This window comes from Clostridium sp. UBA4548 (assembly GCF_002387895.1).
Lineage (GTDB): Bacteria > Bacillota > Clostridia > Clostridiales > Clostridiaceae > Clostridium_J.
Window position 1 is genome coordinate 1 of record NZ_DGLI01000037.1, and the last position, 57,671, is coordinate 57,671.

Annotated in this window: 61 protein-coding genes and 1 riboswitch (1 of these 62 running past the window's edge); of the genes, 45 read left to right on the plus strand and 16 right to left on the minus strand. The window is 31.3% G+C overall.

Translation table 11 applies throughout. The features are described 5' to 3' along the window. Window positions 1-5: 5 nt before the first annotated feature. A complete protein-coding gene (locus B3040_RS13445) occupies window positions 6-1,040 on the plus strand; it encodes a FecCD family ABC transporter permease (RefSeq protein WP_291574600.1) in 1,035 nt (344 codons plus the stop codon). Next, complete coding sequence (locus B3040_RS13450) at window positions 1,040-1,813, plus strand: ABC transporter ATP-binding protein (RefSeq protein WP_291574139.1); 774 nt, start codon at window positions 1,040-1,042, stop codon at window positions 1,811-1,813. The genes B3040_RS13445 and B3040_RS13450 overlap by 1 nt, the downstream gene beginning before the upstream one ends. A 90-nt stretch (window positions 1,814-1,903) precedes the next feature. On the opposite strand, the gene B3040_RS13455 is transcribed toward B3040_RS13450, so the two are convergent. The 5 genes from B3040_RS13455 to B3040_RS13475 form a co-directional block, all read right to left on the minus strand. Further along, on the minus strand, window positions 1,904-2,119 hold the full coding sequence (locus B3040_RS13455; RefSeq protein WP_291574142.1) for a transposase: 216 nt from the start codon (window positions 2,117-2,119) through the stop codon (window positions 1,904-1,906). 189 nt (window positions 2,120-2,308) lie between these two features. Then, window positions 2,309-3,139: an energy-coupling factor ABC transporter ATP-binding protein gene (locus B3040_RS13460; RefSeq protein WP_291574144.1), complete on the minus strand. Its 831-nt coding sequence runs from the start codon at window positions 3,137-3,139 to the stop codon at window positions 2,309-2,311. Between the two features lie 15 nt (window positions 3,140-3,154). After that, a complete protein-coding gene (gene cbiQ, locus B3040_RS13465; protein WP_291574146.1) occupies window positions 3,155-3,967 on the minus strand; it encodes a cobalt ECF transporter T component CbiQ in 813 nt (270 codons plus the stop codon). After that, window positions 3,915-4,247, minus strand: coding sequence for an energy-coupling factor ABC transporter substrate-binding protein (locus B3040_RS13470; protein WP_291574148.1), 333 nt, complete (start codon window positions 4,245-4,247; stop codon window positions 3,915-3,917). Before B3040_RS13470 ends, cbiQ begins: the two co-directional genes overlap by 53 nt. A gap of 1 nt (window position 4,248) precedes the next feature. Beyond that, a complete protein-coding gene (locus tag B3040_RS13475; RefSeq protein ID WP_291574150.1) occupies window positions 4,249-4,989 on the minus strand; it encodes an energy-coupling factor ABC transporter permease in 741 nt (246 codons plus the stop codon). Window positions 4,990-5,250: 261 nt separating this feature from the next. Beyond that, window positions 5,251-5,442, minus strand: a riboswitch (cobalamin riboswitch). 285 nt (window positions 5,443-5,727) lie between these two features. Between B3040_RS13475 and B3040_RS13480 the strand changes: the two genes are divergently transcribed. From B3040_RS13480 to murQ, 8 genes are all read left to right on the plus strand, one after another. Next, the gene (locus tag B3040_RS13480; RefSeq protein ID WP_291574153.1) at window positions 5,728-6,036 is read left to right on the plus strand and encodes a PTS sugar transporter subunit IIB; all 309 of its coding nucleotides are present in this window, start codon (window positions 5,728-5,730) and stop codon (window positions 6,034-6,036) included. Between the two features lie 15 nt (window positions 6,037-6,051). Beyond that, window positions 6,052-7,362 carry a PTS sugar transporter subunit IIC gene (locus B3040_RS13485; protein ID WP_291574155.1) on the plus strand — a complete coding sequence of 437 codons (1,311 nt, stop codon included), beginning with the start codon at window positions 6,052-6,054 and terminating at the stop codon, window positions 7,360-7,362. A gap of 147 nt (window positions 7,363-7,509) precedes the next feature. After that, complete coding sequence (locus tag B3040_RS13490) at window positions 7,510-8,832, plus strand: 6-phospho-beta-glucosidase (protein ID WP_291574157.1); 1,323 nt, start codon at window positions 7,510-7,512, stop codon at window positions 8,830-8,832. Between the two features lie 56 nt (window positions 8,833-8,888). Then, window positions 8,889-9,203: a PTS lactose/cellobiose transporter subunit IIA gene (locus B3040_RS13495; RefSeq protein ID WP_291574159.1), complete on the plus strand. Its 315-nt coding sequence runs from the start codon at window positions 8,889-8,891 to the stop codon at window positions 9,201-9,203. 130 nt (window positions 9,204-9,333) lie between these two features. Beyond that, complete coding sequence (locus B3040_RS13500; RefSeq protein WP_291574161.1) at window positions 9,334-9,621, plus strand: hypothetical protein; 288 nt, start codon at window positions 9,334-9,336, stop codon at window positions 9,619-9,621. Window positions 9,622-9,754: 133 nt separating this feature from the next. After that, complete coding sequence (locus B3040_RS13505) at window positions 9,755-12,424, plus strand: sigma-54-dependent transcriptional regulator (RefSeq protein WP_291574162.1); 2,670 nt, start codon at window positions 9,755-9,757, stop codon at window positions 12,422-12,424. A 61-nt stretch (window positions 12,425-12,485) separates the two neighbouring features. Next, entirely contained in the window at window positions 12,486-13,646 is a 1,161-nt protein-coding gene (gene anmK / locus B3040_RS13510; RefSeq protein WP_291574165.1) for an anhydro-N-acetylmuramic acid kinase AnmK, read from the plus strand. Between the two features lie 68 nt (window positions 13,647-13,714). Next, on the plus strand, window positions 13,715-14,629 hold the full coding sequence (murQ, locus tag B3040_RS13515; protein ID WP_291574167.1) for an N-acetylmuramic acid 6-phosphate etherase: 915 nt from the start codon (window positions 13,715-13,717) through the stop codon (window positions 14,627-14,629). 546 nt (window positions 14,630-15,175) lie between these two features. Here the strand turns inward: murQ and B3040_RS13520 are convergent. Continuing rightward, on the minus strand, window positions 15,176-15,427 hold the full coding sequence (locus B3040_RS13520) for a late competence development ComFB family protein (protein ID WP_414632539.1): 252 nt from the start codon (window positions 15,425-15,427) through the stop codon (window positions 15,176-15,178). Window positions 15,428-15,845: 418 nt separating this feature from the next. On the opposite strand from B3040_RS13520, the gene B3040_RS13525 reads away from it, so the two are divergent. The 5 genes from B3040_RS13525 to B3040_RS13545 all read left to right on the plus strand — a co-directional run bounded on the left by B3040_RS13525 (window position 15,846) and on the right by B3040_RS13545 (window position 20,237). Continuing rightward, window positions 15,846-17,537: a methyl-accepting chemotaxis protein gene (locus tag B3040_RS13525; protein WP_291574171.1), complete on the plus strand. Its 1,692-nt coding sequence runs from the start codon at window positions 15,846-15,848 to the stop codon at window positions 17,535-17,537. A gap of 355 nt (window positions 17,538-17,892) precedes the next feature. Beyond that, entirely contained in the window at window positions 17,893-18,546 is a 654-nt protein-coding gene (locus B3040_RS13530) for a superoxide dismutase (RefSeq protein ID WP_291574604.1), read from the plus strand. A gap of 301 nt (window positions 18,547-18,847) precedes the next feature. Next, window positions 18,848-19,081, plus strand: coding sequence for a glutaredoxin domain-containing protein (locus tag B3040_RS13535; protein ID WP_291574174.1), 234 nt, complete (start codon window positions 18,848-18,850; stop codon window positions 19,079-19,081). 137 nt (window positions 19,082-19,218) lie between these two features. Further along, window positions 19,219-19,698 (plus strand): permease, encoded by a 480-nt coding sequence (locus B3040_RS13540; RefSeq protein WP_291574176.1) that lies wholly within the window; start codon window positions 19,219-19,221, stop codon window positions 19,696-19,698. Further along, window positions 19,695-20,237 carry a permease gene (locus B3040_RS13545; protein ID WP_291574178.1) on the plus strand — a complete coding sequence of 181 codons (543 nt, stop codon included), beginning with the start codon at window positions 19,695-19,697 and terminating at the stop codon, window positions 20,235-20,237. The genes B3040_RS13540 and B3040_RS13545 overlap by 4 nt, the downstream gene beginning before the upstream one ends. Window positions 20,238-20,398: 161 nt before the next feature. Here the strand turns inward: B3040_RS13545 and B3040_RS13550 are convergent, their stop codons facing one another. Continuing rightward, entirely contained in the window at window positions 20,399-21,166 is a 768-nt protein-coding gene (locus tag B3040_RS13550; protein ID WP_291574180.1) for a SagB/ThcOx family dehydrogenase, read from the minus strand. 454 nt (window positions 21,167-21,620) lie between these two features. Here B3040_RS13550 and B3040_RS13555 point away from each other — a divergent pair, with 454 nt between their 5' ends. Then, on the plus strand, window positions 21,621-22,019 hold the full coding sequence (locus tag B3040_RS13555; protein WP_291574182.1) for a YkvA family protein: 399 nt from the start codon (window positions 21,621-21,623) through the stop codon (window positions 22,017-22,019). A 28-nt stretch (window positions 22,020-22,047) separates the two neighbouring features. Here the strand turns inward: B3040_RS13555 and B3040_RS19500 are convergent, their stop codons facing one another. The 4 genes from B3040_RS19500 to B3040_RS13580 form a co-directional block, all read right to left on the minus strand. After that, entirely contained in the window at window positions 22,048-24,531 is a 2,484-nt protein-coding gene (locus tag B3040_RS19500; RefSeq protein ID WP_349679180.1) for a DUF3298 and DUF4163 domain-containing protein, read from the minus strand. 151 nt (window positions 24,532-24,682) lie between these two features. Further along, window positions 24,683-25,468, minus strand: coding sequence for an ABC transporter permease (locus tag B3040_RS13570; RefSeq protein ID WP_291574184.1), 786 nt, complete (start codon window positions 25,466-25,468; stop codon window positions 24,683-24,685). Between the two features lie 3 nt (window positions 25,469-25,471). Beyond that, window positions 25,472-26,110: an ABC transporter ATP-binding protein gene (locus B3040_RS13575; protein WP_291574186.1), complete on the minus strand. Its 639-nt coding sequence runs from the start codon at window positions 26,108-26,110 to the stop codon at window positions 25,472-25,474. 15 nt (window positions 26,111-26,125) lie between these two features. Further along, entirely contained in the window at window positions 26,126-26,434 is a 309-nt protein-coding gene (locus B3040_RS13580; RefSeq protein ID WP_291574188.1) for a PadR family transcriptional regulator, read from the minus strand. 311 nt (window positions 26,435-26,745) lie between these two features. Here B3040_RS13580 and B3040_RS13585 point away from each other — a divergent pair, with 311 nt between their 5' ends. Continuing rightward, window positions 26,746-26,877 (plus strand): hypothetical protein, encoded by a 132-nt coding sequence (locus B3040_RS13585; protein WP_291574191.1) that lies wholly within the window; start codon window positions 26,746-26,748, stop codon window positions 26,875-26,877. 95 nt (window positions 26,878-26,972) lie between these two features. Here the strand turns inward: B3040_RS13585 and B3040_RS13590 are convergent, their stop codons facing one another. Next, the gene (locus B3040_RS13590; protein WP_349679181.1) at window positions 26,973-28,352 is read right to left on the minus strand and encodes an MATE family efflux transporter; all 1,380 of its coding nucleotides are present in this window, start codon (window positions 28,350-28,352) and stop codon (window positions 26,973-26,975) included. Between the two features lie 308 nt (window positions 28,353-28,660). Beyond that, window positions 28,661-30,739 carry a helix-turn-helix domain-containing protein gene (locus tag B3040_RS13595; protein WP_291574194.1) on the minus strand — a complete coding sequence of 693 codons (2,079 nt, stop codon included), beginning with the start codon at window positions 30,737-30,739 and terminating at the stop codon, window positions 28,661-28,663. A 342-nt stretch (window positions 30,740-31,081) separates the two neighbouring features. Here B3040_RS13595 and B3040_RS13600 point away from each other — a divergent pair, with 342 nt between their 5' ends. The 7 genes from B3040_RS13600 to B3040_RS13630 all read left to right on the plus strand — a co-directional run bounded on the left by B3040_RS13600 (window position 31,082) and on the right by B3040_RS13630 (window position 37,349). Continuing rightward, on the plus strand, window positions 31,082-31,639 hold the full coding sequence (locus B3040_RS13600) for a GNAT family N-acetyltransferase (RefSeq protein WP_291574196.1): 558 nt from the start codon (window positions 31,082-31,084) through the stop codon (window positions 31,637-31,639). A gap of 13 nt (window positions 31,640-31,652) precedes the next feature. Continuing rightward, window positions 31,653-32,141 carry a hypothetical protein gene (locus tag B3040_RS13605; RefSeq protein WP_291574198.1) on the plus strand — a complete coding sequence of 163 codons (489 nt, stop codon included), beginning with the start codon at window positions 31,653-31,655 and terminating at the stop codon, window positions 32,139-32,141. Window positions 32,142-32,219: 78 nt separating this feature from the next. Continuing rightward, window positions 32,220-32,966, plus strand: coding sequence for a nickel pincer cofactor biosynthesis protein LarB (gene larB, locus B3040_RS13610; RefSeq protein ID WP_291574201.1), 747 nt, complete (start codon window positions 32,220-32,222; stop codon window positions 32,964-32,966). Window positions 32,967-32,976: 10 nt separating this feature from the next. After that, the gene (locus B3040_RS13615) at window positions 32,977-33,162 is read left to right on the plus strand and encodes a DUF6440 family protein (protein WP_291574204.1); all 186 of its coding nucleotides are present in this window, start codon (window positions 32,977-32,979) and stop codon (window positions 33,160-33,162) included. 187 nt (window positions 33,163-33,349) lie between these two features. Further along, the gene (locus B3040_RS13620; protein ID WP_291574610.1) at window positions 33,350-34,024 is read left to right on the plus strand and encodes a uracil-DNA glycosylase; all 675 of its coding nucleotides are present in this window, start codon (window positions 33,350-33,352) and stop codon (window positions 34,022-34,024) included. 560 nt (window positions 34,025-34,584) lie between these two features. Next, a complete protein-coding gene (locus tag B3040_RS13625; RefSeq protein WP_291574207.1) occupies window positions 34,585-35,772 on the plus strand; it encodes a murein hydrolase activator EnvC family protein in 1,188 nt (395 codons plus the stop codon). A 518-nt stretch (window positions 35,773-36,290) separates the two neighbouring features. Then, window positions 36,291-37,349 (plus strand): stage II sporulation protein P, encoded by a 1,059-nt coding sequence (locus B3040_RS13630; RefSeq protein WP_291574209.1) that lies wholly within the window; start codon window positions 36,291-36,293, stop codon window positions 37,347-37,349. Window positions 37,350-37,598: 249 nt separating this feature from the next. On the opposite strand, the gene B3040_RS13635 is transcribed toward B3040_RS13630, so the two are convergent. Then, the gene (locus tag B3040_RS13635) at window positions 37,599-38,537 is read right to left on the minus strand and encodes a hypothetical protein (protein WP_291574212.1); all 939 of its coding nucleotides are present in this window, start codon (window positions 38,535-38,537) and stop codon (window positions 37,599-37,601) included. A 280-nt stretch (window positions 38,538-38,817) separates the two neighbouring features. On the opposite strand from B3040_RS13635, the gene B3040_RS13640 reads away from it, so the two are divergent. The 10 genes from B3040_RS13640 (at window position 38,818) to B3040_RS13685 (ending at window position 47,003) form a co-directional block, all read left to right on the plus strand. After that, window positions 38,818-39,018, plus strand: a complete 201-nt coding sequence (locus B3040_RS13640) for a hypothetical protein (RefSeq protein WP_291574215.1) — start codon at window positions 38,818-38,820, stop codon at window positions 39,016-39,018. A gap of 167 nt (window positions 39,019-39,185) precedes the next feature. Further along, window positions 39,186-39,575, plus strand: coding sequence for an ArsR/SmtB family transcription factor (locus B3040_RS13645; protein WP_414632540.1), 390 nt, complete (start codon window positions 39,186-39,188; stop codon window positions 39,573-39,575). A gap of 134 nt (window positions 39,576-39,709) precedes the next feature. Then, window positions 39,710-40,123, plus strand: a complete 414-nt coding sequence (locus B3040_RS13650; protein WP_291574219.1) for an arsenate reductase ArsC — start codon at window positions 39,710-39,712, stop codon at window positions 40,121-40,123. Window positions 40,124-40,278: 155 nt separating this feature from the next. Beyond that, a complete protein-coding gene (gene arsB / locus B3040_RS13655) occupies window positions 40,279-41,340 on the plus strand; it encodes an ACR3 family arsenite efflux transporter (RefSeq protein WP_291574222.1) in 1,062 nt (353 codons plus the stop codon). 353 nt (window positions 41,341-41,693) lie between these two features. Beyond that, window positions 41,694-42,002: an arsenite efflux transporter metallochaperone ArsD gene (arsD, locus tag B3040_RS13660; RefSeq protein ID WP_291574225.1), complete on the plus strand. Its 309-nt coding sequence runs from the start codon at window positions 41,694-41,696 to the stop codon at window positions 42,000-42,002. A 2-nt stretch (window positions 42,003-42,004) separates the two neighbouring features. Continuing rightward, entirely contained in the window at window positions 42,005-43,831 is a 1,827-nt protein-coding gene (locus B3040_RS13665; RefSeq protein ID WP_291574228.1) for a TRC40/GET3/ArsA family transport-energizing ATPase, read from the plus strand. Window positions 43,832-44,112: 281 nt separating this feature from the next. Continuing rightward, complete coding sequence (locus B3040_RS13670; protein ID WP_291574229.1) at window positions 44,113-44,481, plus strand: ArsR/SmtB family transcription factor; 369 nt, start codon at window positions 44,113-44,115, stop codon at window positions 44,479-44,481. 122 nt (window positions 44,482-44,603) lie between these two features. Beyond that, the gene (locus B3040_RS13675) at window positions 44,604-45,569 is read left to right on the plus strand and encodes a permease (RefSeq protein ID WP_414632541.1); all 966 of its coding nucleotides are present in this window, start codon (window positions 44,604-44,606) and stop codon (window positions 45,567-45,569) included. Window positions 45,570-45,733: 164 nt separating this feature from the next. Beyond that, on the plus strand, window positions 45,734-45,964 hold the full coding sequence (locus B3040_RS13680) for a thioredoxin family protein (RefSeq protein ID WP_017413790.1): 231 nt from the start codon (window positions 45,734-45,736) through the stop codon (window positions 45,962-45,964). Between the two features lie 103 nt (window positions 45,965-46,067). Continuing rightward, window positions 46,068-47,003: a CobW family GTP-binding protein gene (locus B3040_RS13685; RefSeq protein WP_291574235.1), complete on the plus strand. Its 936-nt coding sequence runs from the start codon at window positions 46,068-46,070 to the stop codon at window positions 47,001-47,003. Window positions 47,004-47,150: 147 nt separating this feature from the next. Here B3040_RS13685 and B3040_RS13690 read toward each other — a convergent pair whose 3' ends face one another. Beyond that, complete coding sequence (locus B3040_RS13690) at window positions 47,151-47,723, minus strand: nitroreductase family protein (RefSeq protein WP_291574237.1); 573 nt, start codon at window positions 47,721-47,723, stop codon at window positions 47,151-47,153. A 198-nt stretch (window positions 47,724-47,921) separates the two neighbouring features. Here B3040_RS13690 and B3040_RS13695 point away from each other — a divergent pair, with 198 nt between their 5' ends. The 11 genes from B3040_RS13695 (at window position 47,922) to B3040_RS13750 (ending at window position 57,394) form a co-directional block, all read left to right on the plus strand. After that, a complete protein-coding gene (locus tag B3040_RS13695; protein WP_291574239.1) occupies window positions 47,922-48,593 on the plus strand; it encodes an NAD(P)/FAD-dependent oxidoreductase in 672 nt (223 codons plus the stop codon). 136 nt (window positions 48,594-48,729) lie between these two features. Beyond that, window positions 48,730-48,960 carry a DUF2164 domain-containing protein gene (locus B3040_RS13700; RefSeq protein ID WP_291574242.1) on the plus strand — a complete coding sequence of 77 codons (231 nt, stop codon included), beginning with the start codon at window positions 48,730-48,732 and terminating at the stop codon, window positions 48,958-48,960. Window positions 48,961-49,196: 236 nt separating this feature from the next. Next, window positions 49,197-50,144: a DUF6263 family protein gene (locus B3040_RS13705; protein ID WP_291574245.1), complete on the plus strand. Its 948-nt coding sequence runs from the start codon at window positions 49,197-49,199 to the stop codon at window positions 50,142-50,144. A 90-nt stretch (window positions 50,145-50,234) separates the two neighbouring features. Next, a complete protein-coding gene (gene cooS, locus B3040_RS13710; RefSeq protein ID WP_291574248.1) occupies window positions 50,235-52,151 on the plus strand; it encodes an anaerobic carbon-monoxide dehydrogenase catalytic subunit in 1,917 nt (638 codons plus the stop codon). A 261-nt stretch (window positions 52,152-52,412) separates the two neighbouring features. After that, entirely contained in the window at window positions 52,413-52,673 is a 261-nt protein-coding gene (locus tag B3040_RS13715) for a cupin domain-containing protein (protein WP_291574251.1), read from the plus strand. A 382-nt stretch (window positions 52,674-53,055) separates the two neighbouring features. After that, complete coding sequence (locus B3040_RS13720) at window positions 53,056-53,595, plus strand: protease complex subunit PrcB family protein (RefSeq protein ID WP_291574254.1); 540 nt, start codon at window positions 53,056-53,058, stop codon at window positions 53,593-53,595. A 447-nt stretch (window positions 53,596-54,042) separates the two neighbouring features. After that, entirely contained in the window at window positions 54,043-54,234 is a 192-nt protein-coding gene (locus B3040_RS13730) for a hypothetical protein (RefSeq protein WP_291574256.1), read from the plus strand. A gap of 203 nt (window positions 54,235-54,437) precedes the next feature. Continuing rightward, window positions 54,438-54,704: a 2TM domain-containing protein gene (locus tag B3040_RS13735; protein ID WP_291574258.1), complete on the plus strand. Its 267-nt coding sequence runs from the start codon at window positions 54,438-54,440 to the stop codon at window positions 54,702-54,704. 193 nt (window positions 54,705-54,897) lie between these two features. Beyond that, window positions 54,898-55,896: an NADH:flavin oxidoreductase gene (locus B3040_RS13740; RefSeq protein WP_291574260.1), complete on the plus strand. Its 999-nt coding sequence runs from the start codon at window positions 54,898-54,900 to the stop codon at window positions 55,894-55,896. 178 nt (window positions 55,897-56,074) lie between these two features. Then, the gene (locus B3040_RS13745) at window positions 56,075-56,437 is read left to right on the plus strand and encodes a VOC family protein (RefSeq protein ID WP_291574262.1); all 363 of its coding nucleotides are present in this window, start codon (window positions 56,075-56,077) and stop codon (window positions 56,435-56,437) included. Window positions 56,438-56,731: 294 nt separating this feature from the next. Continuing rightward, the gene (locus tag B3040_RS13750; RefSeq protein ID WP_291574264.1) at window positions 56,732-57,394 is read left to right on the plus strand and encodes a hypothetical protein; all 663 of its coding nucleotides are present in this window, start codon (window positions 56,732-56,734) and stop codon (window positions 57,392-57,394) included. 251 nt (window positions 57,395-57,645) lie between these two features. Here B3040_RS13750 and B3040_RS13755 read toward each other — a convergent pair whose 3' ends face one another. Then, window positions 57,646-57,671, minus strand: partial view of a hypothetical protein gene (locus B3040_RS13755; protein WP_291574266.1) — the end only. 100 nt of this gene lie beyond the right edge of the window; only the last 26 of its 126 coding nucleotides appear in the window; its start codon lies beyond the right edge, outside the window — the gene reads right to left on this strand; it ends in the stop codon at window positions 57,646-57,648.

Consider the following 57,671-nt stretch of genomic DNA (forward strand, 5'->3'; position numbering starts at 1 on the left):
ATTTAGTGCGACAGCCCCTTTCTATTGTACTTGTGGCTATCTTAATTATTTCCATTCTAATAACGGTAACAATGGGTTCTGTTCATATGTCCATCAAAGAAGTATATGAAATTATAATATTTAAATTATTTGGTATTGGTGATGCTGCTCTATTATCTAAGGGAGCTGTACATGATATTGTATGGTTTGTAAGATTTCCAAGAATTATTTTAGCAGTTACAGTAGGGATAGGGCTTTCAGTGTCTGGAGTAATTATGCAGGCAATTGTAAAAAATCCTTTGGCAGATCCGTATATACTTGGAATTTCATCAGGAGCCTCTTTAGGGGCTACATTAGCAATTATGCTTGGTGTAGGTGTTTTTTTGGGCAGTAATTATGTAGGTATATGTGCCTTTATAGGAGCATTTGCTATATCTATACTTGTTTTAACGCTTGCAAATGTAAAAGGAAGAGCAAATTCAATAAAGCTTTTGCTATCAGGTATGGCCTTAAGTTCAGTTTGCTCAGCTTTTTCAAGTTTTATTATATTCATAGCTAATAATAGAGAAGGTATGCAGAGTATAACATATTGGTTAATGGGGAGTCTTGCAGGTGCAAAATGGCAAAATATAAGGATAATTCTTCCCATTGTAATTTTAGCTACATTATTTTTTATTACTCAATATAGAATTCTTAATTTAATGCTTCTTGGAGATGATGTTTCTATAACTTTAGGCACAGACTTGCATAAGTATCGACAATTTTATCTAATAATTATATCTGTTGTAATTGGTTTTATTGTATATTCATCAGGAATGATTGGATTTGTAGGACTTATTATTCCCCACCTAGTAAGAATGGTTTTGGGAACAGATCATAAAAGAACTATCCTATTATCAGCATTAATAGGAGCTATATTTTTAGTTTGGGCAGATGTTCTATCACGAATTATAATACCAGGAAGTGAACTTCCAATAGGAATATTAATTTCTATGATAGGCGCTCCATGTTTTGTATATCTTATGATAAGCAAATCCTATGGATTTGGAGGTGATACTTAATGGAGATAAATACTTTAGAGATAGAAGCATATTTAGGAAATAGTCATATTTTAAAGGGATTAAACATCCAGGCAAAGAACAAAGAATTTGTAGGAATTATTGGACCTAATGGTAGTGGAAAAAGTACTCTATTAAAATGTATTTACCGAACATTGCAACCATCTAAGGGAATTATATTTTTGGATAATAAAAATATCAAGGATTATTCATTGAAAGAAAGTGCGAAAAAAATGGCTGTGGTGTCTCAACATAACAATTATAGTTTTGATTTCACTGTTTCTGAGATGGTTTTGATGGGACGTGCACCACATAAAAAGTTTATAGAAAAAGATAACGCAGAAGATTATAGAATTATGAGAGAGGCTTTAGAAAAAGTAGGTATGATAGATTATGCAAAAAGAAGCTACTCAACCTTATCAGGTGGAGAAAAACAACGAATAATTCTTGCAAGGGCACTAGCACAAAAGGCAGAATGTCTTATTCTGGATGAGCCTACAAATCACCTTGATATAAAGTATCAACTTCAGTTTATGGCTACTGTAAAAGAACTTGGAGTCACAGTGATAGCTGCTATTCATGATTTGAATATTGCTGCTTTATATTGTGATAAAATTTATGCTTTGAAAGCAGGTAAAATTTTAAGTCATGGAACACCAAAGGAAGTTTTAACCAAAGAAGTAATAAAATCTTTATATGAGGTTGAGGCTAAAGTTATTGAGGATAAAGAGACTGGTATTTTGAACGTTATTTACAAGTCAATTCATGTAAAATAATGATTTTAGTACATATGAAAAACAGTATTAGAAAATGGGCTAATACTGTTTTTCATTTATATAAGTAATTTTTTACTTACACTTAGAAGTTTAATTATCAAGATTTCTTAGCTTTCCATCTTCAGGCTTAAGGTGTATACTACTAGGAAAGGATGTTTCAAGTGCTTGTTTATGCTGCTTAATCCATCCATGCAATGTGGTTGATTTTACTCCCAAATCTGATGCTATTTTAAGAACTGACTCTCCTGAACTTTCAACTCTTCTTACTGCTTCAATTTTAAATTCCTTACTGTATTGTTTTTTCAAACTAATTATTCCATTCACTTTAAGTACACACGAGTTCTTCGTGTCTATCAAAGTGGGTAAGGGTCACATAAAAACAATACTGACAGCATATAAATAGCGGTGTCAGCTTAAATAAATTCAATATACTTTGCTCTAGGATTGCATTTTCTTATAAAATACCTAATTCAGCTTCCACGGTCTTTAAGGTTCTTAGAAGTTAATTAAATCCAAAAGTTGTTTTTTATTCCTTGGAGCAAACTCACTATTCAATAAGCCCTTATGTTTCATAGCTTCATAAACCTGAAAAACCATAGGCTTTTCTATAGAGCCTGCTTCTATCCAATGATCATTTTGAAAAACTTCTTCTGGGGTACCTTCACCTACTAGTTCACCATCTTTAAGGATAAATATGTAATCTGACCAAGAGTAAGCAAAATCAATATCATGAGTTGATAAAAGTAAGGTAGTTCCAGTTTTATTAATGTCATTTAGCAACTCCTCAATCATTGCACTATGCTTAGGGTCTAAAGATGAAGTAGGTTCATCTAAGATAATTACTTCTGGTTCCATAACTAAAATATCCGCAATAGAAACCCTCTTTTTCTGACCATAACTCAAAAAATGAGTAGGCTTATGTTTATATTCAAAAACATTAGTATCTTGAAGAGCTTTATCTACTCTACGTATTACTTCAGCTTTTTCCAAGTTTAAATTCATAGCACCAAAAGAAACTTCTTGATAAACATTAGCAGAGAAGAGTTGTATATCCGGATCTTGGAACACAATGCCTATCTTTTGTCTAATTTTTTTCAATTCTTTTTGAGAATACTTAAGAGGCATGTTATTGAAGACTATTTCACCTTTAGTTGGTTTTAGTATGCCATTAAGGTGTAAGAATAGAGTAGACTTTCCAGCACCATTTATGCCTAGAAAAGAAATTTTTTTACCACGTTCAATCTTTAAATTCAAGTTATTAAGAGCTTTAGTACCATCACTATAGCTAAAGGTTAAATTATTTAATTCAATTATATAATCTTTCATAATTGGCCTCATTTCTTACAGTAAAATTGATAAAATTATAAGCAGTGATTCTAAGAAAAGTATCTTTGGAATAGACAAAAATTCTTTGAAGTTATCTTCCTCAATTACATTTAAATATCCAGTGTATCCACGAGCTTCAAGAGCTGTAAAGGTATCAAAGGAACGTTTGTATGATTTAACAAAAAGATTTGAACAAAGAAGAGTTATAGACTTCATAGAAGTTTTAGTATTTAAATAACCAAGCCTTGAGTTTTGAGAAATAATAATATTTGCTGATGTATTAAGTAAAATAAATATAAAATAATATACAAGAGACATGAGTTCAATAAACAACACTGGAACCTTAAATTTTTTTAATGCAAGCAAAATGTTTGTCATTGGAGTAGTAACTGTTAAAAAATATAAACAGCTAACTGCCCCTAAGGATTTGCAAAAAACCTTCCAAGAAGCCCATAGAGTTTCATAGGTTGAACCAATATAAGTGTTAAAGATTTTTATGTATAGTAAAGCACCTGTATTCGATTCTAATTTGTTAATGGCTATGGTTAAAACTCCTGTGATTAAAAATGCAGTTGGAACTAGTAGAAGTTTAAGGTAAAGGGAGAGTGGAACTCCCCCTTTTACAATTGCAATATAAGACATAAGTAATAGTATAACTATAGAAATATATATAGAATTACTATATATGCAGAGGAACATGGTACTTAAGGAAAATAAAAGTTTTTCCATGGGATTACTGTTACTAAGCTTAGAATTGTAAGCATAACTATCTATGTTAAGCATTTTCGCTCCTATTTTCATGGTCAGCAGACTTTTTACCTTTTCCATAACCTAAGTAGTATCCAATTAATCCAGCTCCTAGAGCTGCTTGAAGAGCAAACAATAAACTTTCTATTTCACCACTTGGTGGTTCCCAAATTGATGAAAACCAAGGGGTATAATCTGGATTTATTTCTGTGATCAGCTCTTCAGCTTGTCCGTCTGCACCACCAAATTCTGCCCCTTTGTTAAGGAAAAGAGGTAATACTGCAAGAAAAATAACTAGTGCAATTATAGTCAAGTTGTTAGGAAAACTTTTATGTTTTTTTTCTTTAATCATAGTTGACATATTAAACCTCCTCACTTATAACCTTTAAGTCTTGTAATTCAGAGTAGTTGTAAGCTTTTATTGCTTTAAATATTAATACTGTAAGCAAACCTTCACTAATTGCAAGAGGAATTTGAGTTACTGCAAATACTCCTAAAAACTTGATTAATGATTCTAAAAATCCTCCAGTAGTGCTGGGATATGCAACTGCAAGCTGAATAGAAGTTACCACGTAAGTTGCTAAATCTCCAAGAGTTGCAGCTAAAAATACCGCAAGCCATTGAGAACCTTTGGCTTTTATAATTAATTTGTAAGTATAATAAGCCACTAAAGAACCTACAACAGCCATAGAAAAAGTATTAGCTCCTAGAGTTGTAATTCCACCATGGGCTAGCAATAGAGCTTGGAAAATTAAAACTATTAGTCCAACAACGCTCATAGCTGTAGGTCCAAAGAGAATCGCACCTAAACCAATTCCAGTAGGATGAGAACAGCTACCAGTTAAGGATGGTATTTTTAAAGCAGATAAAACAAAGGTAAAAGCTGCTGCTACTGCTAATATAAATTTTAATTTTGGATTTTCTTTCAGCTTATTGTTAATAGATTTTAACCCTACCACAATAAAGGGTAAAGTTACTACACCCCAGGATATGCTCCAAAGTGGAGAAAGAAACCCCTCCATTATGTGCATGGCAAACACTGTTTTAGTCAGCGTAAGACAAAATAAAAGTGACATAAGAAAAATTCCACGTTTTTTTAGCATAATTAATGCCTCCTTATAAATTAATTTTCATAGTTATAGCTTTAAGAAAAATAGAATACACTAACAAAATAAATTTATTTATTATTTAAAGGAAAGCCTTAATTATTGCTTATTGCAAATAAAAAAACCTAACTTTAGAAAAGTTAGGTTGCCATATTAACATAATTATAAACAGTGGGTTTATTTAATCTACTTTATAAACTAAGTTCACAAAGAGAAAGTACTATTTAAGCATATTAGGCATATAAACTTTCCATGGAAGTGTATACCAAACATTAAGCAGGTCTCCTGACTTATAGATCATAACTTATCCTAATCCTTCTCAAAATTTCTTTCAATGGTTTATTTAGGTAAGCTCCCTAGTTACAGTGGCCGGACCGTTGGAGACTTTCACTCCATTCCCTTTTAATTCTCCATACTTTTTATGGAAAAACTCAATGTACGAAATATTCTATTTTATTTAAAGTAAACTATCTAATGTGATTATAAGCAATAACATAAAATATGTCAATGTTTTCGCCCTTGTAGAATTAAAGGGGTTTTTTATAGTTTTACTGAAATAATTTAACTTCTAGTAGTAGGCTACAAACAAAGAAACACTGTATCAAAAAGGACTTAGTGTATCAGTCAGTGAAATGATTGATACACAGCCATGTAAACCTTTAGATATAAGAGTGTGAAAAGTTGGCACGGTTTTTGCTTTTATATTAGTGTAAACATATTTAAAGGAGGTGCCATATGAAGGTTCTTATGGTGTGTTCAGGGGGAATGTCTAGTGCCATTGTAGTTAAGGCTATAAAAAAGGAAGCAGATAAGCAAGGCTTTCAATTAGAGATTAAAGCCGTGGGTACACAAGAGTTTGAAGAAGAGCTTAAGACAGGAACATATGACCTTGCCATAGTTGCTCCACAGGTTAAACATAGATTCAATGTGTTTAAAGAGCAAGCAGCAAGTGCTAATGTACCAATAGAACTTATTGTTCCAATGGGATATACACCAATAGGTGCACCAAAGGTACTACAGCAAATTAAAAAATATATGAAGTAAGGGGGATTAGTATTTATGGAAAGATTTCTAAAATGGGTTGAAGAAAAATTCATGCCTCCAATGGCAAAGCTAGCTGAGCAGAGACATCTTAGAGCAATCAGAGACGGTATTATATCAACTTTATCCTTAATTATTGTAGGTAGCTTCTTTTTAATTATAGCATCACCACCAGTAGAATCTTGGGCAAAAGCAGTAGCACCTTATGCAGGTAAAATCCTTATACCTTTTAGAATGACAATGGGACTAATGTCTCTTTATGCAGCTTATGGTATGGGGTATAGTTTAGCCAAATCTTATAAGTTAGATGGAGTTTCCGGTGGAGTTCTATCATTAGCAGCCTTCTTATTAATGACTATACCTTTAAATATGGATGCAGTGCTAAAGGAAGCCGCAAAAGCTGGAGTGCAAGGAGCTAATACTGTAGGTTGGATCCTTCCTATGGGTAACCTGGGAGGTGCAGGTATGTTTGCAGCAATACTTGCCATGATTTTTGCAGTTGAGGTACTGAGGCTTTTAAAGAAATACAATATAACAATTAAAATGCCAGAACAAGTGCCTGAATCAGTAGCTAGATCCTTTGAAGCATTGATTCCAGCAGCAGTTATTATCGTTGTGGTTTGGTTTGTAAGAGTATGGTTAAATTTCGATATTCAAAGCTTCCTTATCAAAGTGTTCTCACCAATAAAAGGTGTTGCAGGAAACAGTATTTGGGGAGTTATAGTGCCAGTATTCTTTATTTGTCTACTTTGGGCTGCGGGTATCCATGGAGTTTCTATTGTAGGAAGTATTTTAAGGCCTGTATGGTTAGTACTGCTTGAAGAGAATGCATCCTTATTAGCTGCAGGTCAACCAATGGTTAATATTTTACCAGAACAATTTTTCCAATGGTTTATTTGGATAGGAGGCTCTGGTGCAACCTTAGGTCTTTGTATATTAATGGTGTTCTCTAAGTCTGAGTATCTCAAGAGGGTAGGTAGGTTCTCCATTATTCCAGGAATATTTAATATAAATGAGCCTATTATCTTTGGAGCTCCAATGGTTATGAATCCATTGCTAGCAATACCATTTATCCTAGGACCTTTGGTAACAGGAATAATTTCCTATGTTGCAGTTTCAATGGGTATAGTTGGTAAGTTTGCTATTAATGCACCATGGACATTACCAGCACCTATAGGAGCATATTTTGCAACCAATGGTAATTTACCAGCAGTGATATTAGTTTTGGTGAATATATGTATAACTACATTGATTTATTATCCTTTCTTTAAAGTGTATGAAAAGAAAATGATTAAAGAAGAACAAGAAAGCTCTAATTTAGAAGCATAAAATTTTAAGTAGCTTAGCCATAAAGTATTAAAATTATAAATATAAAATACCCCTTTATAAGTATAAAGAGAATAATATTAAACTGGCTAGGCTGCTTAATCTTAAATAAGAATAGTTTTATTTACATATTAAGAGAGGAGGAGCTAAATGAAGGGTTTAAAGATAGCAATAATTGGTGGAGGAAGTAGCTATACTCCTGAAATAATTGAGGGATTTATTAAAAGAAGCAAAGAACTTCCAGTAGAAGAGATACATTTAGTAGATATTAAAAGTGGAGAAAATAAGCTTAATATAGTTGGAAATCTTGCTAGGAGAATGATTGATAAAGTAGGGGCAAATATAAAAATAATACTTACCTTTGATAGAAAAACAGCACTAAAGGATGCAGACTTTGTAGTTACACAGTTTAGAGTTGGAGGGCTACAGGCTAGAGCTATGGACGAAAGATTTCCTTTAAAGTATGGGGTGTTGGGGCAGGAAACTACAGGTCCAGGAGGCTTTGCAAAAGCTCTAAGAACCATACCAGTAATTCTTGAAATATGTAAGGATATAGAAGAACTTTGCCCAGAGGCTTGGTTAATAAATTTCACTAATCCTTCGGGGATTATCACAGAAACAGTACTAAAGCATACTAAGACAAAGTGTATAGGACTATGTAATGTCCCAATACACATGACCATGAATATAGCTAAAATTCTTGAGGTAGAGCCTAAGGATATATTTATTGATTTTGTGGGGCTAAATCATCTTTTATGGGGTAAAAAGGTTTGGCATAAAGAACAAGATGTCACATCTAAAATAATTGAAGCATTCTTAGATGGTGAAAGTTTAACAATGAAAAATATTGCAGATCTAAAGTGGGATGGAGAGTTTTTAAGAGCACTTAACATGATTCCATGTCCTTACCATAGATATTATTATATGACTGACACTCTTGTTAAAGAAGAAAAACTTTTAGTAGACAGTGGGAAGGGCACCAGAGCAGAGCAGGTGCAAGAAGTAGAAAGGGTTCTCTTTAAGAAATATAGTGATCCAAGTTTAGATGTAAAACCTAAGGAATTAGAGAAAAGGGGAGGGGCTTATTATTCAGAGGCGGCTGTATCTTTAATAAGCGCTATCTATAATAATAAGAGAGAAGTTCATGTAGTGAATACAAGGAATAATGGAGCAATTTATCAGGTTCCTGAGGATAGTGTAATTGAAGTAAATTGCTTAATTGACTCAAGAGGAGCCACACCCTTAAGTTATAAAGAAAGACTTCCAGTAGAAATAAGTGGACTAATTCAACAGGTTAAAAGTTATGAAATTTTAGCAGTTGAAGCAGCAGTTAAAGGGGATATAAATAAGGCATTAATGGCTTTGGTGGCAAATCCGTTAATTCCGTCTGTAGACACTGCAAAAAGCCTTTTAAAAGATCTGTTGGAAATAAATAAGGATTACTTACCGCAATTTATGGAGAAGCAGTGGTAAATCTAAATATTTATTAATAAAAATAATTGCTCTATGGATAAAAAGGGGGAATTTTTATGGAGAATGAAATTTTTGAAATAATATCTCATGGTGGAAATGCCAGAGCCTTTGCTTTTGAAGCAATGAGGGCAGCTGAAGAGGGAAAAATAAAAGAGGCTGAAGAGTTACTAGAGAAAGCAGAAGAAGAATTGAACCTGGCTCATAAGACACAAACAAAGCTTATTCAAATGGAGGTAAATGGAGAAAGTCTTCAAATGTCACTACTCATGGTTCATGCTCAAGATCATCTTATGACTGCCCTATCAGAAAAAAGCTTAATTGAGCATATGGTAAAGTTATATAAAATTATTCACAAAAATAATCTTGTATAAATGTAAGGTATGGATTTAATCAGACACTTTATAAGTTATTTCAGTAAAGTTTACTTATAGCTTAACATAGAATTTCCTAGTAAAAATCAAAGCTTTATAAATAAGAAAATGGAATTAAGGAGAAGTGTATATGTGGTCAAAGATGTTGTATGTTGTATTACTGATGGTAATAGTGCTAGCTTCAGTAAAATTTACTAAAGCTATGATGAAAAAATTTAAGCTTAACAGGTGGATTATAGGTAGTGTAGCACCTTTTGTTTTAATAATTCCATCCTTACTTTTTGATAAAATCCATCCAGTTGTTTGGAATATATTATCTATTATTTTTTCAGTAATGTGCATTATGTTTTTTGAAATATCTAGAAATCTTCTTGAAGAAGGTAAATATAAGGGTGTAATAAAATACAGTAAAAAATAATGAAAACAAAGAAAAACACTGAAAAATTTTAGTATTAAAGAATTAAGGATAAAATTCTTCCATTGCAATTTATCATAAACACCAACTTGTTTAGCATAGTATGTGGTAGAGAAGAAAACAAGGCGGTAATAATATGAAGCATTTAGAGATATATAATGCGCTGCAAAGTTTATGCAATAATCAGCAAAATGGTAGTGGAAAGGCTAAAGGGTTTACTGCAGAGGAAGTTGCAAAGCTAATGAATATGAAAAGACCAAATGTAGTGAGGGAGTTCGCAAAATTAATTAATGAAGGGCTTATGGAAAAGACTACTGGAAGACCTGTACTTTATTATGTAAAAAACTATAATAAACCTTCAGTTGAAAGGACAAATGAAGCTCTGCTTTTAGAAGACTCAGTGTTTAATTCCATAACTGGTAGAGAGTCAAGTTTAAAGCATTGTATAACTCTTGCTAAAGCAGCAATAATTTATCCACCAAGGGGGCTCCATTGTCTTATTGCAGGAGAGACGGGAGTTGGAAAGTCCTTTTTTGCAAAAACTATGTTTAAATATGCTTTGCAAACAAGAGTTGTTAAAGATAATAATAGATTTTCCGTGTTTAATTGTGCAGATTATGCTAATACTCCCCAACTCTTAGTTTCTCAAATATTTGGAGTTAAGAAGGGAGCCTTTACGGGAGCCACTGAGGATAGAGAAGGAATCATAGAAAAGGCAAGAGATGGGATTTTGTTCCTGGATGAAGTTCATAGACTTCCACCAGAAGGGCAAGAGATGTTATTCACTTTAATGGATGAAGGATATTATTCTCCCTTGGGAAGCACAAAGCAAGTTGCTATTAATTTAATGATAATATGCGCTACCACTGAAAATATAAATTCTTCATTACTTAGAACTTTCACTAGAAGGATACCAGTAACCATAGCTCTACCACCTCTTAGGGAAAGAAGTATGGAAGAGAGGGTAGAACTAATTCAAACCTTTTTAGGGGAAGAATCAAAAAGAGTTGGGAAAAAAATTGAAGTTCAAGGAGAAGCTTTAACAGCATTAATTAACTATGATTGTTTTAATAATATAGGAGAATTGAAAAGTGACATTCAAATTGCTTGTGCTAAGGCTTTTCTTAGAAGTATGTTTTCTCATGGAAACGTAAAAGTTCATATGGAAGATTTCTCACAAAAGGTAAAAGCTGGACTTTTAAAAGCAAAAAAAGTAAGCAACATGGATAGTAGTCTAAAGTTTTCAAATAACGAGGAACTTACAATGGGAGATATGGAAGAGAAGTATAAGCTTTCTAAAAATATTTATGAATTCATTGATAGTAGAAGCGAATTCCTCAGATCCTATGGCTTAGAGCAAATAGATATAAAAGGAAAGCTATCGGATGAGGTAGAGGATTTTATTAATAGGTATGTGGCAAGCATTAAAGATAAGCATGAGTTTAAAGAAATAAAATCTATAATAGATAATAATATTTATGATTTACTAAGTAATTTTATATATGTTGCAGAATATAGATTGAAGAGAAAGATTAAGAGAAATACCTTTATAGGATTATTAATTCATATTGATGCCTTTTTAAACAGAGCCAAGATAAAAGGTATAATAGAAAATCCTAAAATTGATGAAGTGAGAAAGAAATATCCAGAAGAATTTAAGCTAGCAATGATTCTTGCGGACAAGCTTCAAGAAAAGTTTAACATTATAGTGCCTTTAGAAGAAATAGGGTTTATTACTATGTTTTTTGCAGCTGATGGAAAGGAAGTTCAAAAAAGAGTTACTGTGATATTAGCTATGCACGGCAATAGTACGGCAACTTCTATGGCAGAGGTAGTCAATGAATTGTTAAACACAAATCATGTTATTGGCTTTGATATGCCCTTGTCAATGAAACCTGAAGATGCACTTCAAGGTATTGAAAAAATTATTATAGAAAACCATGAGGGGATGGGAGTATTACTTATGGTGGATATGGGATCTTTGAAATTTTTCAATACAATAATAAGAAAAAATACGGGAATAGAAGTAGTTACTGTAGATATGGTGACTACTTCTATGGTAATTGAAGCCACAAGAAAGGCTATTATGAATAAAGAACTACAACACATTGTGAAAGAATTAAGTCATGGCACTAAAGTAATAGAATGTAAGGCTAAAGAAGAAGTAAAGAAGTCTGTAATTATAACTGCTTGCTCTACAGGGGAAGGAACAGCTCAAAAACTCAAGGAATTTATATTCAAAAGTTTTACTGGAGAAAAATATGAAGTAATAAATCTAGGAATTAAGGATGGAAAAAAGTTTCAAGAGGCAATAGAACAGCTAAAAAAAGAAGCTAATATTAAAGCTGTAGTGAGTCCATTTAAAATAACCATTCCAGGCATAACTTATATACCGATGGATAAATTTTTTAGAGAGTTCATGGATACAGATTTTAAAGATTATATTAGTGATGAGTCTCTTTTAGAAAACATTAAAACTATATATAAAGATTACTTAAATTTAAAGGACTCAGAATATATAGTGAATAAACTAATACAACTTATTACTAAGATAAAATATACCTTTGATATACATTTAGACAGTGAAAAGTTGAATGGCCTTTTAATGCATTGGGGGGCATTAATTCAACGCTTAATAGAAAGAGAAGATACCTATAAATGCAAAAACTTGCAAACTGTATTGAAAAGGTATGGTGAACTATTCGAAGTCATTAGACGAGAGGTTATGGAGTTAGAAGCTAAAGTCAACATTACTTTTTCAGACGAAGATATAGGAAATATTATTGAAATATTGGTAAATATATAGGATTGCGGTAAGGCTTCAATGTGTTATCAGAAAATAGAAATATAAAGGAGCTTGGTTTAGTATGGAAAAGTATGCAGTAGGACTAATGTCAGGTACTTCTTTAGATGGCATAGATGGTGCTTTGGTTAAAATACAAGGAGTAGGTGTGAGCACGAAATTAGAGCTTCTTAATTTTATTAATGAAAGAATTCCAGAGAATATTAAGGAAGAAATAAGCAATTGTTGTTTAAAAGAAAAGTCTAATGTTGAACTTATCTGTAGCCTAAATTTTAAGTTAGGTTATTTGTTTAGCCAAGTAGTAAAAAAGCTTTGTAAAGATGCAAATTTTCCCCAAGATAAATTAGACTTTATTGGGTGTCATGGTCAAACTATATATCATATTCCAAGAGGCAATGGGGAAGTAGCAAAATCTACTCTGCAGATTGGAGAGCCAGCGGTAATTACCTATGAAACTGGAGTAACAGTAGTTTCTAATTTTAGAACCATGGATATGGCAGCTGGTGGACAGGGGGCTCCCCTAGTTCCTTATACTGAATATCTTTTGTATAAGTGTAAAAAGAATAGAGTGCTTCAGAATATTGGAGGAATTGGTAATGTTACAGTAATCCCTGCTAACTGCAGTCTTCAGGAGGTCTACGCTTTTGATACAGGACCAGGGAATATGGTTATAGATGAAGTAGTAAGAAATCTAAAGGGATTACCTTATGATAGAGATGGAAATTTTGCAAAGGATGGAATTGTTAATCAGGGGCTTTTAGAAGAATTATTAGCTATGCCTTACATTAATATGGAGCCTCCAAAAACTACAGGTCGAGAACTTTTTGGCAAGGAATTTACAAAAAAAATTTTAAGTAGGAATAAAAATATATTGCCTGTAGACTTCGTAGCTACAGTAACTGCTTTTACAGCTCACTCTATTGTGAAAAACTATAGAAAGTTTATATTTCCAAAGGTGAAGATAGAAGAAGTAATTGTAGGTGGTGGTGGAAGTTATAATAAAACCCTTATTAGCATGATAAGACAGTTACTGCCAGAGTGTAAGGTTATGATTCAGGAGGATTTAGGGTATTCCTCTGATGCAAAGGAGGCTATAGCCTTCGCAATTTTAGCCAATGAAACCTTAAATGGTATTGAAGGGAATATAATTGGTGCTACGGGAGCAAAAGAAAGAGTAGTTCTAGGAAACATAACTCCAGGGAAAAACTTTTTCAAAGGGAAATAAAATCAGATTATATGTGTGTGGAAAGGCTAGTTTATTAGAAAGTATGACTTTAAAAGGAGTTATTATCTATGATAATAGAAGATTTAGCTAAACTTACTACTGAGAGTATAAATATTAACACAACAAATATAGATAGGGTTTCAACTTTTCATATGATAACCTTAATAAATGAAGAGGATAAAAAGGTAGCCTTAGCTATTGAAAAAGTAAAAGAAGAAATAGCAAAGGCTGTAGATATAATAGCAAAAAAGCTTATGGAGGGTGGAAGGTTAATTTATGTAGGAGCAGGCACCAGTGGAAGATTAGGAATATTAGATGCTTCAGAATGTCCTCCAACTTATGGTGTAGAAGAAAATCTAGTTATGGGAATTATAGCTGGTGGAAAAAGCGCCATGTTTAAGGCAATTGAGGGGGCAGAGGATAATAGTGAAATGGGTAAGGAAGACCTAATTGAAATAAAGTTGAATGAAAAAGATGTTGTTTGTGGGATAGCCGCTTCAGGAAGAACTCCGTATGTTATTGGAGCAATGAAATATGGAAGAGAGATAGGTGCAACAGTTTTATCTTTAACGATGAATAAGAACAGTGAGATGAATAGGTATGCTGAAGTTTCAATTTCTGTAGAAGTGGGTCCGGAGACCATAATGGGCTCTACTAGAATGAAATCAGGAACAGCACAAAAGATGGTGCTTAATATGCTTTCTACAGGAGCTATGATTAAACTGGGAAAAGTATATGGAAACTTAATGGTAGATGTTCAACCATCAAATAAAAAATTGATAAAAAGAGCAAAAAGAATAGTAAAACTTGCTACAGGGGCCAGTAATGAAGTTATTGAAAGAATTTTAGAATTAACAAAGTACAATGTGAAGGTTACTATTCTAACTATAAAAAGCGGGCTCACTATAGAGGAAACTGAAAAACTCCTAAAAAAACACAGAGGGTATATAGCTAAGGCATTAGAGGAAATAAACATAAAATAATATGAGTAGAAACTATAGTAGGATTAAGATGGATTTAAAATATAAGCTTTAAAAGTATTTCTGTAGATTTTTCTTAGAGTCTACAGAACTTTTTATGTTGTCCTATTAGGAGTTAAAACTTTACTAGTTCAACTTAAACGTGTCAAAATTCTACAAAATTAGATATTAGATTCTCAAAGTAATATTATTTTTAAATAATATATAAACTAGTAATAAAAAGATACGAAATATATGGTAAGAAGATTAATGATTATTAACTTCATAAGAGTAGCTCTTAACTTATTGACTAATTAATTCACGCAGAAGAAAGTTAATTGCTATGTTACAAAAGTTAAAATATATAGATAAAACCTATCTAGAACCCCCTTCTTTAGATAGGTTTTAGAGAAAAAAACTAAGAAAAAGTAGTAAAAACTTTATGTTCTTACTACTTTTTATATTTAAGAAATTACACTTGAAACAGTTAATTATTAAATAAATAAAATAGGATGGCAATTCAGGGGAATCAATCTATAAGATTGATAAAATAACTACCTTAAATAAAATTTAGCTATTATGATGTGGATTTTTAGACACTACCTCAATGGCCTTAACTAGTTCTTTTACAATATCTGTACTAAATTGGATTTCTAGCTCATTTACCTTAGCATATAAATTCCCTGCATTTGTAACTACATATATGGGCTTAAGATTATTTAAAGCTATAGCCTTAATATCATCACAACATTTTTCACATTTGCATAGGTTACTATAATCTGGAAGAATCTTTTTAAGAATATTATCCACTACAATTTCCATATAATTTTTAACCATTTACTCCATTCACCCCTAGTTTTAATATTTATAGTATTACTAAATCTAATTTCATAACTAAAGCTTAAAAAATTAAGATAACTTGTACTTAAATATGTATAATACAGTTTATGTAGATATTTACAAGTTTAATACATAATTACATTAAAATTTAAAATAATGAAAACCCTGATAAAACCCCATATAATATGTTAAACATTAAACAAATAAATCCTTTATTTTTATAAAATATTTTTATTGAATAGAAGAATAGTTATGGTTACATAGAAAGAAGTAAAATCTTAAATTAATCTTAAATTTTGAAAGTTATGTAGAAAAATGTAATAAATCTAATTATAATAGTAAAATGTGGAATAAAACTTTCATATATACATTATAAAAAAAGGGGACGGGTGACGAGAATATGAAAAAGGGGTTAGGGAGTAAGGTACTTAAGCTAATTAGTACAATTTCTTTTGTGTCAATGGGGTTAATCTTATTAATGAACTTTGTTTTGTTTAAGGTGTTGTTTACAAACATCCAAAATGAAGTGAAGACGAGTATTGTTGAAGGGACTAAAATAATTAATGGTAGCACTATTGAAAAAATTATAAGTGATAAATCAATGGATAGTACCGAATATAAGCAATTACAAAATCAAATGCTAGTATTTAAAAGTGATAAAGATTTAAGTTTTTTTTATACTTTAACGAAAAGTGGAGAGAAAACCCACTTTTTAGTTGATGGAAAGATTTCAGATGTAAGTAAGCTAGGTGAAGAGTATATTTTTACTAAAGACATAGAAAAGGCATTTAATGGAGAAATATTATACACAAAAAAGCCTGTTAAGGATTCCTATGGAACATTCATTTCTGCTTATGCACCCATTAAAAATTCAACTGGTAAAATAATTGCTATTGCAGCTGTAGATAAGAATGTAGAGTATTTTATAAATATGAGGAAAACTATACTTGTAAGCATTGGTATATCATCAATTGTTATTATGATATTGTCTATAATAGCTACTACAATATTCTCAAAGAAAATAACCTGCAATGCTAAAAAAATAGAAGAAGCTTTGATGAAAGTGGCTAATGGTGAAATGAATACAAACTTAAACATAAATAGCAAAGACGAATTTCAAAGTATTGGAGAATCAATCAATAAACTTTCAAATAAATGTAGTGAAACTCTTAGGGTTATAAAACAAACTTCAGCAAGTTTGTTAGAAGACTCAGAAACACTGTCAGCACTTTCGGAAGAAATGGCAGCATCAACTGAGTTGGTGTCTTCATCCGTAGAGGAAGTCACTACTAGATCATTAGAAGAGGCTAGAGAAATATCAGAAGTGGATAATAATCTAGTTAAATTTGGAACAGGATTAAATGAGTCTGCTGATTTTATAAACATTGCAAATAATACAGTTCAGGAAATGAACCTTGAAGCTCAAAAAAGTAATGAAGATATTTTAATCCTTGATAAGTCAGTAAAAAATATTGCAACGGCTTTTCATGATGTAAGACAAAATATAAATAATCTTAATGTAAATATATCTCAAGTTAGTGAAATAACTGATTTGATAAATTCAATTGCAGAGCAGACTAACTTACTTGCTTTAAATGCTGCAATTGAAGCAGCACGTGCTGGAGAGGCAGGAAGAGGATTTTCTGTAGTAGCAGAAGAAATAAGAAAGCTTGCAGAAAAATCTAGAGAATCTTCAGAAGGAATTAGCAGACTAATTGAGAGAGTTTCCTTAGATAGTCATATAGTAGTAAAAACCTCTAGTGATATGGAAGATAAACTTAATGATGAAAGTAAAATAATACAGGGCACTATTATTTCCTTTAAAAATATTATCTCAAAAATGGGACAAGTTTCTGAGTTAACAATAAAAACAAATTCAAATATTGGCTCTCTAAATTGTGACAAGGATAAAATATTGAAGGGAGTAGAGGTTATAGCGGCGGGTTCTGAGGAGGTAGCTTCATTTACAGAGGAAATACTTGCATCTTCACAAGAGATTAACTCATCTTCACAAGAAGTTGCAGTTTCATCTCAGCAACTTCGTAAAAAAGCAGAAGAGATGATAGGAGCAGTAAACTATTTTACTGTTTAAAAGTAAAATATTTAAATTGAAGTACTATACATAAATAAGTATGGTACTTTTATTTTTTATAGAATAAATATTTCATTGTTATGGAATAACTAAAATGAACGGAACAGGTAACCATTAGGCTTTTAAAATGAGAAATATTTATGTTCATGTAGACTGGTAAAGCTTATCTCTTGGTGGATGAAGTTAAAATCCAGATTTAATTAACATAAACCTTTCTTGTCTTAACAAAGGCATTTGTGATGGATGGTCTTACTATGGAGGTCTAAATTAGTTTACAACATGAAAAGGAGAGAAAAACATGAAAAACAAAAGAAATAAAGTAATGTTATTAGCAGGTATAATAGCACTGATTACTATGCTTATTTTTAGTGAAACTTATGTTAAGGCTGGGGACAATGAAAATAAATATCCTTTTAAGCTACCCGCACTACCGTACAGTTATGAGGCACTAGAACCATATATAGATACACAAACTATGACAATTCACCACCAAAAACACCATCAAGCTTATGTAGATAACTTAAATAAGGCTTTAAGTAATTATCCTGACTTACAAGGAAAAACTCTTGAAGAGCTATTAGTGAATTTAGAACAGGTACCACAGGAAGTTAGAGAAGCCGTAAGAAATAATGGTGGAGGACACTACAATCATAGTTTCTTTTGGATCATCATGGGAAAAGATAAAGGCGGGGAACCAAAAGGAAAATTAAAAGAAGATATAGTTAAATCCTTTGGATCTTTTGATAACTTTAAAAAAGAATTTAAGGATGCGGCCTTAAAGAGATTTGGAAGTGGATGGGCATGGCTTGTTAAAGGTGAAGACGGTAAGTTAAAAATAATAAGCACTCCTAATCAAGATAGTCCAATTATGGAAGGCATAACTCCAATACTAGGAATTGATGTTTGGGAGCATGCTTATTATTTGAAATATCAAAATAAAAGAGGGGACTATATTGATGCTTGGTGGAATGTAGTTAACTGGGAACAAATCGAGAAGGACTATAAATAGTTGTTTTAAAGATAGAGAACAAGTACAAATAGTAGATATTGTATAGTGGCTTTCTATATATACCCCAAGGTGGGATGTATAGAAAGCTATTTTATATCTTAAACTTAAAAAAATAAGAAATTAAATTAGAATAATAAGAGATATAAAATTAATCGTAAAAACTAAATATACAGATAAATAGTTATTGACAAGTTATTGGCATATGCTATAATAAATGTAGGTTGAGTTTGAAATTCAATTTTCCAAACTCAAGTATATTAAAAAGTTAAATAAATAATCAATTTATTTGGAGGTAAAATATATGAATATTACAGTTTATTCAACAAATACTTGCCCATGGTGTGTAAAAGTTAAGGAGTACTTAAAGGAAAATGATGTTAGCTTTAAGGAAGTAAATGTAGCTGAAGATCGTGTTGGTGCCATGGAAATGGTAAAAAAATCAGGTCAAATGGGGGTTCCAGTACTAGATTTAAATGGAACTATAGTTATTGGCTTTGATAAAGAAAAAATAGATTTAATATTAAATCTCAAATAAAGGCCTTTAACTGTAATAACCTTGAAAGAATATAACTATAATTTAGGAGCATAATATTATGCTCCTAAATTATGAAGTTAATTAAATTTGAAGTTTAGAACCTTAGGAAATGGATTTAACAATTGAAAGGAGAAATTATGTTTACAACAATTACCTATATACTTGCAATAGGATTAACAATACTATCATTAATAAAAGACAAAAAGAAAACAAAAATGGCTCTAAAAAAGTCATGGAAATCTTTTGAAAATATTTTACCTCAATTTTTAGCAATTGTATTACTTATAGGAATAATGTTATCAGTTATGAGTCCCAAAACTATATCAGCTCTAATTGGAGAAAATTCAGGTGTTCTCGGTATGATTATCACAGGAGTGATTGGGTCTATAACTCTTATTCCAGCCTTTATTGCATTTCCGCTAGTTGCTGCACTATACGAAAATGGGGCAGGAATTGCACAGATAGCAGTATTTGTTTCAACACTTATGATGGTTGGAATAGCTACAGTACCGTTAGAGATAAAATACTTTGGAAAAAAAGCAACCCTAAGTAGAAATATTTTGGCCTTAATATTTTCATTTGTAGTAGCAATAGTTATGGGGGTAGTTTTAGCATGATAAAATTTATGAAAAGATATAAAACTTTTATAATACTATTTATAGTGAATTTAATTCTATTGTTCGCATATCCTACAATAGGTAAAGAAGCTTTTAGGATTACTGGAAAGAATATGATTGAAATGCTTTCAGTAATTCCGCCTATATTTGTACTTCTCGGACTTTTAGATGTTTGGGTTAAGAAAGAAACTATGATGAAATACATGGGACCTAAATCAGGAATAAAAGGTATACTATTAGGATTCTTACTAGGATCTGCAGCGGCAGGCCCATTATATGCAGCTTTTCCTGTAGCTGGTATACTGCTTAAAAAGGGAAGCAAGTTATCTAATGTGCTAGTGTTTATTGGAGCTTGGTCTACAACAAAAATACCACTACTTTTATTTGAAGCGTCTTCCATGGGTTTAAACTTTATGCTATTAAGATTTGCATTAAACATACCAGTAATAGCCCTAATTGCTATAATAACAGAAAAGATATTAAAAGAAGAAGAAAAAAAAGAGTTATACGAAAGAGCTTTAACATTAGATGAAAACTAATAATAAAGGATATTTTCAAGAAATTTACTAATTGACTTGAAAATATCCTTTTTACTTTAAAGCGCATTAATGAAAATATATTTCCTTGTGCAAATCAAATTTACATATGATGTTTGAGGAAATTTTAAGTTATAAATAATTACTCATAACTACCTTTAATATTATTTACTTATTTTTTTACCTACAGCAGCTAAATAGATAGTGAATTCATTTTCACCATCTAGTTTTAACATAGTGTCCACCATAGTTTGATCATAAATACCTATAGCACAGGTACCACAATCAGTTGATTCACTAGCTAAGTAAAGGTTTTGGCAAATATGGCCTACATCTATAAGAATCTTCTTGTGAGCTGTTACATCGAACTTCCACTCAGATCTGTAAGGAAGAGTACTCCAAGCAAAAACTACTGAAGCTTTGGAGGCAAATCTTGGAACAAAAGGTTGTTCAAGAGTTAAATCATTTATTTTATCTTTAATATTTTCTATTTCATACATAAATAGTAGTTTATGTTCTAAGGGTAAGTATCTATAGATACCTTGGGTTAAACCCTCTACATTTATAATAAATAAATAAGTTTCAAAGGAATGAGTAGCTCCACTGCAGGGTACTGTTCTTAAAGTGAAGGTATTATTATCAGAAACCTTAGTTACTCCCTGTGTAGCCCATAATAGATAGGAAAGCTCTTCTAAAGATAATGGAGCTTCTTCGTATAATCTTACACTTCTTCTTTCCTTTATACATTGAAAAATATTATTATTAGTTAATATTTCTTCAGTTACAAAAGGTAAGTCTACAATTATTGAATTATTATCATATTCCTTTACAAGGGCTGGCTGTGGAACACCAAGGGCTCTATCAGCTTTGTGGTTCTTCATTGGAGTAAAGTCAGTTTTTAAAAAATCTCTATTAGTTTTAAATCTTTCCATTAGTTTTTCCTCCATCCATAGGTTATAGTTTAGTATAAAATTATCTCTTTTGTAGTTGATTAATTTTAAAGCAATTGGATTCCTTTAAGATTAATCAAGGAAGTTTAATAGCAGTATATTATTATACTAAATAAAAACATAAAATGCAGTAACATAAATCACTGTATTTAAATTAAATATATATTTAGTTTCAGAAAATCATTGAAATAGTAATGTTATTTAAGATAATATTAAATTAATATAAAAATAAGAAGCATATATTTTTAGAAGTGATAACTAGGCTGAGTAAAGCTTAAGAATGTTTTATGTGCAGGTTATTAATGAATCTAAAATTAGGATGATAAAACTGAAAACAACTTGTTAGGAAAAGAAAATATGGACAAAGATCCTTAAATCTTGGAACAGGTTTAAGGAAGGTTATAACTTATATTTAAGAATAGAGTAGGTAATAGACATGAATTATATAAAAAAGGCTATAGATTTTGGAAAGAGAAAGTCAAAAGAGTTAAAGGTAGAAGTAGGAGCACTATATTTAGCTTATAAAAGGAAAGATGTAGCTTGGTATGCTAAAGCTTTTGCAATTATTGTTGTTGGATATGCTATGAGCCCCATAGATTTAATTCCAGACTTTATTCCTGTATTAGGGTATTTAGACGATTTAATTCTTATCCCTTTAGGTATAACTATTGCATTAAAACTTATTCCCAAAAATATAATTGAGCAGTGTAGGGAAGAAGCAAAGAACCTATTTCAAGGTAAGAAGATAAATAATTGGATTGCAGGTTCAATAATAATACTGCTATGGATAGTTTTCATAGTAGTAATCTTTAGTAAATTTAAAGGCAAGAGCTAATAAAATAGCTCTTGCCTTATTTTAAGTTTTAGTATAAAAAGTTACATACTGGGTTATAGGTATTTAATAGGTCGCCAAGTTCTTCATACCCTATAGGAATTCTGAATAATCCGTAGGAACTAGGTGTATATTCATCGACTTGATAGAAAAGAACAATTCCATTAGGAGTTAAATAGTATTGTTGATTGTCACATAAGCCTTCATAGTCGCTTACTAATGGAACTTCTATTTCATCACATTTTTTAACAGCCATATCACTTAACAGATTTTCATAATCACAATCATCTTTAAATAAGTCTTCAAGTTCATACTTTTCACCAGTATTAGTGTCAAAGGTTAATGAGCTGAAAATTGTATTATTTTGATCCATAGCTGCACTAATATAAATAGAGAATACTATGCAAAGCAATCCTTTTTCCATTAAAGGTACCTGATAAGAAACTTCTACTTCTTTAATATCCTTTTGTTCTGGAACTAGAACTTGATTATTTAATAAAGAAGTAACTTCACTAATGATAGCATCATTAATATTATTCTGCACTTCTTTATTTGGTAAATCTTTAATTACTGGATAATCAACCTTTATCTTTTCAGGCTCTAAGATTTGAGGTTTCAAATTAGCACTAATATCAGTAGTAACATTTATATTTTCTGTAGTTTGTACAGGGGTAGGTACCTCCATAGTTTCAGTAATTTCTACTGGTGGAATTACCTCTGTATCAAAATCCAAATTAGTATCAATTGGTTCAGGAACTACATTTGTCATATCTACAGGAGTAGGAGTTAGGGCACCGTTCATGTTAGCAAGATCCTGCATATTAGCTAAATTACCCATGGTATTAGCATTTTCTGCAGCATTAAAATTACTCATATTATTAACATCAGGAAGGCCAGCTTTTTTCACTAATTTATCGCTTCTTCCTTTAAATCTTCTACCATAGCATTCAAAATAATTGATTGATTTTAAATCAACTCCAAAGTAAGTCCAGTTAAATCCAGTCCATCTATAGCCAGAAGCAGATTTTTTATCTACTCTAGTAAGCCAAGCCCAGAAGGAGCGGCCATTATTTAGCCATATATATACATATTGATATAGGCATGGTTTAATTGAACCAGGAGAAACAGCTTTAACCTGTGGACCTCCCATTAAGTTTTGAGAAGATGATTTGCTTGGAGTCATTGAAGGAGGAGGTCCAGGAGGTTCGCTTTGATTTCCACTTGGAGGAGTTCCACCGTTAGGCCCACCGGATGGAGGTCCAAAAATAAAGTCAAAAGGGTTTCCAACGCCTCTCTCAGGGTCATTCGTACAATCCCTTCCAAAGCATTGGAAGAATTCAATTCTATTTAAACTAACTCCAAAGAAAGACCAATTTCTACCAGTCCACCTAAACCCAGTAGCGGTTCTTCTATCTACGTCTAGTAGCCATGCCCAGAAGGAAGTGCCATTTCTAAGCCAAATATAAACAAATTGGAATCTACAGCGTCTAATAGATTCAGGGGATACAGCTTTAGTCTGTGGTCCACCAAAAGAGCTTTGGGATTGGAAAGAAGCACTTGACTTACTTGGTGTCATTGATGGTGGCGGTCCAGGAGGTCCTTGCATATTTCTTAAATGCTCTGGAACCTGAAAACTATCCTCTGAAACCTCAAAATCTCCTAAGCAATCCCTTCCAAAACATTGGAAGAATTCAATTCTACTTAAACTAACTCCAAAGAAAGACCAACTTCTACCAGTCCACCTAAAACCAGTAGCAGTTTTTCTATCTACATCTATTAGCCAAGCCCAGAAAGAAGTGCCGTTTTTTAGCCAAATATAAACAAACTGAAATCTGCAACGGCTAATAGATTCAGGAGAAACAGCAAAGGGCTGAGCTCCAAAAGTAGTAGCAGGTTTAGTAGGAGTCATTGATGGTGGCGGTCCAGGAGGTCCTTGCATATTTCTTAAATGTTCTGGAACCTCAGAATCTCTTAAACTATTTCTTCCATAGCACTCAAAGTAATCAATTCTTCTTAAGTCCACTCCAAAGTATACCCATCTTCGTCCATTCCATCTAAAACCAGAAGCGGTTCTTCTATCTACATAAGTAAGCCAAGCCCAGAAGGAACGGCCATTTCTAAGCCAAATGTAAACAAATTGGAATCTACAGGGTCTAATAGAGCCAGGGGATACAGCTTTAACCTGTGGTCCACCAAAAGACCCTTGGGATTGGAAAGAGGCACCTGACTTACTTGGTGTCATTGATGGAGGTGGACCTGGAGGCCCACCGAGTCCGCCGCCAGGAGGACCGCCACCAGGTCCACCAGGAGGACCTGGCGGATTAGATGGCCCGAACAATAAGTCAGTAAGTGGATTATTAAGGAACGGTGGTAAGTAACGCTGATCACTGGCATCTTTATGAATATAAATATCCTCATCCTCTGAATCATCAAAAGCCTTATTATTTAAAGGCACATAAGATAATTCTTCATCTGTTTCTACAGTGTAATTAGAATTAGGATTACGCACAAACATTATTAATCTCCTTAGTATTATTACACATTACTATAATATACATTTGTCTTCAGATTGTGCTTTTTTATGGAGGTATCTATAGTAATTTCTCAAAGATTTAATATTAATATAGGCTAAGTGGAATATCTAAGTGTATAGAGCAAGAGGAAAACTAATCTTCAAACACTAATTGAGATTCCTTATTAAAGAAGGTTTTATATCCAAGTTGAACAAAAATTATTACTGTCAAAGCAACACTACCTAAGATTCCAAGCATTATGGCAATTTGATATTCTATGGCTGTTGTTGGGGAAGTACCAGATAGTATTTGTCCTGTCATCATTCCAGGAAGAAAAACAATTCCCATGCCTACCATAGAATTAATAGTTGGAAGTATTGCGGCATCAAAGGCAGCATTTATAATTGATTTTGCTGCAACCTTTGGGTGAGCTCCAAGCATTAGAGCGGCCTCTACAAGTGCCTTTTGAGTAGTCATACCATCTACAAGTCTATTTACACCTAAAGTAATACCTGTCATTGAATTTCCTATAAGCATTCCAGCAATGGGAATAAAGTATTGAGGATTGTACCAAGGACTAACTCTAACTACTACGAATAGAAAGTAAAAAAGACTTGTAAGGGTACCAAAGGTCATGGATAAGGCAATAATCTTTTTTAGTTTTTTTGAAAGTTTAAGTTTACTTCTTTTAAAAATGTTATATATTGAGAAAACTTCCATGGTAATTACAACTAAAATAGTGTAAATTGGGTTTGAGTTTTCGAATAAATAAACAAGTACATATCCAGTAATGATTAGTTGAATTGTCATCCTTATGGAGGAAATTAGTATTTCTTTTTCTCTAGAAATTCCTCTTTTCTTTACAATTATCAGTAAAATCACAACAAATATATAAACAGAAATCATTTGAATTATTCCCAAATCAATTACTCCATTCATAATTTAAAAGTCACCTCCATTTACTACTTTTCCACCACTAATCTCAATAATATTATCTGAAAATCTTAAAGCAATGGTTTTAGAGTGTGTAACCATTACTAAAGTTTTATTATTAGCTTTTACATAAGAAGCTAGTTTAGCTACCATAAGATTTTCAGTTTCCTCATCAAGAGCTGATGAGGGTTCATCTAGCAAGAGCACCTCAGGATTCATTAAGATGACTCTCCCAAGGGCCAAGCGTTGTTTTTCTCCACCAGATAAAATTTCTGCATTTTCTTCAAGAGGCTTATTTAGTTCTACCATTTCTAGAATTTCTTTTAGTTTAATATCCTGAGGAAAAGGTTTTTCTGAAAAACCTAAGCCACATAGCAAATTATCTTTTACTGTTCCAGTAAAAATAACAGGATTTTGAGAAAGCATTACTACTTTTCTTCTAAGTTCAACAGAATCTATTTCTGTTAAAGGGGTATTAAAATAAAATATATTTCCACTATTTGGAGAGATGAGCTTATTCAAATGTCTTAAAAGGGTAGTTTTGCCGCTACCGCTTGAACCTACAATAGAGGTGGTTTTTCTATTTGGAATTGTAAGACTTTGGATATCTAAGATGTTCTTGTATTTTATATTCTCTAACTTAAACATAAAAATCCTCCTTTACTATTCACTAATTTCTTTTATCAGTTCAAGAGCTTTTTCTTTTAAATCTCTAAGTACTTCTTCACCATCTTTAGTAGTAGAGTAGTACTTTCTAATTTTACCCTCTACGTTTTTTTCTTCCTTACTTAAAAGACCACTTGATTCCAAATTATGTAATATTGGGTATAAAGTTCCGGGGCTCATATCATAGCCATGATGTTTTAGCTCATCAATCATCCAAGAACCAAAGAAAGGTTCTTTAGCACCATGATGTAGAATGTGTATATGTATAAAACCTAAAAACAATTTTCTTGCAATTTGATTTTTCAAAAATGGAACCTCCCAAAATATTTATTTCCGATATCGGTTGTCAATATTATTATAACATATGGCTTTTTAAAAATGCAAAAATAAGATTATTTTTAACAAATAAAAGGATTATCCAAAGAAAAGAAAAATTACAAGGTCTACAAACTTAATATACGGACAAACTATTAATAGAAAGTTATCTTGTGAAATTTAAATGTAAATAAAAAAATAAACTTCATAAGAAACTTAGCATTTTAATGTTTTTTTGTAGGCTTCCGTGATGGAATTTTATTTTAATGAAATTTATTATAAAAATAAGGGAGGAAGAGTTTATGAAAAATATTAACGTAGCTAGACACCGTGCAATAAGTCCCCAAGCAAAACAACAAATGACAAAGTTTAAACAAGAAATGGCAGAAGACTTTATTTGGAGGAGCAAAAAAGCAAGTAAAAATCAAAAATAAAGTAATTAACTATAAAATAAAATCAAACAATTAAAATAAAAAAACTGCTTCCAGAATATTTGATGGAAGCAGTTTTTTAAAGAAATTTTATTTAATTAATTCAAAGCAACTTTTTTACTAGGTAATTTATCAGAAGCCATATCTTTTTTTGAAGCTTTATTTAAAAGATGTAAGGAGATAGAAGCTGATATTAAATCGGAAATAGGATAGGCTATCCATGCTCCTAAGGTTCCTAATATTTGAACAAAAATTATTGCTAAAGGTATGAAAACTACAAGTTGTCTAAAAATCGATAATAAGAAACTTTTTTTAGCTTCACCAATTGCTTGATAATAATATATGCCAATGTAATACACACCAGCAAAAGGAAGCAATGAAATGCAAATTCTAAAGGCTTTTACTGCTGAAGGTAATATTTTTTCATCCATTAAGAAAAAGCCTATAATTTCATTAGATAACAGACCAAGCACTGCAGCAAAAATTATAGATATAATGGTAACAGTTTTAATTGAGACTATCACTGTTTCTTTGATTCTATTATATTTTTCAGCTCCAAAATTGTAAGCAACTATAGGTTGCATAGCAGAGCTTATACCGATTATTGCAATAAACATAAACATAGAAATTTTTGTAATTACACCGATAATTATAATTGCAGTATCTCCACCTTTAGAATAAAGTAAATTGTTTAATATTACAGATACTACTGCATCGGAAATTTCAATTACAAAGGTAGAGAATCCAATAGCTATTATGCCACTGGTTATATCTAGACTTAAGGAAGAAAAAATTGATTTTATTGAAATTTTAATTTTAAAACTTTCAAATACTTCTTTAAACCTATAAAGAACAAAGAAAAAGGAAACAATTTGAGAAATTACTGTAGCAATAGCAGCTCCCTGTATTCCTACTCCATAATGGGCTACTAAAATATAATCTAAAATAATATTCAATATAGCACCAATTGAATTAGCATAAAGGGTTATCTTAGTATTTCCTAAGGAAGTCATAATATAGCAACCCACTAATCCCAAGCACTGGAAAACACCACCCATTAAAACTATTGATACATATTCATTAGTTAAGGAATATGTTACGCTACTAGCCCCAAGTTTATAGAGTATAGATTCTTTAAAGAAAAATATAAGAAGAGTCATAAACAACATAAGGGTTAGGGTAATTGCAAAAGCGTTGATTATAGTTTTCTCAATTTCTAAGAAGTTTTTTTCACCTAGACTTCGGGATACATAAGTTGAAGCGCCAACGGCTACTAAAAAACCAAGTGCAATTAAAAATCTTTGAATTGGAAAAGATATAGTTAGTGCAGCAATGGCATTAGCACCAATGTAGCGACCAACATATATAGTATCCACCATGTTATAAAGTTCAGCTACTAATAAAGAAATAATAGCTGGTATAGCAAATCTTAAGAGTATCTTACTAATTTTTCCCTCAGAAAAAATTCTATCGTCCATTCCCATGAATTCCACCTCAATTTTATGTGTTCTATATAAATTTGATTTATTAATTTTATATAGTGAATCAAACTATCAATCCTCTTTCAAAGTTATTTAGGGTTATAAAATAATGTTTATAAATTAAAAGGTAGCCTTTTATACCTTTCAATTATTTAACCTGAAATTTTCCTTGTTTTTAAATTAATTCCTAATTCTATTATAGAAATTAAGTGAATTTCTTACATTCACTTGTATGCTTAATAAAAGGTACTTTTATGAGAAGGTTACATATTCCTAAATGTAAAAAAAAGCACAAAACCACCTTATTAATGGTGGTTTTGTACTTTTTTAATTAAAATAAGAATGGATCCGTAGCTATTTAGTAGACCTTGAAGATTTATTACAGCACTTTTTTTGAAATGTTTAAATCTTATTTGAGGAAAAGATGCTTTGTAAAGAATTTCCTTTTCTTCCTTACTTAATCTTTTAGGCTTACCCATTTGCAGCCAATAGTTGAAAGAAGAACCTTGTTTTTCACTTATTTCGTAACTAGTAATTTTAATATCAGAGCAGGTATTGATTATGTTTAAAGAAAGCTTCTTTGAAGTAGCATTTTTTACTCCTCTTAATTTTGAGAACTTTTCTAAAGGTATTAGTTTATCTATATCCTTATGAAAGTTATAAAGTAAAATTTGATATTCATCATCAGTTTTGGTAACAATATATCCATCCTCTTGAGCAACCACCGTATCACCAAGTTTATTTAAGAGGTAGTAGCCATAGTAGGAAGGCTTTTTTATACCTTTGTCATTAATTAAACCAGGGTATCCAAAAAATACTTCATTTGTTAAGTCTACCTGTTTATCCAATACATCAAAGGGTCTTAAGAATGACAAGCTATTATTGTTGGTTAAAATATTATGAATTACATAGGGAAGCATATAGCCAGTGTCATAAATAGGATTTATTTCTGAAGTTTTATCCATTGGATAGGGTGTTTCAATTTCAAGGTTATGGATATTCATAAATAATTCCTGTATTTTTAATTTCACGGATTCAGGAAGGCTACTACTAAGTTCAAACTTAAAGGATCTAAAATCTACGGAATCTAAATCACTAAAATAACTCAAGAAGGATTCAATAACTTCTATAAAGTTATCTTCAGTAAAATCATTAGAATCAATAACAATAAGTGGATTAAGATTAATAGAATATAAAAATTCTAAAACGTCCTTTGTTCTATTCCAATTATAAAACCTGGAGTTTGGAAAAATAGCCATATCTGCAGTGAACACATTAAGAATACGGGCATATTGAAATCCAATCTCATGCTGTATTTCCTCTAAGGTGTCCTTGTTATCTTCAATTAGAAGTTCAAAGGCATCTCCTATGGTAATAGTATTCTTAAAACTTTTATCAAAATTACCTAAGTTCTTACTCATATCAATATTTATTTGGAAAATCTTATCTTCGTAGTTAAACCTATCATAGTCCTCTAAAAAATATGAAAGGTATGTAATGCTCTCATTTAAATCTAATATTTCGGAACTTTTAAGTTTTTCCAATTGAACCTCATTAGTTTTATACTTTTTTCTAAACTGTAAGGGCGTAACCTTATAGTGAAGTTTAAAGTTTTTATTGAAGTATCTTGTATGAGAAAACCCTACCTCCTCTGAAATTTCAGATATAGTTTTATCTGTATCAAGAAGTAATTTTATTGATTCTTCTACCCTAGTAAGGTTTATCAAGTCTGTAAAGCTGTAACCAGTAGCATATTTAATTTCATGAGATAGGTATTGAGGGCTTAAGAATTCATTATTTGCAATATCTTTTAGAGTTATATTGTTGTTGTAGTTATTAAAAATATATTTAGAAATACTATGATATCTTTGAAGTTGATTAGCATCATCCTTAAGTTCTTCTTTCTCATAAATTAAGTAATTAAAATTATTTATAAGGTGATAAAGAAGTTTAACCAATAAATCCTCAATTTCTTCATCATAATCTTCTTGCTTTTGAACTACTTCACAGAGTATTCTAGATAAATATGTTCTTAGCTCATCATACTCTTCACTACTTTGGGAATGCAAGGAAGAGGATTTTGTATAGAAAAACATATTTTTTATATCTGAATAATACTTTTCAAAAAAGTATGGATCTATATGAAAAATTAATATTTTATTATTTTCATTACTATGAAGGTGATGGACTTCATCTACATTTATAATCTCTAATTGGCCCTGATGAATTTCATATTTTCCTGAGTTAATATAAACCTCTAAGGTACCTTTAAGAACATAAATAATCTCGATAGCGTAGTGCCAGTGAATAGGATATTCTTTAAGATTTACGTAAGATACAGTAACAGGTATATTTGAAGGATAATTTACATATTCTCTCCTCAAAAGAAAACCTCCTTTGAATTAACATGATAAAGCTATTATATCTATAATATATGAATAAATAAAATATACATAAGAATTAATAGGTTTGATTTTATTTTTTAACTACTTTAGTAATATGGGTAGTTTTAAGCTTAGGACTATAGATATTATAAATTATAATATCACAAAAATTTAATGCTTTCACAGTCTACAAACTGCTAATTTATGTTAATATTAGTATATACAATTGGTTAGAAACTTTTAGTAATTCTAAATAGCCATAGCATATTTTGGAGGAGATAACGTAGGTTTTTAGCCTGAGGCTAATATTAATAAATAGTTTTTTAAAATTGGGGGATTAAGATGATTCAGGGGAAAAAAGTTGTTATAAGACAATTAGAAATAGGTGATGAGGAGTATCTTTATAAGTGGTGGAATGATATTAACCTTATGGAACATGCAACTCATTGTTTTGGAACATTACAAAGTAAGGAAGCTATAAGAATAAATATTTCAAAGGAAATAGAAAGTACAGCTATGTTCCAGGAGCAAAAGAGATTTATAATTTGTGATAAAGATACCTTAAAACCTATAGGAGAAATGAATTATTCCGGATGGGATAGTAGAAACCAAAAATGTGAGTTAGGTATAAAAATTTGTGATCTAAAAGAACAAGGAAAGGGCTATGGAGAAGATGCATTGACTCATTTTATAGATTTTCTTTTTAGATTTTTAAATTTAAATAAAATAGAACTTACAACCATGATAGATAATAAAAGAGCTCACAAATTATATAGAAAATTGGGATTCAAAGAAATAGGCATTATAAGAGAAGGTTACTTTGACAGTAGAATTGGTAAATTTTCTGATGTAGTTTACATGGACTTATTAAAATGTGAATGGAACAATAAAGAGGGTTAGTAGGAGGAGCATATTGAATAAAAGAAGAATACTAGTACTAGTAATAATTTTTAGTATAGCATTGGGCTTTATTTATTACTCTAAGCCAACAAAGGTTGACCTTAATTTAGAAGGAGTAATATTAAATAAAAGCAGAGAAAGTAATATAGAGAAGGTTAACATAAGGTTTCAGGGTTATATTTACAGAAAAGTTCTAAAACCTAATAACTTTAGAGGATATATTTATATTAATGATAAAAAGTATCCTCATGTAAGTGTAGAGCTAACAAAGGACTCTTATTCAAATATGTTATATTGGAGTGGCGATGAAAACTCACCAGTGGATGGAGTATTTTTAAGTCTTGGTGAAGTATTTATAGGTGAGAATTTTAATAACCTTGAGTTGATATTTACTACTGAAGAGGGTGCAAGGAATGATAAAATTTTAATTGCACCTGCAAAGGATATAAAAGAAGCAGAAAAAGTTTTAGAAGAAATTGAATTAAAAGTTGGTAGAAATTAATCATATATATTTCATTAATATAAAGTACAGAGTTAGTATAGAGGTAAGATAATATATAGGAACAAAAGGAGAACGAAAATGGATAAGAGTTCTTTAGAACAATTATTACAGTTAGTTAAGACAGATAAAATAAACATAGAAGATGCAGTGACAAAACTTGTAGACTTGCCATATAAAGATATCGGCTTTGCAAATATAGATAACCATAGGGAATTAAGAGTGGGATATCCAGAAGTAATATACTGTGGAGGAAAAACCGTTGAACAGGTAAAAAGTATTTTTGAATTTATGGCTACAAAGAATTGTAACATACTAGGAACTAGAGCTACAGAAGAAATGTATGAAGAAGTTAAGAAAGTTTGTAAAGATGCTGAATATAATAATTTAGGTAGAACTATCACGGTAAAAAGGAAGGAGATGCAAACTACGGAAAGTTATATTGCTATAGTAGCAGCAGGAACCTCAGACCTACCAGTGGTAGAAGAAGCTTACGAAACAGCTAAAATCTTTGGGAACAAAGTTGAGAAGATTGTAGATGTAGGAGTGGCAGGAATTCATAGATTATTTAACAGATTAGAAGTTATAAGAGGGGCGAAAGTTGTAATAGTTGTGGCTGGAATGGAAGGGGCTCTTGCCAGTGTAATTGGAGGACTTGTAGATAAACCAATTATAGGAGTACCAACTAGCGTTGGATATGGTACAAATTTTGGGGGAGTTTCAGCACTTTTATGTATGCTTAATAGCTGTTCTAGTGGACTTAGTGTAGTAAATATAGACAATGGTTTTGGTGCTGCTTATCAAGCTAGTATGATTAATAAGTTGTAGGAGGAAAAGTATGTTTGATAACAATAAAAGATTCCAAGTTATTCACAAGGAAAGTTCACTTGGAGAGGGATGCAAGATATTTGTGGATAAGGAAACAGGAGTAAACTACTTATTTACTTGGGCTGGCTATGGAGGAGGGTTAACCGTGCTAGTAGATAGTGAGGGAAAACCAATAGTTAGTACAGTGGAAAGATAAAAAACTCTATAAAAAAAACATGAACTAGTAATCCAATTGATTACTAGTTCTATTTTTCATTAGGGGATTAATGAAAAAGCATTACTTTATCTTATTAATGTTATAATAGTATAATAACAGAGTAATATGAAGAAATTATAAAGATAATGTTTATATTATATTAACATAGGGTGAAGGGATGAAAGTAATGGTTAATTTTTACAATAAGTGGAATGAGTTAATTAGTGGTGAATTTGAAAAGGAGTATTACTTAAAGCTAAGAGAATTTTTAATTGAAGAATATAGAACTAAAACAATATATCCAGACAAACATGATATTTTTAATGCTTTAAAGTTTACATCCTATGAAGATGTAAAGGTAGTTATTATAGGGCAGGATCCATACCATGGTCCTAATCAAGCTCATGGGCTTTCTTTTTCTGTTCAGCCAAAGGTTCAAACGCCACCATCTTTATTAAATATGTACAAAGAACTTAAAGAGGATTTGGGATGTTTTATCCCTAATAATGGATATCTAGTGCCTTGGGCAGACCAGGGAGTGTTACTTTTAAATGCAGTACTTACTGTTAGAGAAGGTCAAGCTAATTCACACAGAAATAAGGGGTGGGAGAAGTTTACTGATAAAGTAATACAATTGTTAAATGAAAGGGAAGAGCCGGTAATATTTCTCCTTTGGGGAAATAATGCTAAAGAAAAGGGTGAATTAATTACAAATAAACACCACTTTATATTAACAACTGTGCACCCAAGTCCACTTTCAGCTAGTAGGGGATTCTTTGGTTGTAAGCACTTCTCTAAGACTAATGAAATTCTTAGAGACTTAGGAAAAGAACCTATTGATTGGCAAATTAAAAATCTATAATTAGTTAGTTATATTTATTATTGGGCTAGGTAGGAAAAGTACCTAGCTTTTTTTATTTAATATTTTTAGGCGGATATGTCAACGGATGGGTAAGTATGAATTAAAATTAAATATCTAGAAGGAATATGATAGAATATGTAGAATATGAAGTGGGAAGAAAAAATTGGAAGGTACAAACCCTTGTAATTTTATAATACTTTTAGTTATAATATTAGCAGGAAATATTATATTTATAGGAATATTATTAAATTTTCATAATAAATATAGTTATATACACATTTTTTTAATATTAACATTAAAAAAACTACATTTTTTTACGAAATATAATAATGCAGAGTTTTTTTACATTATATTATTCTGAATAAATGTAATACATATTTAAAAACTAAAGGAAACTTAAAGTTCCTTTGTAAGTAATCACCATTTTAATTTGCTTACATATGTCCAAATTCGACTTCACAAGGAATTTTCAAATTGTAGAAATAGATAATGGGATAAAGCTTATAAACTTATATTTATTAATAAGTTGGCAAAGGACAAGCTTTATAGAAGGAGGAAGTATGAATAAAACAGTAAAATTCATAATTGCTACAGTATTGTGTGGTAATTTATTAACCACAACAGTTATGGCTAATGAGTTAGAAACAAAGAAACAGGAAGCAGGCAGCATCCAGCAGGATATAAAAAAGAATAAGGAAGCTATTAAGGCTTTGGAAAACACTAAAGGTGATATATTAAAGGAAGTAGAAGGATTAAATAAGAATATTTCAGTTTTAGATGAAGAAGTTGAAGTGTTAAATTTAAAAATTGAAAGTACATCAGAAGACATCGTAAATCTTGAAGGAAAATCAAAAAAGTTACAGGAAGATTTAGAAAAAAATAAAGTTATAATGGAGAAGAGACTTAGAGCCTTATATATAAACCAAGGACAAGGGTATGTTGAAACTTTACTTCAAGCTGAAGGTATATCTGATCTTATAGAAAGAATAGAAGTTATATCAACGCTTATAAAGTACGACAAAGGTGTAATGGAGGAGTTTAAGAAGAATCAAGAAGAGTTAGCTTCTACGTTAAAGGAGCTTGCCTTAGAAAAACAAAGCCTTGAAGATTCAAAGGTTTTAGCACAAGGGAAGCTAGATGAATTAAATGAGAAGAAGGATGAAAAAAACACTCTAGTAGCTAAAGCAGAAGAGGATATAGATAATCAAGAAAAAATTCTTGCACAATATGAAGATGAATTTGATCAGGTTACAGCTATGATTAAGAGTATGGAACAACCATCAAGACCTTCAAGAGGAGGTTCATCAGGTGGAGGAAATTCCGAAGATAGCGGAAGTGGACAAGTATCTAATGGAGAAATTTATTCGATCACTGGAGGCGTTGCCTACCCTATAACTTCTGGATATGCTTATAGAAATGGTCCTTATAAGGGCGATGGTGAGTTTCATCCTGCTATAGATATTGGTGCCCCTCATGGTTCGGGAGTATATTCCCTAATGGCTGGAACTGTAGTTTATGCAGGGTGGATGAATGGATATGGTAATGTAGTAATAGTAAACCATGGAAGTATCAGTAGTTTATATGCACATAACTCACAGTTGTTAGTAAGTAAAGGCCAGCAGGTTCAAGGTGGACAAAAAATTTCTCTAGTTGGTTCCACAGGATGGTCAACAGGGCCACATATACATTTTGAAGTTAGAAATTCAAGTGATGAAAAAATAAATCCAACGTCCTACTATATATACTAAAATAGGATTACTAGGTAGGACAACATTAACTTAAAATGCATTTTAGCATAAATTGAATATTTTATTCTATAAGTTATACGAAGCACTCTCAAAATTACTATAATTTTGAGGGTGTTTTTTTTATAGCAATTATTAATATTACTATGGTTAAGAGTTATTAAATTCGTTCTCTATTACTTTTATTAAAACTAGTGCTTAAAAACAGTTCAAGAATGAAAATGTATCAATGATTAGTAATAAAAGCCTAGAGGTTTTTTGAATATGAGATGTACAGGGAAAAATAGCATAACTTAATGCTTATAACAAGGAAAAGTTTATTTTTTCAAAAGATTTTACAATTTAAGTAGCATAATAATTTCAAGCTATCATATAATTATATAAATTTACGGTATATAAATTTAAAGTGATTAACTTATGGGGAAGATTGATATTTAAGACTTTATAAGTAATTTAGGCACAATTATTTAGAGTATACATGGAGTTTAAATGTCAAAGTTTAATTTAGGTGGGGAAGAGAAATGAAGAAAAAAAGCAAGTTAAGTAATAGCTTTATGTTAACAAGAAAAAGTCTCAAAGCAATTGGAATTTCACTGATGGCCACTAGCATTATTGTAAGTGGATTAGATTTAGAAGTTAAGGCAGCGTCAGAGAATGCTAATAACAATAATAGTATAATATTTGAAAGTTTCATGAATAATACTATTTCTATTTTTAAGGCTAACTCAAAAGAGGAGCATAGTAGTATTTTAAATTTGTTCTCATTGAATCCTCTAAAAGTTATACATAAGGAGTTAGCTTTTTTAGAGTTTAATAATATAAAGGAAGAATTTATTGACGAGAAGGAAGATAGTAAAGTAGTTGAAGAAGCAAAGGTAGCAGAAGAAATTGCAATTAATCCATTCACTTTAAATGATAACAGTATTACTAAGGCAGAAAAGCCCTCTGTTGATGTTGTAGGAAATCCACAGGATAATTCGAAGAAAAAAATACTGATTTATCATTCTCATACTACTGAAGCTTATGATTTGAAGGAAACGAGAAAGATGGACTTAACACAAACAGTAGCTGGGGTTGGCGATGAGCTGGCAAAGGAATTTGAAAAACAGGGTTTCACAGTAATCCATGATAAAACAATTCATGATTTAGATTATAACTCAGCCTATGCAAAATCTAGAGCAACCATGAACAATTATTTTAAAAAGTTTGGAGACTTTGATTTTGTAGTGGATTTGCACAGGGATGCTGGGCCAGCAAAGGAAAATGTTACTGCTAAAGTAAACAATGAAAATGTTGCAAGGCTGGTAATAGTTACAACCACTAGTGATCCTAGATATAAAGCCCATATGAAAAATATAAATGCAATATTTAGTGTGGCAAAAGAGAAATATCCAAATTTGTTCAGAGAAAAAAATCTTCATACCAATTATAATGGTCAAAGGTACTATAATCAGGATTTAAGTGATAATGCCTTGTTATTAGAAGTTGGAGCAACTTCTAATACTGTTGAAGAAGCAAAAAATAGTATGAAGTATGTGGCTAGAGTTGTGGCTGAGGTTATTAATCAAAGAGGTAAGTAGTAATCATATAATAAATATAAACCAAAGGGACTATGTGAGGTTTACTTCACATAGTCTCTTTAGAAAATTAGTATCAATGGGGATAATTTAATCAAATATTGGGATGGGGTATTGATTAAATTTACGGTAACTTTATACTAGTATAAAGTTATGTAGATTATATGAAGATATCTTTTTTATTTAGTAGTAAAAAATATCTTACAAAGTTTATAACTATAATTTTATTAGAACACTATAAGTACATAGTATTTAGACACTTTCAATAAAGGCATTTAGTTCTTCTCTTTTAGCTCTAGCTTTTTCCTTCATGGATATTAAAGAAGTATTTAGTCTATTAGTAATAACTTGTACATTATTAGATACATTAATTACATTCTGGAGAGATTCTTCTATTTGTGATTGAACAACCCAGTCAGAAATTAATCCGTCAAAAAAGTAATCTGCAAAGGTGTCAAAGCTACCTACATTAAGAGCAAGATCAGAACCAATGCTCACATCTTTAAGCTCAGTCTCAAACTTATTAATAAGGTTTTGAGCTATAAAAGCATGATCATTCGCTTCATCAATTTTAGAATGTTTTGAAGCCGTTGCTAAAAAGCCACCACCAAACATATCCCAAGTTCCCCAGTTCTCAGCACTTTCTAAATCTGAAATCACCTCTTGTAATTTGGAGCGAACTGCATTTCCAGCAGCAAGTGCCTCTTCTAATTCTTTAATATTAGATTGGATATTAGCCAACTCTTCAGTAATATTAATTAATTGGAGTTTAGTTTTATCATTAACATTAAATATAAGTTTTTTCTTTTCCTCAACTAAAGTTTCATATTCCTTTTCACAATCATTATATTCACTTAAAGAAGCTTCGTATTTTGAAATAAACTGTTTTAAAGAAACTACACTGCTATGACATTCATCATACCTTAGTTTTGCAAGAAGTAACTCTTGCTTTTCTTTTTCTAACTGCTTATCCTTGTCTCTAAGAATAGTATGAAATAAAGCATTAATTGTTAAGCCTTCTAATTTCTTTACATCTAGAGTTTCCTTATCAAGTTCTTCTTTTAAGTCTTCAAGTTTTAAGTTTTCTTTTTCAAGGTTTTCTTTAGTAGTTTTAAGCATGGCTTGAAGCTTTTCAAAGTCCCTTAACTTCTCCTTTGACTTAATGATTTCATTAGTAATTTCTGTAAACATATATCCCTCTCTTTTCTGAAATAGATAAATAATTTAAAACTATTTCAAAGTTAATAAATTCTCTGGTAATTATAATAAATATTATAATTTATTTTCTATTTATTAGCTATTATACAATTAAGCCGTTAAACAGAAAGGTCAGCAATTAGCTATAACTATCTACTTATAGCTAGAAAAAAAGCAATAGATTTTAAAAAAGTAAATACACGAACAAGTGTTTGATAGAAGCTAAGTTTTATGGTATAATACTCTTATAGTTCTAATTAAGGGGTGTTAAAAATTGTACGAGAATTATTTAAAGACATCTTTAGAAGAGCATAAGGTAATTACAATAATGTATATGAAAAATAGTGAGATAACTCAAAGAAAAATTAAAGTATTAAAAATAAAGGATAAAGAGATAGAAGCCTTTTGTTACTTACGCCAGGGTATTAGACATTTTAGAAAAGAAAGTATTTTGGCGGCAGAATATATACAATAAATAAGCGAAGCTTTGAACATAACCCTCAGTAGTATTACAGGAGGGTTATTATTTTTTCGATTAATTCTTAGACTAGTATTTAAATTTTTTGATTACTGTAGCCAATATTGAAAAGTAGCATAATATAATGTATCATATGATTATAAACGAATATGTTAATATGAGGGGTGAATAAATTGGATTTATTACAAGTGATGAAAGCCTTAGCTGATGAGACTCGAATGAGAATTTTATATCTACTAACACATGGTGACTTATGTGTTTGTGAACTAGAACTTATATTAGATATAAATCAATCAAATGCTTCTAGACATTTAAACAAGCTAACTAATGCTAAAATTTTAGATTACTATAAAGTAGGTAAGTATGTTTACTACAAGATAAACGAAAAAGCTATAAAACAATATCCTTTCCTTTCAGAAATTATTAATAACTATAGTGATGAAATGGAATTATTTAAAGAAGACTCTGAAAGATTAAAGAAGTATAAGGATGCGGGATTGAATTGCGATAGTTTTAAGGATGGAAATTTAATATTAAAGGACATTATAAAGTAGGTATCTTGAATATAGTGATACTTTACAAGAGAACACACTATACTAGGATTAATCCGCAAGGGAGAAAGAACTTGGTAAAAAGAATTTACTGCTAAAGTGCAGTATTACTATATTTTGATTAAAGGAGAAATTTTATGAAACCAAAAGTAGCCTTTATATGTGTACACAACTCCTGTAGATCTCAAATTGCAGAGGCATTAGGAAAGTTATTTGTAGAAGAGATATTTGAACCATATTCTGCAGGAACTGAAACAAAGCCCCAAATAAATCAGGATGCAGTGCGAATAATAAAGGATTTATATGGAGTGAATATGAACCAAACTCAAAAGTCAAAGCTTTTATCAGATATACCAGAAGTTGATGTAGTAGTAAAAATGGGTTGTAATGTAGTATGTCCTTTTTTACCAGGAAAACACGTTGAAGATTGGGGATTAGAGGATCCTACAGGGAAAAGTGATGAAGAATTCATTAAAACAGCAAAGGTTATTGAGAATAAGGTTAAGGACCTAGCTAGGAGAATCCAAAGTGGAGAGCTTAATTTAAATTAAAAGGTTTTAATCTTATCATAGTTGGTAAAGTAGTTGAATATAAGGCAAAATTACTTTTAGGACATTTTAATAATAAACTAGTAGCTAATAAGTAGTTGACATGCTATAGTACTTGGTTAGGATTTTACATAAAAAATATATAGGAGGCATAGTATATGTCAAAAGAAAATAAAAAAGTGGATAAGGGTATAGGTTTCTTCGAGAGATACTTAACCCTTTGGGTTGCAATTTGTATTGTAGTAGGTATTCTAATTGGTCAAATTTTACCTGCTATTCCACAGACTTTAAATAAGTTTGAATATTATAATGTATCCATTCCAGTAGCTATACTAATTTGGTTAATGATTTACCCAATGATGCTGAAAATAGATTTTTCAAGTATAGTTAATGCTACAAAAAAGCCAAAGGGACTAATAGTTACCTGTGTTACAAACTGGCTTATTAAGCCTTTTACAATGTATTTAATTGCAGCATTTTTCTTTAATGTAGTTTTCAAAAGTTGGATACCTGTGGGTCTTGCAAAGGATTATTTAGCTGGAGCAGTACTTCTAGGGGCAGCTCCTTGTACAGCTATGGTATTTGTTTGGAGTCACCTAACAAAAGGTGATCCAGCATATACTTTAGTTCAAGTAGCAGTAAATGATTTAATTATTTTACTTGCATTTACGCCAATTGTTGCTTTTTTGTTAGGGGTAAGTGATGTTACAGTACCTTATGGAACACTAATACTATCTACAGTTTTATTTGTTGTAATACCATTAACTGCGGGTTACTTAACTAGAAAAACTGTGATAAAAAATAGAGGGTTAGAATACTTTAACACTGTATTCTTAAAGAAATTCGACAATATTACTATTATAGGTCTGTTATTAACGTTAATCATTATCTTCTCTTTCCAAGGAGAGATAATAATTAATAATCCACTTCATATAGTTTTGATAGCAATTCCACTAACAATTCAAACCTTCTTAATCTTTGGTATAGCTTATGGATGGGCAAAAGTATGGAAGTTGCCACATAACATTGCAGCACCAGCAGGAATGATTGGAGCTAGTAACTTTTTCGAGCTAGCTGTTGCGGTAGCCATTGCACTATTTGGGTTAACATCAGGAGCAGCACTAGCAACTGTAGTAGGGGTTCTTGTAGAAGTGCCAGTAATGTTAACTCTTGTTAAAATAGCTAATAACACTAGGCATTGGTTTAATGATAAAGCATAATACTGCTTTATGTCTTATAGATTTCCTTAGTTAAAGGTTAATTTACTCATTTTCGAAAATATTAAGGGAACCAATTTAGGTTCTATGTACAAGTTAAGTCTTGTATTTGGTCCCCTGTATACAGTTTAAATTTAAAATTAAGTTGTAAAACATGAATTCCCAGTTGAGACTTACTAGTATTCAACTGGGGATTTTGCACAAAATAAAATATATAAGTTTTTTCATGGTAATTCAATTCCTTGATTTATAACAATTTAATCTACATATAGAAAATTATAAATTATAATAATAGTTAAACTTAAAATTACATATTAAAAAACTAATAATATTAAGAATAAAAGGAGATATGAATTATGAAACTAGAATTTTTTGAGAAGCCAATGTGTTGTCCTACAGGTATATGTGGACCTTCTGTAGACGAAACTTTAGTAAGACTACAAGAGAATATAAAAACCTTACAAGAAAAATATAGTGATTTACAAGTGGAAAGATATCAACCACAAACCCATGGGCTTGTGTATATGGTAGCAAAGGATGTAGCACAATTTGTAAAGGAAGAAAAGATGAAAGCTCTTCCTATAACAAAGGTTAATGGAAAGATAATAAAAAAAGGTGAGTACCCAACTTTAGAGGAAATAGAAGATGCACTAAGGAGTGAATAAAAATGAATCCTAAGTTTATATTTTTTTCTGGAAAAGGTGGAGTGGGAAAGACTTCTATGGCCTCAGCTACAGCAGTATATAATGCTGATAAAGGCCTAAGAACACTAATTGTAACTACAGATCCTGCTTCTAATCTATCAGATGTATTTGAACAAGAAATTGGTCATAAGATAACAAAAATTAAAAATATAGAAAATCTTTATGCTATGGAAATAGACCCAGATAAGTCTACAGAAGAATATAAAGAAAGACTTTTAGCTCCAATGAGAGAGTTATTCTTTGATGAGGATATGATTAAGATTGCTGATGAACAACTAAGTGGACCTTGTACGGCAGAAATGGCTTCCTTTGATAAGTTTATTGATTTTATGGGAGAAGAGGATTATGAGGTAATAATTTTCGATACTGCCCCAACGGGTCATACCATAAGATTGTTGGAGCTTCCTATTGATTGGAGTAAGCATATTGAAGAAGCATCAAAAGGTAGTGGGCAAACTTGTATGGGGCCTGTGTCAATGATTCAGGAGAGTAAGGGAAAGTTTGATAGAGCCATAGAAAAGCTTAGAGATAAAAGACAAACAGAGTTCATCTTTGTTATGCAACCTGAGGCCACCTCCCTTGATGAGACCTTGAGATCCTCAAAGGAATTAGAAGAACTCCAAATTCCTACCTCAAAAATTATAATAAATGGCTTTATACCCAAGGCGGAAGCTAAAAACTCCTTTTTTCAAAGTAGATATGAAATGCAGCAAAGATATTTTGAAGAAGCTAAGAAAACTTTTAAGGGAATTCCAATGGACACTATGGAGCTATTTCATACAGAACTTAAGGGAATTGAAAAGTTTAAAATTATTGGGGAAGCCTTATTTAATAGAAGAACTATAAATAAGGAAGATATAAAAGCGGAGTTTAGTGATATTAAGGATATAATCTCACAAAAGGATGATATAAGTAATCTTATATACCCAAGAAAAAATAAGCATAAGAATATTTTCTTTTCAGGTAAAGGCGGAGTTGGAAAAACTGTAATGGCTTGCGTTACTGCTGTAAACACTGCATCAAAGGGATATAAAACACTATTGCTTACAACAGATCCAGCAGCCCATATTGGGAAGGTTTTAGACAAACCCATTGGAGATTCGCCGACTAAAGTAGAGGGAATTGAAAACCTTTATGCCGCTAAAATAGATCCAAAGGCTGCCTTTGAGGAATATAAGAAAAATGTATTAGAGGAGGCTAGAAAAAGATTTAATGAAAATACAGTGCTTACTATGGAAGAGGAGTTAAATTCCCCTTGTACAGAGGAAATGGCTGCTTTTCAAAAGTTTATTTCATATGCCAGTGAAGAGGCCTATGAGGTAATAGTTTTTGACACAGCACCAACGGGACACACTTTAAGATTACTAGAACTTCCAATGGATTGGAGTAAACAAATCCAAGTTAAGGCAGGTGGTGGGGCAGAAATAAGTGAAGAGGATAAAAAGCAAAAGGAAAGATTTGATAAAGTTATTTCTATGATGAAAGATAAGGATAAAACTACTTTTGCCTTTGTAATGTATCCAGAAAAAACACCAATAATTGAGGCTTATAGAGCCTCACAGGAACTAAAATCAGCTGGAATAGAAACTCAGCTGGTGGTAGCTAACTTAATAATTCCAGAAGACCAGGCAACTACTGATTTCTTTAGAAATAGAAGAAATATGCAGGAGAAATATTTAGTGGAAATAAAGAATACCTTTAATTCGTCTAAAATAGTGAGAGTTCCTATGCATGATAGAGAAATTAAGGGACTTGAAATGCTTAATAAAATCAGTATGGAGCTAGTTTAATAACATGAATTTGTTCATTATTTAATTTAAATTATAACAGGTTGCCCTAGAGTTAATTTAATCACTCTAGGAAACCTCTTTAAGTTTTATAGAACTTTAGAACACATAAATAGGAGAGTTTAAAACACAGTTTTAAAAAATATTATAACAAACTTATGTAGAGAATATTATTGACCATAAAAAATTTTAGAGTTATAATACTTATATACCCATATGCGTATATAAGTATTATGTTATTAATTTATAGAAGTTACAAAGAGTATTAAAGAAGAGGTGATATTTTGGATAAGTTAACAGATTTTTTTAAACTACTATCAGATGAAACTCGTTTGAGGATTTTAATCTTACTTTATCATAAAGAATTATGTGTATGTGAAATGTGTGGAATTATGGAGGAGTCTCAACCAAAGATTTCAAAACATCTAGCAAAGCTAAGAGATATGGGACTAGTGAGAGATGAAAGAAAAGAGCAATTTATCTTTTACTACTTAAAAGCAGAAGACGAGATGTTTAAAGAAATAATACATAAAATTGTAGAAAATATAGAGTCCTATGCTGTATTAAAAAATGATGTTGAAAGAAGTAGGGATGCAGAAAAATACTTAGAGACATGCAAAACTAAGGCTATAGAAGTGATAAAAAACAAATAAGATTACGAAGTATAAATTTTAACTTTAAAACTATAATTGGTGATTAATAATTTTTATTGGGGGTGTTTTTAGTGGGTATTATAGAAGTTGTATTTAGTACACTAAATAATGTTTTATTAAAAATGACTTGGCTTTGGGATTTAGTAACATTACTTGTAGAAAAGGTCTTTAGACTTTCTACCGAAGATAGGCTAGGTGGAAGTATACATTTCTTTATTTATGATACTATAAAAATATTTATACTATTATCAGTGTTAATATTTCTGATATCTTATATCCAAAGTTACTTTCCACCAGAGCGAACCAAAAAGATTCTTGGAAAATTTAAAGGTATAAAAGGGAGTATACTTGGAGCATTACTTGGAACTGTAACTCCATTTTGTAGCTGTTCTAGTATTCCTATTTTTATAGGCTTTACTTCAGCAGGACTACCCCTAGGAGTAACCTTTTCCTTTCTTATATCTTCCCCTTTAGTAGATTTAGCATCTCTTTTATTATTAATGTCCTTTTTCGGTGCTAAAATTGCTATAGCTTATGTCGTGGTGGGTCTAGTTCTTGCTATAGTAGGGGGAACTATTATTGACAAGTTGAATATGAAGGAATATGTGGAAGAGTATGTATTTGGAATTCCTAGTGTAGATGGGGAATTAGCAGAAATGACAAAGAAAGATAGAATAGCATATTGTAAAAGTCAAGTTGTAGAAATCATCCATAGAGTGTGGATATATATTCTAGTGGGTGTGGGTATAGGAGCAGCTATTCATAACTGGATTCCTCAAGAAGTTGTAGAAAGAATTATAGGAGGAAACAATCCTTTTGCAGTGGTACTTGCAACAGCTGTTGGAATTCCTATGTATGGAGACATTTTTGGAACCCTACCAATTGCAGAAGCACTTTTTGGAAAAGGTGTAGGTATTGGAACAGTACTATCCTTTATGATGGCAGTTACAGCCCTTTCACTTCCATCTATGATAATGCTTAGTAAGGTGGTTAAAAAGAAGCTTTTAGGTATATTTATTGGAATAGTAACTAGTGGAATCTTAATAATTGGATATTTATTTAATGTATTTTCTTATCTATTTATGTAAAGAGGAAATATAATTAAATTTAAAATTACTTTCACAATATTTTTCATGAAAGTGTTACTGTAGTTTGTACGACTTTAAATATTGCTTTTATATAATGAAAGAATTAAGTGATATCTAATATAAATCCATTACTATAGGAAATTTAAAATTATGGAGGTATGAAAATGGAAATTAAAATTTTAGGTTATGGTTGCGATAAATGTGATAAGGTAGAAAAAAATACAAGAAAAGCAATTGAAGAATTAGGAATTGAAGCTACCATAGAAAAGGTGGAAGACCTTAAAACAATACTTGGATATGGTGTTATGAGTACACCGGGTTTTATGGTAGATGGAAAAATTAAGTCTGTGGGAAGAGTACTTTCTACAGAGGAAATAAAGAAACTTTTAAAATAGAGTGAAGTTAAGCTTCAAAGGAACTAATAGAGGTTTATACACAAATTAAACCTTAACTTAGGTTTTCTAAATATAGTATTTTGAATTTAAAGGGGAGATAAAAATGACTAAAGAAAAAATTAATCTTTACTTACTTACAGGGTTTTTAGGCTCAGGTAAAACTACGGTACTTTTAAGAATTTTAGATAAACTTCAAAAAGAAAAGGTTGGAGTTATTCAAAATGAGTTTGGAAAAATTGGAGTAGATGGAACTATATTAAAGAGAGATAATATAGAAATGGTAGAAATCAATAAGGGATCTATATTTTGCTCTTGCTTACAACTATCCTTTGCTCAAGCTATGGCAGAGATGTCAAAAATGGATTTAAAATACTTATTCGTGGAGAGTTCAGGACTTGCTGACCCCTCTAATGTAGAAGAAATATTAGGTGGAGTAGAGGTTTTAGCTGGAGATGTTTATGACTTTAAAGGGGTAATTTGCCTTATAGATGGAGTAAATTTTTTAGAACAATTAGAGGATTTAGAAACTGTAAACCGTCAATTAAAGCATTGTCATATGGCTATAATAAACAAGGCAGACTTAATAGACCAAGTTCACCTTGAGAATGTGATTCAGGACGTAAGAAGTATAAACCCTAAATGTGATATTCAAGTTTGCTCTTATGGACAAGTTGAATTTGATTTCTTAGAGAAAAATCTACTAGAAAATAAATGGGTTGAAGGTGAAGCAACAACAAATTCTCCAGAAACCAAACCCAAAAGCTTATTTATGAACTTTAATGGTTCTGTAGAAAAAGAAAAGTTAGAGGCTTTTTTGAATGTTATTAAAAAGGATTGCTATAGAATAAAAGGCTTCTTTAAGCTAAGTGATGGATGGAACCAAGTGGATGTAGTAGGGAAAAATATTGACTACAAACCTTGTGAAGAGAAGGAAGTTTCTCAGTTAGTGTTTATATCAAAAGTAGGACCAAAGGTTATAAAACCTATATTTGATACTTGGGAAGAAATTGTGGGAGAAAAAATGGAGCTTAAGAATTAGATAAGTGGTATAAGTTCTAGGAAAACCATGTTAGGTCAATATTAAAATTTATTAAATAACTAGATTTTTTATTCTCATTGCATTGATAAAACAGCATATCTAAAGAGGTAAGGTGTAAGCTGATTTCAACTTATACCTTACCTCTTTTTATAAATCTAAAATAACTTCTTCTAAATTTCTTTTTGGTACATGATGAACTTTGTTCTCGTCACGGTAATATTTAATATCTCTAGCCTCATTTAGTTCCTCAAGAACAACCTCTTCCTTAGGTTTTCCAAGGGCAATGACTAAAAGTAGTTCATATCTTTCAGGAATCTTTAATCCTTCAATTAGCTTTTCTCTATCAATAGATCCAAACATACAACCTCCTAAGCCTTTTTCAGTGGCTCCAAGAAGTATACTTTGACATGCAATTCCATGATCCCAGAAATAGTTTTTACTGATCTCTTTATCAGCAACCATAACAATATATCCAGTAGGTCTTTCACCTTCTTCAGGTCCATTCCAATCTTTTAAGTATCCTGCCCATCTTAGATGAGGGAAGATAGTGTTATTTTTTTCTTCTGTATAGGAAATTATATATTTTAAGGATTGAAGATTTGCACCTGAGGAAGATAACCGTGCTAAATCTACAAGTTCTTTTAAGGTGCTTTCATCAAGCTTTACATCATCATAGAATCTTCTGTAGGTTCTGTTTTTAAGGATAAGATCTTTAATCATTGTAAAAACTCCCTTCATTTATATATAAGTATATTTTAACATATTTAACATTAAGTATAGTGAGAATTAAATGGAATTTTTATACTCCATTCTATATAATAAAAACAAAGATAATAACAAAGTAGAACATTTGGCTATGTTACAAAAGAATTAGAAGATATATAATAAAAACAAAGGTAGGAACAAAGGAGAGAGAAAATGAGTCATTATGGAAACTTGCAAAAAATAAGAGATGGGAAAAGAAAATTTGGAATTACTCCACATATACCAGGAGGATTCATTAGTGCAGATAATCTTGAGAAGATAGCTAGAGTAGCTAAAAAATATGATGGAGTTTTAAAGATAACCTCAGGACAAAGAATATTAATCACTAATCTTGAAGAACGTGATTTACCAGCAATATGGGAAGAACTAGGCATGGTTCCAGCAGTAAAAACACAAAACTCTGTAAAGAATGTAGAGATGTGTCCAGCAGGCTTCTGTAAAAGAGCTAAATATAATACTATTGGGATAGGTATGAAGTTATCAAGAAAGTACCATTGGGCAGAAATGCCTTGTAGAACCAAAATAGGGGTAGCAGGTTGCCGAAATGCCTGTGGAAGTGTTTATAGTAAAGATGTTGGAATTATAGCAGATAAGACAGGGATAATGATTACAGTAGGAGGTTCAGCAGGTTACAACCCAAGGTTTGCTGACGTGATTGCTGTAGACTTAGATGAAAAAGCTGCAGAAAAATTAGTGGATACTATATTTGAATACTATAAAGAGAATGCTGAGGATGGTGAAAAACTAGGATTTTTTATTGATAGAATAGGACTAGAAACCTTTAAAAAGGATGTATTAGAAAGAGCAGAATTAGAGGTTAAGTAAGTTTTATAAGGAAGTAGTGCAACCTTTATTAAGACTTGCCTATAGAAATAGCTTAAAAAAGTAAAGCTATAAATAAAGCTAAAGCACTTTAAACATTGTAGAAGTTTATATAATTATAAGTTTGGGGGTAAAAAATATGAAAAGTAACAAAATTAAGCTAAGCAAAGAGAAAAGAGATGCTATGATATCTCAAGTAAAAGAATATTTTTATAATGAAAGGGAAGAAGAACTAGGAGATTTAGCAGCAGGCTTAATTGTAGATTTTATAACGGAAAAACTTGCACCAGAGTTTTACAACCAGGGAGTTTTTGATTCCTATGTATACATGAATGATAGAGTTGAAGATTTATTAGGAATTCAAAGATAAATGCAAATCCTTATTTAATATAAGTGGTTTTGAACATATCATGAAAAAAGTAGCATGGTGTCTATAAAGTTTAGGAATTTTATTAATTTTGAATATTAATTGATGCTTTGAGAGATTCTTTCTATATAAGGCATCTTTAAAAAATAGTTAGCTAGGATGCTAGCTATTTTTTATTTAAAAAATTTAGTAAGTTTATCATCTACATAAGTTTAAAAAAGTTTTAAGGAGGATTTTTTATGAAGTTTAAAAAAGGCATTACAACTTATTTATTATTGGTATTATCAGTTTTCATTCTTACTTCCTGTGGACCTAAAAAAGTGGAATTGGGGTTTAATGTAAAGCCAGGGGAAAAATATAAGGTTCAGCAAAGTATTGAACAAAAAATAGTTCAAACTCTAGAGGGGCAAAGCTTAGACTCTAATCAAAATATAAAAATGGGATATACCTATGATGTAACGGCAGTAGACGATAAAGGAGTGGCTACAATTACTACAACTTTTGATAGTGTCTCCGTAACTATAACTGGAAATGGAGAAAATCTTCAATATGACTCAACAAAAGCTGAAACCAGTAATGATCCCCTTGTAACAGTATATGGTGGAATCATAGGAAAATCACTGACTATAAGAATTGATAAACAAGGAAATGTTTTAGAGCTTCAAGGAGTAGATAAGTTAATGGGAGACTTAATAAATAATTTAAACATAGAAAACCCTCAGGAGAAACAACAGCTTCTACAAGCCTTAGAACAAAATTTTGGTGATGAGGCTCTTAAGGAATCCTTCTCAAAGGTAACAAAAGTATATCCACCAGCAAATACAAAGGTTGGAGATAGTTGGGAAGATACACAAACACTAAATATGGGATATCCCATAACTATTATTAATAAGTATACTCTTAAGGAAGAACAAGGTGACTTTTTAACCATAGATATGAATTCAGATATAAAAACTAGTTCTGCAGAACCTATGGACATGATGGGAATAAGAGCTAGATATGACTTAAGTGGAAATCAAACAGGAAGTTTTAGACTTAACAAAAACTCTGGTATAGCTGAAAGTGGAAATTCTACACAGAAAATGGCAGGAAGTATTGTTTTTGAACCAAGTGACCTTGCACCACAAGGACTCACAATGCCAATTACTATTGATGCTAAGACTAATTTTGAAATGAAAAAACAGTAAGAGATTCAATGTATTTATAATTTTTGCTACATAATTAAAGATTTCTATGGGAAAACTTAGTAGAGAAAAATCAAAAGGAGTGAAGCTTTAATGGGTGAAACTATATTAGAAAAAACAGAAGGACGTGTAAGTTACCATGACTCAGTAGAGGAAATGGTGAAAAGAATTAGAGAAGATGGTATGTCTAACGTCTTCGATAGATATGCTCTTCAAGAAAAGATTCGTTGTAAATTTTGCTTAGAAGGACTAAGCTGCAAATTATGTTCTAATGGACCTTGTAGAATAAGTGAAAAGGGCGGCCAAACTAAAGGGGTATGTGGTATAGGCCCTGATGCTATGGCCATGAGAGAATTTTTATTACATAATATTATGGGAGCTGGAACCTACAGCCACCATGCTTACGAAGCTTTTCGTACCCTAAAAGCAACGGCAGAAGGAAAAACACCTTTTACAATTAAAGATGTTGATAAACTAAAATGGATGTGTGAAAAGGTTGGTATAGATACTAATCAAGATGTAAATGACATGGCAATTGAGCTTGCAGTTTTACTTGAAGACCAACAAAGAATTGGGGTAGAAGAAGAAAATATCATGGTTAAAGCCTTTGCTCCAAAGAAAAGACAAGAAAAATGGAGAGAAATCGGAATCTACCCAGCAGGAACTGTTCATGAAGAGCAAAACTGTGTAGCAAGCTGCTTAACAAACGTAGATGGAAGCCACGTATCACTCGCTATGAAGGCTTTAAGGCTTGGTATAGCTACCATATACAACACTCAAATAGGACTTGAAATGGTTCAAGACATATTATTTGGAACCCCAACTCCTCATGAAGTAAATGTGGACCTTGGGATAATGGACCCTGAATACGTAAATATAGTATTTAATGGACACCAACCTTGGGCAGGAGTTGCAACTATGCAAAAGGCTAGAGGAATGGATGTACAAGATAGAGCAAGAGCAGCAGGAGCAAAAGGACTTCGAATAGTAGGTTCTATAGAAACAGGTCAAGAACTTCTACAAAGATTTGATGTGGACGATATATTTGTAGGACTTATGGGTAACTGGCTTGCAATAGAGCCTCTTCTAGCAACTGGTACTGTTGATGTATTTGCTATGGAAGAAAACTGCTCCCCACCAGCGATAGATATGTATGCCGAAAAATATCAAGCAACTTTAGTTGCTGTAAGTACCCTTATTGATATGCCAGGTTTAGAACATAAGATTCCTTATGATCCGTCTGAAGTGAATGCCATGGCAGATAAATTAATTGACCTTGCTATAGAAAACTTTAAGAAGAGAAAAGACAACGTAAAACCAATGGTGCCACAAATGACTACAAAGGCTATTGCTGGTTTCTCAACAGAAGCAGTTTTAGGTGCTCTTGGAAATAAACTTGAGCCACTTGTAGATGTAATAGTTGCTGGAAAAATCAAAGGAGTAGTAGCTCTAGCAAACTGTTCAACACTAAGAAATGGCCCACAGGACTGGATGACAGTAAATCTTACAAAAGAACTAATTAAGAGAGATATATTAGTTGTTGCTGGTGGATGTGGAAACCATGCTCTAGAGGTTGCAGGACTTTGTAATTTAGAAGCAAACAACACTATGGCTGGAGAGGGTTTAAGGGAAGTTTGTAACGCACTACAAATACCGCCAGTATTAAGCTTTGGAACTTGTACAGATACAGGTAGAATATCAATGTTAGTAACTGCCCTTGCGGATCACTTAAATGTAGACGTACCAGATCTACCAATAGCAGTAACTGCACCAGAATGGATGGAGCAAAAGGCTACTATAGACGGTGTATTTGCCGTAGCGTATGGAGCATATACTCATTTATCTCCTGTCCCATTCATAACAGGTGCCCCTGAATTAGTTGATTTACTAACTAATAAGGTAGAAGGAGTAACTGGTGGTAAGGTGGCTCTTGGCGATGATCCTGTTCAAGTTGCTAATGATATAGAAGCTCATATAAATAGCAAGAGAAAAGCAATGGGATTAAGCTAATCCTATAAAAAAAGAGGAGATTCTTAAATTACTATTTAAGAATCCCCTCTTTATCTTTTATTAGGCAAATATTATAGATTACTAAACTTATTTTTTATAATGATTTTTATAAAACAAACCAAGAATGGTTTTTTAATCCATAGCATTACTTAAATATGATAGAAGTATATTCATAAAAGTGAATATGTATTCATTCAATTTACATATACATAATTATTTGATAGAATTGTGTATTATAACATGATAATGAGGAGAGATAATATGGATTTAGAAAATATTAAAGCAAGTGTAGTTACAAATGTTTATCACATTAATGCAGAAAAAAATGTACCTCTTCATAAACACCCTAAAAATGATGAAATATTTTATTGTATTAAGGGAGAAGGTTTTGGTGTTTTAGAGGATGGAGAAGTTCATCTAACCGCTGGAAAAGCTTTTATAGTTCCAGCAGGAGTCATGCATGCTCTAAGAACTGATAGTAATCTTTATGTTACCTCATTTTTAATACCTTTAGTTGAATAAGTAAATAGTTGATATTTAATAAGTCCTTTGGTAAGCGTAGCCGAAGGATTTATTTTATTTTCAAGTAATATATAAGGACTATAGGATGTAAATCTATTTTACTCAGATTGTAAATCATTACTTACTCGAACTATTATATAATAATTATCGTAAATAATATAAAGAGGAAAGGGCAAAAATAAATCAGGATAAGTATTGGGCTATGAATTTTGATCATATTAAGAGTAACTCAGATATTTACAGTACATTGAGCCTATCTATCTCGTTTAGGGAACTTATTTTCAGGAAACAATAGTTTAAATGTTGAAGTAATTATTCTATATAAGTAAAATTGTATTAATAGCGGAATAGTAAAATAGAAAGTATAAAGGGGAGAAGTAAGATGAAAAAGAAATCCTTAATAATATTAGTAGTTTTATTAGTTATATTAATCCCTACTTATATGGGGACTATTAGTAAGGAGAAGAAAAATAACATGGAAAAACCAACAAGCACAAAGTTGCAAGAGAAAGAGCCAAATAGCGGAGAAGGAAACAAGGGTATAACAGTAAATAAATTAGAGGTAGTTTATGTTGAGCCCAATAAGGCAGAAGAAATCTTAGGTAGCAAATATACAAGCATAAAAAAACTTAAGGGATATAAATTAATAACTTTAAACAATGAAACTTATCTCTATATTGGGTTAGGTAAAAAATCCACAGGAGGGTATGACTTAGAAGTAACCCACTTAGAGGATAATGAAGGAATTTTAAATGCAGAAGTTAATGTAAGGGAACCTAAAGACACAGATATAGTAACTCAAGCTATAACTTACCCACACAAAATTCTAAAGCTTAGCTTTTCACCAAGAAAAGTTAATATTAAATCTATGAATACAGAAGATGTTTTCGAAGAAGTTGTACCAGAAGGAGTTAGTCAGTAATAAAAATATGTTGAGATGGTCTCATAAATAATAAAGTAGAGATAAAAAGGACTTCTCATTATTGCATTTTATGCATTATGAGGTAGTCCTTTTGTTATGAATTCAAATTTCTACAATTAAGAGCTAATCTACAAACTTTCCCTGCTTAGGAACTGCAATTTCTTCAAAGTTTTTAGAAAGCATATCTAAGTGTTTTTTAAGTTCTTCATCTTTCATTGGTTTTCCATGGCTTGGGATTACAAGATTTGGCTTAAGTTCTTTAAGGAGCCTTACAGAAGCTTCAGCAGCCTGCCAATCTGTGGTTAAATAGGCTGGAGGAGTACTTATGGCTGTGATTTTATATGAACAATATTAGATAAATCTTTATTAAATATAATGAAGCTAACTATACATAGATCTTTCAAGTTTAATGGATAATAAGAAAAAGACAATTTGGAGGTAGAAGTTATGAAGAGAGATTTAAGCAGAAGAAATAAAAGCTATACTATAAGAGAAGTTGAAGACAATTTAAATGGAATGACCAATCATATAACAGAAGGTTCTGATGTGGGAAGCGAGCCGTTTCCCTTTACCGAAGAAGAGAATAAGACTAAGGAGCAATTTCATTTTGGAGATATTCAAAGTAATAGACCTTTATAATTTATGTAGATAACCAATGCATAACTAAAGGACTTTCTATTTTAAGATAAAGATATAACTTTTCTTTAATACACCGCAAAACTTATCTTTAGATTAAAAAACTAAAAAGTATTATAATCTATTCCTTTGTGGCATAAATTGGATTAATATAGAAATATATTAATTACTTTCATATGCCTTATTAAAATCATGGGGGAATTAAAATGAGCTGGGAGAGAGAAAATCTTAGAAGTAGAAAAGGTGGGGGAAACAAATTAAAAACTTGGATTAAGATATTATTTTTTATTCATTTAGCAGGTTATATTGCTGTGAATGGATTCTTAGCCTTTGTAAACTTCTTTACATGGAATGGCTACTTATGGTTTGTGTGGCCTTTATTTTCATGGGGAATAGGAGTTATGATACATGGAGTAATTACACTTCTAATAATTTATCTATGTAGTGGTTTACAAAATGGACAATCTAATTAGGCATCTGAAAATAAATAACAAGTCAAAGATGTAAAGGATATTTTGAGTTAGACAAGGAAACAGGTTCTGCAGATAGTAGAGCTATCTAAGGGTTCTGTTGACGCAGTATAACTTAAAATAGCCGAGCATACTGACCTATTTATTTTTTGAAGATGCCATATATAAACAAGTAAAATGTTATGGAGGATGAAAAATGAGTTATTTACTAAAACCATTAAAAACTAAAAAACTAGAATTAACTAACCGCTTAGTTATGCCACCTATGGCTACAGCTAAATCCCAAGGTGATGGTGAGGTTAGTGAAGAAATTTTAAATTATTATAAGGAAAAATCAGAAGGGGGATATATCTCCTTAATCATTGTTGAACATAGTTTTATAAATCAACAAGGGAAGGCTGGCAATGGACAGCTTTCAGTAGCACAGGATAGTGACATTGAAGGATTAAAAAAGCTTGCAAAAGTAATTCAGGCAAATGGTTCCAAGGCAGTAATGCAAATTAACCATGCAGGGGGAGCAGCAAGTAGAGAAGTTACAGGAATGTCTCCAGCAGGTCCATCAGCGACAGAAAATCCTCGTTTTAAAGATAGAGAAGTACCACAAGAGCTTTCTAAAGAAGATATAAAAAAAATAATAAAGGATTTTGCAGAGGCAGCAAGACGTACTAAGGAAGCAGGTTTTGATGGGGTAGAAATTCACTCAGCTCATGGATATTTGCTTAATCAGTTCTTTTCTCCGCTCTCTAATAAGAGAACAGATGAATATGGTGGAGATGTAAATAGTCGTATTAGGATTCACCTTGAGGTAATCAAAGCTGTGAAGGAAGCAGTAGGGGATGAGTTCCCAATACTTTTGAGATTAGGTGCAGCAGATTATATTGAAGGTGGAACTGTGGTTGAAGATAGCATAGTGGCAGCTAAGGCTTTTGAAGAGGCGGGAATAGATATTCTTGATATTTCTGGAGGCTTTTTAGGTTATGTAATGCCAAATGCAACAGAACAAGGATACTTCTATCCACTAACAGAAGTTATTAAAAAGCAAATTTCAATTCCAGTAATTTTAACAGGTGGAATTGTAGATGCTGAGGCTGCTGAAAAACTTCTTGCAGAAGATAAAGCAGACCTAATTGGAGTTGGAAGAACAATATTTAAGGATTCAGCTTGGGCTAAAAGAGCAGTAGAAAGTCTGAGTTAGTAGGAAGTAAAAGTCAGCAACAGTATGATAAAATTACTTAGTATAGGTTTTAATGACGAGAGTTTATTTTAGTAGCTTCAAAAAGTCTTAGGGGAATCAAGGAAGGTTTTATTTATAAGTGAAGTCTTAACTTGATTACGTATAAATTCTATAAGATTATTAATTTAGGAGGAGTATAATGAAATTTTGTTGGAGTACACTAAAGGTTAAAAATATGGAGGAATCACTTAAGTTTTATGAGGAAATACTTAATCTTAAGATAAATAAAAGATTCAATGCTGGTCCAGGATTTGAAATTGCCTTTTTAGGGGATGGAGAAACAAAAATTGAATTAATATGTGATAAAAACAATGAAGATATTAATGTGGGAAAAGATATCTCTTGGGGTTTTCAGGTAGATTCAGTTGATGAAATGATTAGTTTTCTTAATGAAAAAGGTATAGCTATTGCAGAGGGACCTATTCAACCAAATCCTCACACAAAATTTTTCTATGTAATTGATCCAAATGGATTAAAAATTCAATTTGTAGAAAATATGTAGAGAATTATTAAGAATGCACTAAAGTGTTACAACCCTTATTCTTTTTAGAGGATAGGGGTTAAATTTTTACTTGGTTATTTTTTATCATTTGTAATAGTACAGAATCTTATATTTCAATATATTATTAAATATAAGATTTGTAGATTGAGAAGCAAATACTTGCCTTTCTAAAATTCATGTAAATGTTATAGTATTGATTGGTTCATTAGTATTGTCATAAATGGGATAATTAACTATATCAGTGGTAAAGAATTTCACAACTAAAACGATAATATAAGAAAAGGGGGAGATTATATGCAGATTCAAAGATTAAATAATTGGAGTAACCCAATGTATAATAAGCTTAAAGAAGCTACAGATAATCAAAAGAGAGAAAAAGCGGAAGAGGGAAAAAGTATAAAGATAGAAAAAACCTCAAACGAAATAATAAAAAAATTGCAGGAACTAAAACAAGGTTTCAAGGAAGAGAAAACAAAACTTCAAGAAACAGAAATGGATCCTAAGGAAAAAAGAGCAAAACTTGAAGAGATAAACAAAAAGATTGCCGAAATAGACGCTGAAATACAGCAAGTGAGATTAATGGAAAAAGAAAAAGAAGCCTTAGAAAAACAACGTAAGTTAGAAGAAAAAAGTAAAAAAGATGAAAGTATGAGGTCTAATGAAAATATTAATGGAGTAATAGTTGAAGATAGTTTAAAGAAGTTAATTTCAGCTAAAAACAAATTAAGCAATGTAAATAATTTTGGTAAAACTAAAACGGCATTAGAAGTTGAAAAAGGATACTTGAAGCTTACTGGAAATGAAAATTCTTTTGTTGATAGACAATATACTAAATTAACTAAAGGAATAAAAGGGTTAGAAAACAGAATCTTAAATGAAGTAGGAAAAGCAAGCAAAGAAGTTAGTGATAATTACGAAGATAAAAAGGCTTTGAAAGATGAAAATGAAAAAGAATAGAGTATATAAATATTTAACTTTAAGAAATAGTAGTAGATATTTATAGTGACCTTTAAAAGGAGACTCTCTTATTCTCATTAGAAGAAAGTCACAATAGCATAATAAGAAACAGAGTGTGTTAATGAAAATAGCACACTCTGTTTCTTATTATAAATGAGCAAACTTTTTATAATAAATTAATATTTTCTTTTTAAATAGGTATTGCTTAAATTAAAAGCAAAAATACAGATAATTTATTAATCATATTACCGTCAACTAAAAGTCATAAGCTGACCAT

Coding starts and splice junctions, on each gene's coding strand:
- B3040_RS13450 (WP_291574139.1), top strand. CDS start 1,040: ATGGAGATAAATACTTTAGAGATAGAAGCATATTTAGGAAATAGTCAT.
- B3040_RS13460 (WP_291574144.1), bottom strand. CDS start 3,139: ATGAAAGATTATATAATTGAATTAAATAATTTAACCTTTAGCTATAGT.
- cbiQ (WP_291574146.1), bottom strand. CDS start 3,967: ATGGAAAAGGTAAAAAGTCTGCTGACCATGAAAATAGGAGCGAAAATG.
- B3040_RS13470 (WP_291574148.1), bottom strand. CDS start 4,247: ATGTCAACTATGATTAAAGAAAAAAAACATAAAAGTTTTCCTAACAAC.
- B3040_RS13475 (WP_291574150.1), bottom strand. CDS start 4,989: ATGCTAAAAAAACGTGGAATTTTTCTTATGTCACTTTTATTTTGTCTT.
- B3040_RS13480 (WP_291574153.1), top strand. CDS start 5,728: ATGAAGGTTCTTATGGTGTGTTCAGGGGGAATGTCTAGTGCCATTGTA.
- B3040_RS13485 (WP_291574155.1), top strand. CDS start 6,052: ATGGAAAGATTTCTAAAATGGGTTGAAGAAAAATTCATGCCTCCAATG.
- B3040_RS13490 (WP_291574157.1), top strand. CDS start 7,510: ATGAAGGGTTTAAAGATAGCAATAATTGGTGGAGGAAGTAGCTATACT.
- B3040_RS13495 (WP_291574159.1), top strand. CDS start 8,889: ATGGAGAATGAAATTTTTGAAATAATATCTCATGGTGGAAATGCCAGA.
- B3040_RS13500 (WP_291574161.1), top strand. CDS start 9,334: ATGTGGTCAAAGATGTTGTATGTTGTATTACTGATGGTAATAGTGCTA.
- B3040_RS13505 (WP_291574162.1), top strand. CDS start 9,755: ATGAAGCATTTAGAGATATATAATGCGCTGCAAAGTTTATGCAATAAT.
- anmK (WP_291574165.1), top strand. CDS start 12,486: ATGGAAAAGTATGCAGTAGGACTAATGTCAGGTACTTCTTTAGATGGC.
- murQ (WP_291574167.1), top strand. CDS start 13,715: ATGATAATAGAAGATTTAGCTAAACTTACTACTGAGAGTATAAATATT.
- B3040_RS13520 (WP_414632539.1), bottom strand. CDS start 15,427: ATGGAAATTGTAGTGGATAATATTCTTAAAAAGATTCTTCCAGATTAT.
- B3040_RS13525 (WP_291574171.1), top strand. CDS start 15,846: ATGAAAAAGGGGTTAGGGAGTAAGGTACTTAAGCTAATTAGTACAATT.
- B3040_RS13530 (WP_291574604.1), top strand. CDS start 17,893: ATGCTTATTTTTAGTGAAACTTATGTTAAGGCTGGGGACAATGAAAAT.
- B3040_RS13535 (WP_291574174.1), top strand. CDS start 18,848: ATGAATATTACAGTTTATTCAACAAATACTTGCCCATGGTGTGTAAAA.
- B3040_RS13540 (WP_291574176.1), top strand. CDS start 19,219: ATGTTTACAACAATTACCTATATACTTGCAATAGGATTAACAATACTA.
- B3040_RS13545 (WP_291574178.1), top strand. CDS start 19,695: ATGATAAAATTTATGAAAAGATATAAAACTTTTATAATACTATTTATA.
- B3040_RS13550 (WP_291574180.1), bottom strand. CDS start 21,166: ATGGAAAGATTTAAAACTAATAGAGATTTTTTAAAAACTGACTTTACT.
- B3040_RS13555 (WP_291574182.1), top strand. CDS start 21,621: ATGAATTATATAAAAAAGGCTATAGATTTTGGAAAGAGAAAGTCAAAA.
- B3040_RS19500 (WP_349679180.1), bottom strand. CDS start 24,531: ATGTTTGTGCGTAATCCTAATTCTAATTACACTGTAGAAACAGATGAA.
- B3040_RS13570 (WP_291574184.1), bottom strand. CDS start 25,468: ATGAATGGAGTAATTGATTTGGGAATAATTCAAATGATTTCTGTTTAT.
- B3040_RS13575 (WP_291574186.1), bottom strand. CDS start 26,110: ATGTTTAAGTTAGAGAATATAAAATACAAGAACATCTTAGATATCCAA.
- B3040_RS13585 (WP_291574191.1), top strand. CDS start 26,746: ATGAAAAATATTAACGTAGCTAGACACCGTGCAATAAGTCCCCAAGCA.
- B3040_RS13590 (WP_349679181.1), bottom strand. CDS start 28,352: ATGGACGATAGAATTTTTTCTGAGGGAAAAATTAGTAAGATACTCTTA.
- B3040_RS13600 (WP_291574196.1), top strand. CDS start 31,082: ATGATTCAGGGGAAAAAAGTTGTTATAAGACAATTAGAAATAGGTGAT.
- larB (WP_291574201.1), top strand. CDS start 32,220: ATGGATAAGAGTTCTTTAGAACAATTATTACAGTTAGTTAAGACAGAT.
- B3040_RS13615 (WP_291574204.1), top strand. CDS start 32,977: ATGTTTGATAACAATAAAAGATTCCAAGTTATTCACAAGGAAAGTTCA.
- B3040_RS13620 (WP_291574610.1), top strand. CDS start 33,350: ATGGTTAATTTTTACAATAAGTGGAATGAGTTAATTAGTGGTGAATTT.
- B3040_RS13625 (WP_291574207.1), top strand. CDS start 34,585: ATGAATAAAACAGTAAAATTCATAATTGCTACAGTATTGTGTGGTAAT.
- B3040_RS13630 (WP_291574209.1), top strand. CDS start 36,291: ATGAAGAAAAAAAGCAAGTTAAGTAATAGCTTTATGTTAACAAGAAAA.
- B3040_RS13635 (WP_291574212.1), bottom strand. CDS start 38,537: ATGTTTACAGAAATTACTAATGAAATCATTAAGTCAAAGGAGAAGTTA.
- B3040_RS13650 (WP_291574219.1), top strand. CDS start 39,710: ATGAAACCAAAAGTAGCCTTTATATGTGTACACAACTCCTGTAGATCT.
- arsB (WP_291574222.1), top strand. CDS start 40,279: ATGTCAAAAGAAAATAAAAAAGTGGATAAGGGTATAGGTTTCTTCGAG.
- arsD (WP_291574225.1), top strand. CDS start 41,694: ATGAAACTAGAATTTTTTGAGAAGCCAATGTGTTGTCCTACAGGTATA.
- B3040_RS13665 (WP_291574228.1), top strand. CDS start 42,005: ATGAATCCTAAGTTTATATTTTTTTCTGGAAAAGGTGGAGTGGGAAAG.
- B3040_RS13675 (WP_414632541.1), top strand. CDS start 44,604: ATGACTTGGCTTTGGGATTTAGTAACATTACTTGTAGAAAAGGTCTTT.
- B3040_RS13680 (WP_017413790.1), top strand. CDS start 45,734: ATGGAAATTAAAATTTTAGGTTATGGTTGCGATAAATGTGATAAGGTA.
- B3040_RS13685 (WP_291574235.1), top strand. CDS start 46,068: ATGACTAAAGAAAAAATTAATCTTTACTTACTTACAGGGTTTTTAGGC.
- B3040_RS13690 (WP_291574237.1), bottom strand. CDS start 47,723: ATGATTAAAGATCTTATCCTTAAAAACAGAACCTACAGAAGATTCTAT.
- B3040_RS13695 (WP_291574239.1), top strand. CDS start 47,922: ATGAGTCATTATGGAAACTTGCAAAAAATAAGAGATGGGAAAAGAAAA.
- B3040_RS13700 (WP_291574242.1), top strand. CDS start 48,730: ATGAAAAGTAACAAAATTAAGCTAAGCAAAGAGAAAAGAGATGCTATG.
- B3040_RS13705 (WP_291574245.1), top strand. CDS start 49,197: ATGAAGTTTAAAAAAGGCATTACAACTTATTTATTATTGGTATTATCA.
- cooS (WP_291574248.1), top strand. CDS start 50,235: ATGGGTGAAACTATATTAGAAAAAACAGAAGGACGTGTAAGTTACCAT.
- B3040_RS13715 (WP_291574251.1), top strand. CDS start 52,413: ATGGATTTAGAAAATATTAAAGCAAGTGTAGTTACAAATGTTTATCAC.
- B3040_RS13720 (WP_291574254.1), top strand. CDS start 53,056: ATGAAAAAGAAATCCTTAATAATATTAGTAGTTTTATTAGTTATATTA.
- B3040_RS13730 (WP_291574256.1), top strand. CDS start 54,043: ATGAAGAGAGATTTAAGCAGAAGAAATAAAAGCTATACTATAAGAGAA.
- B3040_RS13735 (WP_291574258.1), top strand. CDS start 54,438: ATGAGCTGGGAGAGAGAAAATCTTAGAAGTAGAAAAGGTGGGGGAAAC.
- B3040_RS13740 (WP_291574260.1), top strand. CDS start 54,898: ATGAGTTATTTACTAAAACCATTAAAAACTAAAAAACTAGAATTAACT.
- B3040_RS13745 (WP_291574262.1), top strand. CDS start 56,075: ATGAAATTTTGTTGGAGTACACTAAAGGTTAAAAATATGGAGGAATCA.
- B3040_RS13750 (WP_291574264.1), top strand. CDS start 56,732: ATGCAGATTCAAAGATTAAATAATTGGAGTAACCCAATGTATAATAAG.